Raw genomic sequence first — 57671 nt, 5'->3', positions numbered from 1 at the left:
ACGCGGAGAAGCTTTTTGCGGACGACGCCCGGGCCCATGCGGAGCGTGAAGAGCGGCGCCTCGCGTACGTGGCGTTCACCCGCGCGAAGGACATTCTCTTCTGCACCTCAAGTGCCTGGGGCGGTGGACGGAGCAAACCCACCGAGGCCTCGCGCTACCAGCTTGAATTGTATGAGCTCGGCAAGTCCGGTGCGCCCGGATTTCATCTGCTGTCCTGGCTCGAACCGGAAGACCAGGGGGATGAGAACCCTGCCAATGCAGTAACGGAGCGGGCCAGCTGGCCCAAGGACCCGCTACCGGCGCAGCGGCGGACAGCGATGGAAGCGGCAGCAGCGGCGGTCCTCGCCGCAGCTGCTGCCCCGGCGCAGATCGCTCTTGACCTCGAAGACACCGCGGCCGGCGAGCAGCCCGGTTCCGGCAACGTAGAAGCTGAGGGTGTCTTCGAACCCCGGCGCTGGGGCAGGGACGTTGAACTCGTCCTGGCGCGGCACCATGCCCCCAACGAGGTGATGGACGTTGAACTCCCTGCCCACATCTCGGCCTCCATGCTCGTGGACCTGCAGGACGATCCTGGGGCCGTCACACGCCAGCTGCGCCGCCCCGTCCCGCGCGAACCGGGAATGGCGGCACGCAAGGGAACCGCGTTCCACGCGTGGATCGAGGAGTACTTCGGCCGCAGCGGCATGCTGGACATTGACGAGTACCCGGGTGCAGCCGACGCGTATGTGGACGAGGCTTACCAGCTCGACGACATGGTGGCCACCTTCGAAGCATCTGAATGGGCGTCCCGAACCCCTGCCTACATTGAGGTCCCCGTCGAAACGCGGGTGAATTCAGTGGTGGTCCGCGGCCGCATCGATGCAGTCTTCCAGGATGAGGACGGCGGCTGGGACCTGATCGACTGGAAGACCGGCGCTCCGCCATCGAAGGAAAAGCTCGCGGTCCGCTCGGTGCAGCTGGCGGTATACCGGCTGGCCTGGTCCCGGCTGAAGGACGTTCCCCTGGAGAAGGTGCGTGCAGCGTTCTACTATGTGGCCGCGGACAAGGTCATCCGTCCGCACAACCTGCTGGGGGAAACCGAGCTGGAGCGGATCATTATCGACTCGGCCGGGCAGGGAACGGCCTGACACATGACAGTGCCGCCGTCCGGCAAGGACGGCGGCACTGTCATGTGTTGCCGGAAACGTGCCTAGGGAGTGGCCCTGCGGAGTGTGCCGTAGGAGCCCGCTGCCAGGACAACCCCGGCGAGCAGCAGCCAACCGGTGAGGGCAAGCGGCGTGAGCTGGACGAACCAGGCGCCCACGGCCGTCCAGGAATCCGTCCACGTGGCCACCGCCACTCCACCGAGAATGAGAAGACCGAAGGCGGTCAGGGACGCTACCAGGCCAAGAACCCGCCAGCGCTGGTACACGGTAGCGAACCAGAACCCGAACATGAACAGCAGGATTGTCAGGGCGAAGTAGAGCAGGATCTGCGCAAACCAGGGCGATTCAGCGATCCAGGGAAGGGCGAAGATATGCCCGTCCACGCCCCAGCCGTTGGTAGCCTGCTCCGCCAGGCCCAGCAGCCAGTAAATGACGCCCACGGCCATCGACAGTGCGGTGTACAGCCCCAGCGTCCCCAGGTAAAACGAACGGCGGCTCACGCTCATTGCCTGTGAGAAGGGGAAAGCCAGCATCATCGACTGCACGCCGATGGCGAGGAAGTACCACATCAGGGCCTGGCCGGAGAAGGCGAGCCGGGTGGCGCCGTCGTCATTCGGAATGATGGCCAGGATGGCCAGGGCCAGCCCGGTGGAGGCCACGAGCACAATCGCCGGGACGCCAAGATAGATCCACTTGTTCACCATCTGCATGCGGGCAACGGCCCAGGCGCGGTTCATCGTGCCACCTCCACGTTCGTGTCCGCTGCGGCGGGGGAACCGAAGCGTTCGTTGGCTTTGAGGGTCCGTCGGATGATCAGCTGCTGCAGCGAGACTGGTGCAAGTTCGAGTCCCAGGGACTCCGCCCTCTCCCTGTCTCCGGCCTGCAGCGGTGCATCAACCGTGACCGAGGCGAGCGCCCCGAGCCCCTCGCGGTGCAGAACGGGCCGTCCGGCAACGAACTCCTCCACGACGGTTGATTTTCCGGCTACCGCGAAGGCAGAGCCCGTGATGGCCTCTACCTCGTCATCCATCACGATCCGGCCGCGGTCGATGACGATGACGTGCTCCAGGAGGTTGGCCACCTCATCGATCAGGTGTGAGGACAGAATGATGGTGCGCGGATGGTCCGCGAAATCGGTGAGCAGGCGGTCGTAAAAGAGCTGGCGTGCCACGGCATCCAGGCCAAGGTACGGTTCGTCGAAGAATGTCAGCTCGGCACGCGAGGCCAGCCCGATGATCACGCCCACCGCTGAGAGCTGTCCGCGTGAGAGTTTCTTGATCCGGTGTTTCTTGGGGTTGGGCAGCTGGAAGTCTTCCAGCAGGCGGTCGGCCAGCGGCGCGTCCCAGTTCGGGAAGAAGAGGGACGCGGCGTCGAGGGCGTTCCTGATAGTGAAGTCGTCCGGGTATTTCTGCGACTCCCGCACGAAGCACAGCCGGGAGAGGATCTGCTCGTTCTCGAACGGGTTTCCGCCGAATACCCGGACTTCCCCTGAGCTGGCAAATCCCTGGGCGGTCAGGATGGACATCAGGGTGGTCTTCCCCGCGCCGTTGCGGCCCAGGAGCCCGTAGATGCGGTTTGGGGCGATGTCGAGATTGACGTCGTCAAGGGCCAGCTGGTCCTTGTAGCGGCGCGTTAGCCCGCGGGTTTCTATGACGTTCATGGTGCCGGGGTCCCTTCGTGTTCAGCGGCACTGCGATGGATGAGGGCGGTAAGTTCCTCCACTCCGATCCCGAGCTTCCGGGCTTCGCTATGGAGAGGCTGTACGTACTGGCGGTAGAACTGGTCCTGCCGCTTGGCGAGGACGGTTTCCCGGGCGCCGGGTGCCACGAACATTCCAATTCCGCGGCGTTTGTAGAGCAGCCCTTTCTCAACCAGCAGGTTCACACCCTTGGCGGCCGTAGCCGGATTGATCCGGTAGAACGCCGCGAACTCATTGGTTGAGGGCACCTGGCCCTCTTCAGGGAGCACTCCGTCGAGGATGTCCCCTTCGATCCGCTCGGCGATCTGCTGGAAGATCGGCTTGCTGTCATCGATCACTGAATCCTGCTCACCTTCGCTGGTTAATTACTTGACTAAGTAACCACACAACCCCGGGAGGGTCAAGCGCCGGTTCGCATCAGTTTCATTGCACACAAAAACCCGCCTGCGGCGGCAGGCGGGTTTTTGTGTAAAGGATAGAGGGGGCAGCCGCTCGTGCTGATGTGTCCTAGGGCTTCGCGGCGTCCTTGCTGTCTGCGGTGGCCGGACCGGCCTCCGCATCCGTCCCGGTGCCCGCGCTCTCGGAGAGCAGCGGAAGTGCCGACGTTGCCGGCTCGGCCTCGGCAGCGGCGCTGCCGGACCCGGACGGAACGGGAGCCGCAGCATCCGTTGTTCCGCGTTGCTCGGGGCTGCCGGGGGATGCGGCAGAAACGGACGCGTCCTTCGTATCGGCTTCCTGGGCAGGAGCTTCAGCTGCCTTCGGTTCCGGAATAGGAGCAACGCTCACCTTTCCGCCTCGGCCGCTGTCCTGGTCAACGGGACCCGCGTTACCGGCCGGGGCCGCAACGGCCGCGGTTGGTCCGCTGGCCGGGGTTGCTCCGGGGGCCGGGGTTGCCGCCGGAGCAGCGGACGGCACCGCCGAGTCCGCCGGCGCCACGGGAGCATCAGCAGCTTCCTGCTCGGCAGCTTCCTGCTCGAGGATGTCCGCCTCCAGGGTGGCCAGCATCTCCTCGGCCTCTTCAACCATTGACTGGTTCTCGGCAGCGATGCCGCGCACCAGCCACTGGGCCAGGGCGAACTCCGCTGACAGGGCGGCGCGCCTGATCAGGTGGGGATCAACGGCGTCGGGCCGTGCCTCGACGTATGCGTGGTGGACGGTGTCCGTGAAACCGGAATTGTTCGCCGCGATCAGCCAGGCGAAATCGTCGGCGGGATCGCCGATCCGCAGGTCGGTCCAGCCGTTCACCGCGCTGACCCGTCCTCCCGAGACCAGCAGGTTGTCCTCGTGCAGGTCTCCGTGCACCACGGTGGGGCTAAAGCGCCACAGCGCCACGTCTTCCAGGGCGTGCTCCCAGCGGCGCAGCAGGGTCGCCGGGATCTTGCCGGTCGTCGCAGCCTGGTCCAGTTCGTTGAGCTTGCGCTGACGGAACTCGTTGGCGGTGTAGCTGGGCAGGTCCGCGTTGTTCACCAGCGACTGCGGCAGGGCATGGATCGCAGCCATGGTGCGGCCAATGTCTGCTGCCAGTTCGGCCCCGCCGCCGGCAAGTTCGTCTATGTCCCGGGTGGAGCCGGGCAGGTGGGAATACACGAAAGTGCACAGCTGGCCCTGGCGGACGGTGCCGGCAACGTAGGGGAGGGCGAAGGGCAGTTCCGCCCGGACGCCGGGAACGAAGGCACGCAGGACCAGCAGCTCGGTCTCCAGGCGCATGCTGGCCTCAACGTGCTTGGGCGAACGCACCCGCCACTGTTTGCCGGCGTCGTCCACGAGGAGAGCGGAATCGAAGTCCGCGGCGTCGTCGGGCGAACCGGCCACGCCGGTAAGCGCCAGCGCGGGTACGGCGGCGCTGGCCAGGGCTGCCAATTCCATGGGTGTGCGTTTCACACCTTCAACCGTAGGGGCAGATGTGTTGGGAGTAACCCATAGGCACCCGGCGAGTCGGAAGAGCGTGAGGAAAAACTCAGGGTTTGGCACCCGGGTATCCACCGGCAGCGGACGGCTTTCTGATTGGGGTCCCGCAGTAAGTACGGTAGGGGTATGAGCAGTCCGTTACGCACGCCAGAATCCCCGCAGCTTGGACGGCTGCCGCTTGCGCGGGGCGCCATCGACCGCGGCAGTGAGCGCAGGACCTCCGAGGAACTCTTCGCGGAAATCCGGGACCTTGAAACTACCCGCGTCCTGTATTTCTCCCTGGGCAAGGCCCTTGTCCGCGAGGACGCCCTGGTGCTGGACCCTCCAGGGCCGGACGGGTTCGGCGAGGAACCGGTATACCTTGGCCGGACGCTGGAGGACGGCACGGTTCCCGCGGGCGCGGACATCGTTATGGTGACCCTGGCCGAGCCCGACCCTGCCATGGAACGCGCCGGTGCCAGGTGGGCAGGCCTGCGGGACGTCGCGGTCATTCTTGGTTCATTGGATGCGGGACTGTTCGTCGAGGCCTGCGCCGTCGCCAACTGGCATGCCACCCATACCCACTGCCCGCGCTGCGGCGCCCCTACCCGGATGGAACAGGGCGGCTGGGTCCGCCGCTGCACCGAAGACGGCAGCCAGCACTTCCCACGCACGGATCCCGCCATCATCGTCGCCGTGACCGACCCAGCGGACCGGATCCTCCTGGGCCGCGCCGCAGCCTGGCCGGGCAACCGCTATTCGACCCTTGCCGGCTTCGTTGAACCGGGGGAGTCGCTGGAAGCCGCAGCGATCCGCGAGGTGGCGGAGGAATCCGCCGTCGTTGTTCGGAATCCGCAGTACCTGGGCTCCCAGCCGTGGCCGTTTCCGTGTTCGCTGATGCTGGGATTCTGTGCCGAGGCGGACGGCACTGAGCCGCAGGCCGACGGCGTCGAAATGGCAGATGTCCGCTGGTTCACACGCAGGGAACTCACCGAGGCCGTTGCCGCCGGTGAAGTCGGCATACCGTCCTCCATCTCGATTGCCCGGAACTTGATTGACCGCTGGTACGGCGGACCCGTTCCGGAGCCGGAGGCCGGGGAATGACAGTAGACACACTTGAAGCCCGTATCCTCGCGGGGCTCGACGACGAGCAGCGGGAAGTTGCAACCTCGCTCACCGGTCCGCTGTGTGTGCTGGCAGGCGCCGGCACCGGCAAGACCCGGGCCATCACGCACCGGATGGCTTACGGCGTCCACTCCGGCCTCTACAAGCCGCAGCAGGTACTTGCCGTTACCTTCACGGCACGCGCTGCGGCAGAGATGCGCACCCGCCTGCGGGACCTCGGCGCCGGCGGAGTGCAGGCCAAGACCTTCCACGCGGCGGCGCTGAAGCAGTTGCAGTACTTCTGGCCGCAGACTGTCGGCGGTCCGCTCCCGGGGCTTCTGGACCACAAAGCCCAGCTGATCGCCGAGGCAGCCCGCAGGCTCCGGCTCTCCACTGACCGCGCGGCGATCCGCGATGTCGCCGCCGAAATCGAGTGGGCCAAAGTTTCCATGCTCACGCCGGACAGCTATGTGCGTGCCGCGGCAGGCAGGGATGCTCCTGCCGGATTCGATCTGACCACCGTCTCCCGCATCTTCCAGTCCTACGAGGATGTCAAGGTGGACCGCAACGTCATCGACTTCGAGGATGTCCTGCTGATCATTGTGGGCATCCTGCAGGAGGACCAGCGGGTAGCGGCGACTGTCCGGGACCAGTACCGCCACTTCGTGGTTGACGAGTACCAGGACGTCTCCCCGCTCCAGCAGCGGCTGCTGGACCTGTGGCTGGGGGAGCGGGACGAACTCTGCGTGGTGGGCGATGCGAGCCAGACCATCTACTCCTTCACCGGGGCAACCTCGCGGCACCTGCTCGAGTTCACCCGCCGTTTCCCGGGCGCCGACGTCGTCAAGCTGGTGCGCGATTACCGCTCCACCCCGCAGGTGGTGAATCTCGCGAACCGCATCCTGGCTGCCCGAACCGCCGAGGGCGAGCGCTCGCGGAACGCGCCGCCGTGGCCGGAACCGCTGGAACTCATCGCCCAGCGCCCCGCAGGCCCTGAGCCGGTCTTCACGGAGTGCTCCGATGACGAAGCCGAAGCGGCGTACGTTGCCGGACGCATCCGCAAGCTGCTTGACAACGGCGTTGAGGCCAGCCAGATCGCCGTCCTGTTCCGCACGAACGGGCAGTCGGAAGCCTACGAACAGGCTTTGGCCAGTGCTGGGATCGGGTACCAGCTGCGCGGCGGAGAGCGGTTCTTTGCCCGCCGCGAAGTGCGTGATGCCATGCTCCAGCTCCGTGCCGCAGCCCGGTCAGTGGGCAACGAACCGGTGCCGCAGCTGGTGCGGGATATCCTGGCCAACCTCGGGTACACCACTGACCCGCCCGCCGGGGGAGGGGCAACCCGGGAAAAGTGGGAATCGCTGGCAGCCCTCGTCGCGCTCGCTGACGAACTCCACGCCAACCGGACCCAGGACCCGGACAGCATCTTCACACTGGCTGACTTCACCGCCGAACTCGAGGAGCGGGCCGCGGCCCAGCATGCCCCAAAGGTCCAGGGAGTGACCCTCGCCAGCCTGCATTCCGCCAAGGGCCTCGAATGGGACGCCGTGTTCCTGGTCGGCCTGAGCGAGGGCCTCATGCCGATTTCCTTCGCGGACACACCCGCTGCCGTCGATGAGGAACGGCGCCTGCTGTATGTGGGCATCACCCGTGCGCGCGTGCACCTCTCCCTCTCCTGGTCCACCGCCCGAACCCCCGGCGGCAGGGCCAACCGCAAGCCGTCCCGGTTCCTTGACGGACTTCGTCCGAACACTGCCCGCGACGCCGGTGCGCCCCGTCAGGCACGGCAGACACGGAAGAAAGTCACGGGACCGGCCAAGTGCCGCGTCTGCGGATCCCTCCTTACCAGCGGGGCCGAACGCAAGATGGGCCGCTGCGGGGACTGCCCGGCAACGTATGACGAAGCCACATTCGAAGCTCTGCGCGAGTGGCGGCGGGAGGCCGCTGCTGAATCCGGGGTTCCGGCTTTCGTGGTCTTTACCGACGCCACGCTCGTTGCGATTGCCGAAGACAAGCCGCCGACCCTGAACCGGCTGGCGACGCTGCCCGGTGTTGGCCCGTCCAAGCTTGAACGCTACGGTGAGGCCGTGCTGCAGGTCCTGGCCCAGAGCCCCCAGCTCTGACTCGGGGCCGGCTGCCAACCTGCCCGGTTTAGGCCGCAGCGGCAGACTGCAGCCGGCATCCGCAGCCGGGATGGAAATCGAGGGACTCAAGGCCCACATGGCCGTCAGCGGCGCGGAGCTGGAGCACCGCGGACCACGTGACGGGTTGGGCAACGCCGTCGATGAAGCCCAGTGCCTGCGCGGCGGCCGCTGACGCCGCCAAGGCCGCCGATGCCGTTTCCTCGCCTCCGGGACCTGCGTCCCGGGAGGCCTCCCGCGCATCGGCAGACAGCACGGCCGCCGATGCATACCAGCCCGGATCCGCGTCGCCCCGGTGCCTGTCCAGGCAGCCCAGGCACGGCGTCGTTCCCGGAACTACGAGTGGTCCCACCTGGTATCCGTACTGCTGGACAGCCACCGCCAGGTGCGGGTGCTCAAGCTGGCCCGCAGACGGCGTATGCCGCGGCGCGGGCTGGTCCGACGCGAGGATGGTTAGGTTGGCAGCACTCCGCGGACCGCTGGCCGGCCAGGGAACCTGCAGGACGCGCACCGTCGGATCGATCCGGTAGAGCTGCCTCTTTACGGCCTGGTAGCGCGGCATGCCAATGTCAGTGAGGGCATATGCAGGGCCGACGTCGCTGGGGGAGACAACGGCCGGATCGCCCAGCAGCACGGTGCCAATCCCGGCAGCAGCGAGGATCCTTGCCGCCAGGGCCCCGCACCGTCCCAGACCCAGCAGCTCCACGACGGCGGCACCACGCAGCGCGAGCGGATCCAGGGCATCCCGGCCGTAGACGGCGGAGAGGCGTTCGGCGTCGGGCCGCAGGCGTTCCTCGCGCAGCGGCGGAAGGACGCGTCCCCTCTCGGGCTGCGCCAGGAGCACAGGGGCCAGCACCCGGAGCAGCTGTTCCTGCCGCTGTCCGTCCAGTCCGGCTGCGGCTCCGGCCGCCGGTTCCGCGCCGTCGGGCACGCCCCGCCGCAGGGCGTTGATGAACGCGTGGTCCCCGGGGGTCAGCCCGGCCAGCAGAAGGGCACCTTCACCAAGCCCAAACTGCCTGCGGTCAGGACCGAGGTCCAGGACGTAGATACCCGGGTTGATCCGCATACCGTCTCCTTCGGTCATGTGCTTGTGCCGGGGCACCATGTAAGCACGGACGCGATCGGAGCGAGGGAGTTTTCCACAGGTTTCCGAAGGGTCGGCGGCGGAGAATACTGTGGAGACATGCCTTCTCCATCTGTTCCCGCCACCACACGGGCCGGACTGCCCATCGAAGTCCGGCGTTCGGCACGCCGGAAGCGGACGGTGAATGCCGTGTTCCGTGACGGCGTCGCCGTCGTTTCAATCCCCGCACACTTCACCAAGAAGCAGGAGGCGGAGTGGGTGCAGCGCATGGTGGACAAACTGGAGACCCGGACGGCGGGGGCTCCGGCGGCCGATCCCGCGGCAGGCGGCTCAGGGCTGGAAGAACGCGCGGCAGAGCTGTCCCGGCGGTACCTCAACGGCGCCGCGCGGCCCGTCTCCGTGCGCTGGGTGGCCAACCAGAACTCGCGCTGGGGCTCGGCGACGCCTGCGCGGGGAACGATCAGGCTCTCGGACAAGCTGATAGGCATGCCCGGCTGGGTAGTGGACTACGTGCTGCTGCACGAGCTGGCACACCTGCTTGAGCCGTCGCACGGCCCAAGGTTCTGGCGCCTGCTTGAGTCCTACCCCCACACGGAGACAGCGAAGGCCTACCTGTCAGGCGCGGCCTATGCCAGTGCCCGGGGGCTCAAGGGTGACATGGCCGAGGGCTAGGCAGCCGGCCCGGCTTTCCCGCCGCCGTCGCTGCCCGGCTCATCTTCGCCGGGATCTCCTCCGGGCTCCGTTGCGTCCCCGGAAGCGTCAGCAGAACTGCTGCCGTCGGCGGCTTCGTCTGCCTGGGGTTCGTTGAATCCGCCCTCAAGCAGGCGGCGCAGGGCGGCGTCGACGTCGGAATCCGACGCATCGAGCAGTTCCCGGCGCTTACCGAAACCGGCCGGATCGTCCAGGTCCTCGGAGGTGGGCATGAGGTCCGGGTGCTGCCAGATTGCGTCACGTCCGTCGATGCCGCGCTCTTCGCGCAGGAGCGCCCAGAGTGCGGATGCATCGCGCAGCCTGCGCGGTCGCAGCTCGAGGCCTACCAGTGACGCGAACGTGTGCTCGGCCGGGCCGCCGCTGGCGCGGCGGCGGCGGATCATTTCCCGCAGGGCTTCCGCGGAGGGAAGGTTCGAGGTTGCCGCAGCGGTGACCTCATCCACCCAGCCCTCAACCAGTGCCAGGGCGGTTTCGAGCCGTTCGAGTGCCGCGGCCTGGGCCGGGGTGCGCTCGGGCTGGAAGACTCCGCCGGCCAGTGCTTCCTGGATCGATTCCGGATTGGCCGGATCGATGTCCCGGGCCACGTCTTCGATCTTGGACATGTCAATGTGGATGCCGCGTGCGTAGCTCTCGATGATGCCGAACAGATGCGGGGCCAGCCAGGGTGCATGGGCGAACAGCCGGGCATGGGCTGCTTCGCGGACTGCCAGGTACAGGCGCACCTCGGCGTCGGGGACATCCAGGCCCTCGCCGAACGCAGTGACGTTGGCGGGCAGGAGTGCCATGGTGCCCTCGGCGAGGGGGAGGCCAATGTCAGTGGAGCTGAGCACTTCCCGGGACAGTGCGCCCACGGCCTGTCCCAGCTGGATGCCGAACATTGCCCCGCCCATGTTTGCCAGCATGGAGGAAGCGCCGCCCATCATGGACTTCATCTCCTCGGGCATCTGGGTGGTGATGGCGTTGGACAGGGCCTGGGAGATGCTCACGGCCACGGGCTCGGTCAGACGGCGCCATGAATCCATGGTGGCCTCCACCCACTCAGCGCGGGACCATGCCCTGCCAAGGCTGGTGGTTGAGGGGAAGTCAGTCACCGGATCGAGCCACATCTGCGCAACGTGGAGTGCTTCATCCACCTCTTTTGCCTGTCCCGGCGTCACGGAGGGGTCCCCGCCGGCTGCCGCGACCCGCCGGGCGTTGTCCTTCGCCAGCTGCCAGTTGACCGGCCCTTCGGACGGGGCACTGAACATCGCCTGGACCTGCTGGAAGATCATGGCCATGGCGTTGGGGTCCGAGGGGAGTCCGGCGGCCTTGGCCAGCTCCTGGGGATCAATGCCCCCGGCCTGTCCGCCGCCAAAGAGGCGGGCGAGCATCTCGGACAGCGGATCCTGGGGAGTGTCCCCGTGGTCAGAGGGATTTGAGCTCATGGGTACCACCGGTCCTGTGGAAGTTCTAGTGCATTGGCAGCCAGTGGGTCACCGGCTGCGTGGATTCCCACGTTACCGGGCCGAACAGGGCACTGTCCCGCATTCACCGGATCCGTTCGCTGTTGGCAAAGGAGCACGTGGGAGAATGGCCCAAGACATCGTGCAGGGCCGGGAAAACCGGCCGTTCCACGGCGTTGATTATCTTCCCCATCCCGGCGCCCGGCCGGGTACCGGCCAGGCGCCGCAGGAAAGGACAGCCGATTGCGTTCCCCGAACGATGAATCCTCCGCTGGTAACGAGACGGAAGGCGCCGGAAGCGGCATCCCGGCTGCAGCCGCGCGGCCGTCACGGCGGTCGCCGCGCCGGCGGGCACTGCTGGTGGCCGGGGGAACCTCCCTCGCCCTGGGCGCTGCCGGGCTGGTCATTCCAGCACCCTTCGTCCTGGAATCGCCCGGCCCCACTTTCAACACCATCGGGGAAATCGGTGACAGCCCGCTCATCACCATCGACGGCGAGCAGACCTATCCCACTGCCGGGGAGTTGGCGCTGACCACCGTGTTTGTGTCCGGCGGCCCCAACGGTGCCGTGAACATGGGCGAGGTAGTTGCGTCCTGGCTCAATCCCGAGGATGCCGTACTGCCGGTGGACTTCGTTTATCCGCACGGAACTACCCGCGGGGAGATCCAGGAAGGCAACGCCGCAGCCATGACGTCCTCCCAGGAGTCAGCCGTCGCGGCTGCCCTGGACCAGCTGGACATTCCCTTCACCGAGGAACTTTCAGTCGCCGGCATCATGGAAGACGCACCCGCCGAGGGGGTCCTTGAAACCGGGGACGTCCTCCTGTCGGTGGACGGCACCGAGGTGACCGGTGTCGAATCGCTGCGCGAATCCCTGAACGGGACGGAAGGCTCGCCCGCCCGGATCGCCATCCGCCGGGACGGGACTGAACAGACCGTCGAGGTGACGCCGGTGCTGGGGGAGAACGGCACCTACCAGATGGGGGCCTACCTGAGCATCGACTACACCTTCCCGTTCGACGTCGCCATTGCGCTGGAGAACGTTGGCGGCGCGTCCGCGGGAATGATGTTCGCCCTGGGAATCATCGACAAGCTGACCCCGGGGGAGCTGACCCAGGGCCGCAGCTTTGCGGGCACCGGAACCATCGACGCCGACGGCCAGGTGGGGCCAATCGGCGGCATCGAACAGAAGATGGTGGGTGCGGCTGACTCCGGCGCGGAATTCTTCCTCGCACCGAAGGCCAACTGCGACGACGTCGTCGGAAACATTCCCGAAGGACTGGAGGTAGTCAGCGTGGAGACCCTTGACGAGGCCCTCACCGCCGTGGAGACCCTTGCCTCGGGCCGCGGCGCGGACGGCCTGGCACGCTGCACGGACGCCGGCTGAAGCCCCGGCAGACGGCTGCCGGGCCTCCGGATCGAATCACGATCCTAATAAGGTTCGTTCGCCGGTGCCTTATAAGTGGCAGTGCGCGGGATTAACAGGGCAGAATAAGGAACCACGGCAAGAAACGGGCAGGCCGTCGGACACAGGGGTCGTTAGTTGCTTTGCTACCGAGGCAGCAGATCCGTAACTCGCCGAGCTGTCGCAGGTGCCGTGAGCCGACGTACCGAACGATGAGGTAACTGTGACTTCCGGACCTAATGGCCCATTTTCCCGACCGAGCCCCAGCACCACCCGTCGGCGGCGCAGCCCGCTGATTGCCACCCTGATCGTCGTCGCCGTACTGGTGATCGGGTTTGTCTACTTCTCCCAGGTCTACGCCGACGTGCTCTGGTACAACCAGCTCGGCTTCCTTGAAGTCTTCGTCAAGGAGAACCTGACCCGGATCGCCCTCTTTGCGGCGGCCTTCGTGGTCATGTCCGTCTGCGTCTACTTCAGCATCCGCGCCGCGTACTCCTCCCGGCCGATCTACGCCCCGGACAGCGCGCTGCAGGACAACCTGAACCGCTACCAGGCCCAGCTTGAGCCCGTCCGCAAGCTCCTGATGATCGGTATTCCGGTAGTGGTGGGCGGATTCGCCGGCACGGCCGCCATGGCCATGTGGGAGCAGGCGCTGCTGTTCTTCAACCGCAAGGACTTCGGGCAGACCGACCCCGAGTTCAACATGGACTTCAGCTTCTACCTGAACACGCTGCCGTTCATTGGTTTCATCGTCGGTTTCCTGATTTCAGTCGTCGTGATCAGCGGCATCGCCGGACTGCTCACCCACTACCTCTACGGCGGTATCCGCCTGGAGGAGAAGGGCGTCTTCGTCAGCCGCCCGGCACGTATCCACATTGCCGTGATTGCCGCTTCCTTCCTGCTGCTGCAGGCCGTGAACTTCTGGCTTGACCGCTACAACACCCTCCTGAGCACCTCCGGCTCCTGGACCGGCGCGCTGTACACGGACGTCAACGCCGTCATCCCGACGAAGGCGATCCTCGCCGTCGCCTCGGTGATCGTGGCGGTGCTGTTCATCCTCTCCGCGATCATCGGCCGCTGGCGCCTGCCCATCATCGGCACGGCCATGCTGGTCATCACCGCGATTGTTGCCGGCGGCGTGTACCCCTGGATCGTCCAGCGCTACCAGGTTGTTCCCTCGGAGCAGACCCTTGAGCGCGAGTACATCCAGCGCAACATCGACCTGACCCGCGAAGCCTACGGGCTGGCCGACACCGAGGTGATCGACTACGACGCGACTGTCGACGCCAACGCGGGCGCCCTGGCAGCCGACGCCGGAACCACGGCGAACATCCGCCTGCTGGACCCGAACGTCGTCTCCGACGCGTTCGGCCAGCTCCAGCAGTTCCGCCAGTACTACCAGTTCCCGGAAACCCTGAACGTTGACCGCTACGACGTAGAGGGCGACGTTCAGGACACCGTCATCGCGGTTCGCGAACTGAACATCAACGGCGTTCCCGACGGCTGGGTGAACGAGCACATCCTGTACACCCACGGTTACGGCGTGGTCGCCGCCCGAGGATCGACGGTGCAGGCTGACGGCAAGCCCAGCTTCATGGAATCCGGGATCCCCTCCACGGGTGTGCTCGGGGACTACGAGCCGCGTGTCTACTTCGGCGAGTCCTCCCCGGACTACTCCGTGGTCGGCGCTCCCGAAGGCACTGCGCCGGTTGAAATCGACCGCCCGCAGACCGGCAACGCTGAGGACGACACCCAGACCACCTTCTCCGGCGAGGGAGGACCGAGCGTTGGCAACCTCTTCAACCAGCTTGTCTACGCGATCAAGTTCCAGTCCACGGAACTGCTGCTCTCGGACTTCGTCAACGAAGAATCACAGATCCTGTACGACCGTGATCCCCGCGAACGCGTCGAGAAGGTAGCTCCTTACCTGACCGTTGACGGCAATGCCTACCCGGCCGTCGTCGACGGCCGCGTGAAGTGGATCGTGGACGGCTACACCACCAGCCGCTACTTCCCGTACTCCACCCAGCAGGAGCTTGCTTCGGCAACCACCGATTCCCTGACCGGCGGCGCGTCGGCTGCCCTGCCGGCAGACCGGGTGAACTACATCCGCAACGCCGTGAAGGCGACCGTCGATGCCTACGACGGCTCGGTCACCCTGTACGCCTGGGATGACGAGGACCCGCTGCTGAAGGCCTGGCAGGACGTTTTCCCGTCCACGCTCAAGCCGTACAGCGATATGTCTGCGGACCTGATGGCGCACGTCCGCTACCCGGAGGACCAGTTCAAGGTCCAGCGTGAGCTGATGGGCCGCTACCACGTCACCGATGCAGAGTCCTTCTACAAGAACGACGACGCGTGGTCCGTTCCGTCCGACCCAACCCGGACAAACTCCGACGTCAAGCAGCCGCCGTACTACCTCTCTCTGCAGATGCCGGGGCAGGACAGTCCCGCGTTCTCGCTGACGACTCCGTTTATCCCGTTTGTAAGCCAGAACGGTGAAGCCCGCAACGTGCTGTACGGCTTCCTCGCAGCCGACGCAGACGCCGGAACCGGTGCCGACGGCCAGAAGGCCGAGTCCTATGGAACTCTGCGGCTGCTCGAACTGCCGACTGACACGGCGGTGCCCGGCCCCGGCCAGGCCCAGAACCGCTTCAACTCGGATCCGACGGTCTCAAACGCGTTGAACCTGCTCCGCCAGGGTGCTTCCGAAGTCATCAACGGCAACCTGCTCAGCCTGCCTGTGGGCGGCGGCATGCTCTACGTGCAGCCCGTCTACGTCCAGTCCTCCGGTGCCTCCTCGTACCCGACACTCCAGCGCGTGCTGGTGAACTTCGGCGAGAAGGTTGGCTTCGCCCCGACCCTGGACGAAGCACTTGACCAGGTCTTTGGCGGCGACTCCGGAGCCGTCACCGGTGACCAGGAAAACGTCGGGAACACCCCTGACGACGGAACCACCCCGGCGCCGTCGGAGACCACCGCCCAGGCCGATCTGGAGACTGCACTGTCCGACGCCGGCGCAGCGATCCAGGAGGGCCAGGAAGCACTCGCCAACGGCGACTTCGCAGCCTACGGCGCGGCACAGGACAAGCTGAACGCGGCGATCCAGAGGGCCATCTCCGCGCAGGACAAGATGGCCGGCGCCGCGGCCGGTGCCGCTGACGGCTCTGCCGACTCGGGTGCCGACTCCGGAGAGGAAAACTCCGGAGAGTAGTCCCGTGAGTTGCGGCTCCTCCCCGCGGCCGGTAAAGTAGATACCGCGCCGCGGGGTGGAGCAGTTCGGTAGCTCGCTGGGCTCATAACCCAGAGGTCGCAAGTTCAAATCTTGCCCCCGCAACCACGTGAAAGACCCCCGTCCGGTTTCCGGACGGGGGTCTTTCCTTGTGTCCAGGCAGGAGCCGGGGCAGGACAGGAGGGTTTTCGCCGCTGCCTGCGGGGTCTGCCCTTTTCGCGCGGCTCACGGGACCTATGCCGACGCATCCGGGCAGCTGCATGTCCTTCCCGCTGCCTGGGGGAGGACCACGGGAAAACGCCGCAGGCCGGTGCCCCGTGCGGGACACCGGCCTGCGGCCGAAAGGCTGGGTAGGGCTAGTTCTGCTCGATAGCCGACTGGTTGGCGGCAGACGCCTTCAGTGCGGCGAGGCGGGCCTCCACCTCGGTCTGCTCACCGAGGTCCTCAAGGGACTCGAACTGGGCATCCAGGCTGGACGCAGCCAGTTCGTTGGCGCCCCGGACGCGGGCTTCTTCGCGGCGGATTTTCTCCTCGAAGCGGCCGACCTCCGAGGTGGGATCCATGACATCGATGCTCTTGATTGCGTCGTGCATCTGGTTCTGCGCGGCGGCGTTGCGTGAACGGGCGATGAGCTCGTTCCGCTTGGACTGCAGCTGCTGGAGCTTGTCCTTCATCTGGTTCAGGCCGGTCTTGAGCCGCTCAACGATCTCTTCCTGGGAAGCGATGGTCGGCTCGGCTCCGCGTGCCTCGTTCTCGGATGCCATCTGGCGCTGAATGGCAACCTTGGCCAGGTTGTCGAACTTCTCCGCGTCGGTAGTGTTGCCGCTGGCCCGGAATTCGTCTGCCTTGCGTGAGGCTGCAAGGGCCTTATTGCCCCAGCTGCGGGCATTCTCCAGGTCCTCGTTGTAGTCGTCCTGAAGCATCCGCAGGTTGCCGATGGTCTGGGCGACGGCGCTTTCGGCCTCGGCGATGTTGTTGCTGTAGTCGCGGACCATCTGGTCAAGCATCTTCTGGGGGTCTTCCGCCTGGTCCAGAAGCGCGTTGATGTTGGCCTTGGCCAGCTGGGCGATCCGCCCGAATATGGACTGCTTTACCATCTGTCTGCCTTTCGCATTCGTTCACGTAGTGCGTGGTTGTGCTGTTGCCAGCCTGTCAAAATCCGTGTCCGGCGAAAACCCGCCGCGGGAGTTTCCGCCGGGCTAGAAGTTTCCTCCCGAGGAGCCGAACCCGCCGCCTCCTCCGCCGAAGCCTCCGCCTCCGCCAAAGCCGCCGAACCCTCCGCCGCCCCAGCCACCGCCGCCGCCGGAGCCGCCCCGCAGGATGGAGTCGATGAGGATGCCGCCGAGTATGGCGCCGCCGAGTCCGCTTCCGCCGCCCCGGCCGCCGTACATGCCACCGCCGCCGCCCCAGCCACCCATGCCGCCGAAGCCGTCCACGTCCTGCTGGGCCATCTGGGACGCCTGTGCTGCAAGGGCATTGGCCTGCTGGGCATAGGCGAGGGCGCTGACCGGGTCTGACGACTGCAGTGCGATGGCCTGCTGGAGGTTCCGCTCGGCTTCTGCGAGCCGGGTGCGGGCCTCGCTGCCCACGCCTCCACGCCGGGCACGGATGTAGTCCGAGGTTCCTGCGATCTGCGCCTGGGCGGACATGATGGTGTGCTGGAGCGCATCGCGTGCACGGCGTTCCTGTTCCTGACGGTCCCGCAGGCCCTCCAAGGACGCATCCAGCTGTGCGTTGGCGGCTTCAAGCCGTCCCAGCAGGTCCACCGGGTCGTACTTGCCGCCGCGTGCGGCGGCCACCGCATCCAGTGCCTGCTCCACTCCGGCTATCGGGCCGGCGAGGGCCGGCTGGGCGCCGCCCTGCGAGAACGCACGGGCCTGGGCCAGATCCTGGCGGGCATCGGCGACGGCGCGGTCCAGTTCGGCCGCAGCCGAGTCCAGTCCGCTGCCGGTACGGTCAATGGCGTCCAGCAGGACGTTGGCCTGGTGCACGCTCTCCTCCGCTGCCCGGACGGCGAGGACTGCGGCGGAGGTGTCCCCGGACTGGATTTTCTCCTGCGCGGTGTCCGCTGCGTTCTCGACGAAGGCCAGCCGCTCCCGGGCCTGGTCGATGTTGTCCCGAACCTTGACGAGTGCGGCGTCGCTGTAGCGGGTTTCGAGTCCGCCGAGGGCCGCACGGGCGGAGTCCAGCCGGGCTGCTGCCGCCTGCGCGGATTCGCGCGCGGCTGCCAGCGCAGCGGGCGCATTGCGTTCAAGTTCCCGGAGCGCGTCGAAGTCTTCCTTATGTGCCTGCAGGGAGTCGTTGACTGCCTCGCACCGCCGGATGATGTCCTTGAGCCAGGTGCGCTGCTGCTCCTCGGTGTCCGGGATTTCGTCGTCAAGCTGCTGCTGCATCTTGAAGGACTCGCCCATGTGGGCGCGCGCCACAGCGAGGTCGTCGGTGAAGGTGGAGACGGCGTCGTCCCCGTACTGAGCAGCGGCGAAGGCAAGCTCCTGCTCGCTGGACTTGATCGCGTCGTCTGCAGCGATGAGCAGGCTCCCGGCCCGCTTGCGCAGGTCTGCCACGCTCATGGCATCCAGCGGATCCTTTGGCGCGGTCTCTTCCCGGCTGGCTACTGCGCGGCGTTTGCCGGAGCGGCTGCGGACCAGGAAGAAGACTGCGAAGGCGCCAACAAGCACGACCGCTGCGACGACGAAAGCCGGCACCAGGCTGCTGCTGCCGCCGGTGGAGACTTCGCCGCTTCCGCCGCCGGCTATGTCCTCCAGCGACTTGGCGGCGTTGACGGCTGCGGCAGTCCAGTCCTCGGACGTAATGTTCTGGTTGCCAAGCAGCGGTTCCGTCGCGGCGTCGATCATGGCGTTGCGGCGCTGTTCATTCAGGACGGACTGGTCCCCGGTGGCCACCTCGATCTTGCGTTCCTCGGTGGCGATGCTCAGGAGGGCTTCACGCGAGCCCATGCCCTTAGACGTAACAACATCCTGCGCCCATGCGGTGGGATCGCTTGGATCCGTGAAGCTGTCAACGAACACCACGTAAAGCGTGTAGCCGGTACTCTGCTGCACATCGCTGATGGCCTGCTGCACTTCCGCTGTGCCGCGGCCCAGGGAGCCGTTGGCGTCCACCAGGTACTGGCCCGGCGGAATGGTGACCGGAGGATCGGCATGGGCCGCCGACGGCGCGAACACCGCCAGGGCGCTCAGAGCCAGCACGGCTGCGAGCCGTTTCGTCCTCAACCGCATAAATGAATCCTTAGTCTGTCCGTGCGCTGCACTTGGGTACGGTTTCCTGGCTGCCGGGCGGATATGGCTCTGATTCTATGGGTGCCCGCACTGCCAGTCCACAACGAAACCGTATCCCATCAGTCTGGACGTTTCCTCTGGCTAACGCTGTTGACTAGGGCAGACGGAGGCTGGAGCGGGGGAGGTCCGGAACGCCGTGCCATTCGGGAAATTCCCAGCAGACATTCAGAAAGCTCGTGCCTGGGACACAGACTCCCCTGCGATAGTGGATAGGTCGATACTTGTGGGTACACCGAATTTTCGAAAGGACGGCCCATATGAGTGAGCACCTCGGGGGCACTGAAGACCCGCAGCGGCCGTTGCCTCCCCGCCCGCCGGTCCCGCCGACGTCATCAGCTTCGGAGGGGGAGAACCCGCCCCGCACCGCAGCGGACACCACACGGCTCCCGGCGGGGGACGCGAACCCCGTGCCGGAAGCCGGTGGCGCGCAGCCCGCGTCTGGAGCCGGCGGTCCCTGGCCGGCGCAGCAGGGCCAGCGGCCGGAGCCTGAGGCCCGGGAACAGGCCTCTTCCGGTGCTTTCAACACGTCCGGCTACAACAGCTCTGCCGGTCCCGCTCCGCAGACCCCGCCGGCTTCCTACCAGCCCGGGAACACCGGACCGTCCGGCGGCGGCTATGGCGGCGGCTACGGCGGGCACTACGGCAGCCCGGGACGCCAGCAGCCTTCGTCCGGGGGTCGCCGCCGGTACGGAACCGGCACGATCGTCACCGCCATGCTCATTGCCGGGCTCCTCGGCGGAGGCGTAGCAGTCGCGGCTGACGCCATCCTCGATGACGGTTCGCCGACGGCCGGGACGACCGGCCAGTCCAACACCGTGGTGGTCAATGACAAGGACAACGTCAATGCGATTACCGCTGCCGCGGTCAAGGCCTCGCCCAGCGTGGTGACGATCGAAGTCACGGGATCGGGTTCCTCCGGCAGCGGCTCCGGCATCATCCTGGACGACCAGGGGCACATCCTGACCAACACCCACGTGGTTACCCTTGGCGGTACGGTGGCGGACCCCAGCATCGAGGTCCAGACAGAGGACGGCAGGGTTCTCTCGGCCACCGTGGTCGGAACCGACCCGCTTTCGGACCTGGCCGTGATCAAGGTGGATTCGAACAATCTCACTCCGGCGACCCTCGGCGACTCGGACAACCTGAACGTGGGCGACTCCGTGCTTGCCATTGGCGCCCCGCTTGGCCTGGCCGGAACCGTCACGGACGGCATTGTGTCAACCCTGAACCGCACCATCAGCGTGCAGTCCTCGGCAGCACCTGAATCCAATTCCGACTCGGCCCCGGAGGACGACGGGTTTGGGTTCCGTTTCGCCCCGCCGGACGGTTCATCCCAGAACCAGAGCTCGGCGTCGAACTCCATCTACCTCAACGTGATCCAGACGGACGCAGCGATCAACCACGGAAACTCCGGCGGTGCGCTGGTCAACACGGACGGTGAGGTCATCGGCGTGAATGTGGCGATCGCTTCGGCATCGTCCACGTCCAGCGGAGAGGACAGCGGAAGCATCGGCGTCGGATTCGCCGTTCCCGCCAGCTACGCCCAGCGAGTGGCGGACGAGATTATTTCCAACGGGTCCGCCACGCATGGATTCCTCGGAGTGTCGGTGACTCCGGCGACCGAAGGCTCGTCCTCCTTCACGATTGGCGCGCAGGTCGCGGACAACCCGGCCAGCGGCACGCCGGCCGCGCGCGCAGGGCTGCAGAAGGGCGACGTCGTCACCTCGGTGGATGGAATTCCGATCACTGACGCGCAGTCGCTCACCGCGGCCATCCGCATGCAGGCGGCCGGTTCCAAGGTCACGATCGACTACGTACGGGATGGGAAGAGCCAGAGCACCGACGTAACCCTCGGGAACTCAGCAGACCAGTAACCGAACACCGGCTCCCGCACTACTCCGCCCCGCCTGCCGTCCGGCAGGCGGGGCGGAGCCTTTCGGCGGGCATGACCTCAGGGAAGGTGCTCCCGGCAGCAATTCGGGAGGAACGTTCGAGGCCGGGGGCCGCGTGTGATTAGCTTTAAGCTGTCGCCGCCGACGGGCGGGGGATGCCGGAACGCACACCGGCGCAATCTTCCTACAGGAAAGGCCGGAATGCAGGAGTCAGCCAACAGGCCGCTGAACATTGTTGTTTTGGTGAAGCACGTCCCGGACACCCAGTTTGACCGCCGTCTCGACGGACCGGACCACACCCTTGACCGTTCCGAGAGCATTCTCTCCGAGCTTGACGAGTACGCGCTCGAAGCCGCTCTCCAGCTGGCAGAGGAACGCGGCGGAGATAAGGGCGGGAACACAGTCACCGCCCTTACCATGGGCCCATCGGCGGCAGTAAACGCCGTGAAGAAGTCGCTGCAGATTGGTGCCTACAAGGGCGTGCACCTGTCCGACGACGCGCTGGAGGGCTCCGATGCCGCAGCCACCTCGCTGGCGCTGGCTGCCGCCGTCCGGCACCTGGAAGCAACCCAGGGCCCGGTTGACCTGGTTATCACCGGCATGGCCTCCACCGACGGTGAAACCTCGCTGGTTCCCGCGCAGCTAGCCGAACGCCTCGGGTACGCCCAGGTGACCTTTGCGTCCGAGCTCCAGACGGTGGCCGGTGAAGGCGGTCCAGTCCTGCGTGCCCGGCGCGACGGCGATTCGTATTCCGAGATCATCGAGGCACCGCTGCCGGCAGTCGTCTCGGTCACCGACCAGGCGAACGAACCGCGCTATCCGAACTTCCGCGGCATCATGGCCGCGAAGAAGAAGCCGGTAACCGTGCTCTCGCTCCAGGACGTAGGCATCGACCCGGCGCAGGTGGGCAAGGAAGGCTCCTGGACGTCGGTTGCGGCTTCCGCGCCGCGGCCCGCACGCGGTGCCGGCACCATCATCACCGACGACGGGAACGCGGGCGTCAAGCTGGTGGACTACCTCGCTTCCCAGAAACTCATCTAGCACGTCCCTTACGGCGCAGCCGCGCCCGCACACCTAGGAGAGCGCCCCATGGGCTCCGTACTGGTATTTATCGACGTTCCTTCCCTTCCCCTTCCGCGCGCCGGCCGTGAACTGCTGGCCATCGCCGCCTCGCTCGGCAGCGCCGAAGTGGCCGTGCCCCGGCCGCTGGCCGACGACGCCGCTGCGGCGCTGGGTGCCTGCGGCGTCACCCGCATTTACGAACCTTCGCAGGAACTGCCGGATGTGCTGGTGGCGGCCAAGGCTGCGTTCCTCGCCGAGGCTGTGCGCGCCGCCAACCCCGACGCCGTGCTGCTGGGCAATTCCTTCGAGGACCGCGAAGTCGCGGCCCGGGTGGGCATCAAGCTCGGTTCCGGTGTGATCACCGATGCGGTGGCGGTGGCTCCGGACCTGTCCGTGACCAAGTCAGTGCTTGCCGGTTCCTACACCTCCACCTGCCGGGTCCAGACCGGCACTCCGATCATCACCGTCAAGGCCAACTCCGTGGAACCCGCCGAACCCGGCGACGGCGCCGCTCCGGAGCGCAGCCTGGTGGCAGTCCCGGAAACCGGCCCGGCCGCAGCGGTGGCTGAGCGGTCCGAGAAACGGGTCAGCGGACGTCCCGAGCTTTCCGAGGCCCGGGTCATCGTGGCTGGCGGCCGCGGCGTTGACGGAGACTTCGGCCCCGTGGAAGAACTCGCGGACGTGCTTGGAGGGGCTGTTGGGGCTTCCCGTGCGGCAACGGACGCGGGCTGGATCGAGCACTCGGCCCAGGTGGGCCAGACCGGCAAGACCGTCTCACCGCAGCTCTACATCTCAGCGGGCATTTCCGGCGCCATCCAGCAGAAGGCCGGAATGCAGACCGCCAAGGTGATCGTTGCCGTGAACAAGGACCCGGATGCCCCCGTCTTCGAGATCGCGGACTTCGGCATTGTGGGCGATTTGGCCACTGTGCTGCCGCAGGCCGCCGAGGAAATCCGGAAGCGGCGCGCGTGAACGGTTTCCCCGGATCCGCGCCCGGACGTGTCCTGGCGTTCGCGGCGCACCCGGATGACATCGACTTCGGTGCCGCCGGCACGCTGGCCAGGTGGGCCGCTGAGGGCACCGAGATCTCATACTGCATTATGACTTCCGGGGATGCCGGCGGCTTCGAAACCGCCGGCCGGGAAGACATCAGTGCCAGGCGGAACGCCGAGCAGCGCGCCGCGGCCGACATCGTGGGCGCAGGGGATATCCACTTCCTGGGCGAGCGGGACGGATTCCTTGCCGTGAGCCACGAGGTGGTGGGCAAGGCAGTGGAGCTGATCCGCCAGGTGCGTCCCGACGTCGTGCTTTCAATGCATCCGGAACGCAACTGGGCCCGGATCCAGGCCAGCCACCCGGACCACCTGGCCTGCGGTGAGATTGTTACCCGTGCGGTGTATCCGGCGGCGGAGAATCCGTTCGCCTACCCCGAACTGGAACAGGGCGGACTGCACGCCTGGAAGGTACCGTGGCTGGTCTTCTACGGCGCTCCGCGTGAACGCGAGAACCATGCCGTGGACATCACGGCGCAGGTGGACACCAAACTGGAGGCCGTGCGGGTTCACGCCAGCCAGCATCCGGACCTGCCCGGAATGGAATCCGCGGTGCGGTCATTCCTGCAGGAGAACGCGGCACGGCACGGCCTGCCCGAGGGCACCAGTGCAGAGGTCTTCCACGTGGTGGGAGTGAACACCCCCGCCACCATCGCCGGTTTCTAGGGCTTGACGGCCGTCACAATCAGGGTGTCGGCGTTGAGCGTGTATTCCTCCCCGAGTTCTGCCAGGAACGCATTGCGGACCCGGCCTGCGGCGTCCCGGTCTTCCGGAAGCAGCAGGCGCAGCGGGCTGCCCATCACCATCGACCAGGCCAGGTCCTGGCTCAGCAGCACCGGCACGGATGTGTGTACGGCGCTGACCTCCTGCAGGCCAAGATCCGACAGCCATTGAGAGGCTTTCTCCGGTGTGTTGATGCGGAGCATGTTGTCCCGGGAAGACTCGCTGGTGTCCGGAAGGTCCACGCCCTCCGCGGCGCAGTGCCGGAAAAGGGCGGACGTGAATTCAGTCAGCGCGCCCTCGGCCCAGGTACTGAAGGCCAGCCGGCCGCCGCTGCGCAGGAGTGAAACCAGATGGCGTACCCCGGCATCCATGTCCGGCAGGAAGAAGACGGCGTAGCCGCACAGGATCACGTCATACTGCGTGTCGGGACGGAACCCCAGGACATCGCTCTGGGAGAAGGCAACGTTCTCCAGCGAAAGCGTCTTGGCCTTGGCAGCGGCAATCTCCAGCAGTTCCGCGGAGAGGTCCACAGCGTCCACGATCGCCCCCGGACCGGCGCTCTGGGCTGCCGGAACCGTGATTGAACCGCCGCCGCAGCAGGCATCCAGGACGCTCTCATCCAGCCTGACGTCCGCCGCGGCAACCAGGGCGTTGCCCATCGGATTCCACAGGGAGGGTGCCATGCGTTCAAAATCGCCGGCTCCGGCGTCGAAAATCCTGGCAAGGGGCTGCTGCTCGGGCATGGTCTGTCCTTCGGCTTAGAGCTGGGCGCCGGCGAAGCCGTGCTGTCGCCAGGCTTCGTAGACGGCAATGGAAGCGGAGTTCGCCAGGTTCAGCGACCGCAGGGACGGAAGCATGGGCAGCCGCAGCCGTGCAGTCACCCGGGGATCATGTTTGACGTCCTCCGGCAGCCCGACGGACTCCGGGCCGAAAAGCAGCACGTCGCCGGGCTGGTAGGCAATGTCCGTGTAGGTGGTGTCGCCGTCGGAGGTAAAGGCGTAGACCCGCTCCGGGCGCAGTGCCTCGAAGGCGGCTTCGAGGTTCGGATGCACGTGCATCACGGCGAGGTCATGATAATCCAAGCCCGCCCGGCGCAGCTTGGAGTCCTCGAAGTCGAAGCCCAGGGGCTCCACCAGGTGCAGCTCGGCACCGGTGATCGCTGCGAGCCGGATCGCGTTGCCCGTGTTGCCCGGAATTTCAGGGGTATGGAAAAGGATGCGGAACACGTCTTTATCCTATGCCCGCGCCGCTACTGGTTCGTCGCATCGAGCAGGGCTCCCAGCACGGGAAGCAGGACAGTGTTCGGCTGGGGCCCGGTACTGAAGAACCGGCGGAGGTCCCGTGCCAGCGTTCCGGGATTCACGACGTCGACCGGCGCTGACCCGGGCAGGTTCGGAGGGGAGTCGATAATTGGCTCGAACGGGTTCTGGTTAGGGCTGTGCAGGACAAGCCAGCCTGAGACCCGCACGTCGGGGAACTTCTCCTGCAAGGTCCGGACCGCGTCAGCCAGCCGGAGCGAACCTACGGTTCGGCCACGGTGGCGAAGCTGCTTCCCGTCCCAGTACCAGGCGCCCGGGGACGCCATGATCGAGTCAATGACTGCCATCCGGTAGCCGCCGAGCAGGACGTGTCCAATTTCCAGGTTGCCGCCGCGCGGGCCACTGTCCGGGATGCGCAGGGAATTGACGAGTCTGCCTGCCGGGTAATCCGGCAGCAGGGAGTTCGCCAGCAGCCCGATCGTAAGGTTCTCCGCGTCGAAGCGGGATCCGGCAGAGGAACCCATGCGCTTGAGGAGTCCGGGCCTCTCGGGTTCCCCGTTGACCTGGCGCCCAATCATGGCCAGCGGAATGGCGGGAGGGCGCTGCGGCGTGAAATCGGGTACGAAAACCGGCGGCTTGCCGAAGTCCGGGTTGGGAACAGATTTGCCGGCGGCGGATCCGCTGGTGCCGGCGGGACGGACCGGGGAGGAACCGGAAACGGGGCCCGCCGAACCGGCCCGGCCCAGCCGACGGTCGTAGGCGGAACGCTGATCCGGGTCGGAGAGCACCTGGTAGGCCTCAGAGACCAGATGGAACAGCTCGCTGCTTCCACCCTGGTCCGGGTGGGCACGGCGGGCAGCCTTCCGATACGCGGACTTGATCTCGTCAACGGTGGCGGACGGCGTGAGCCCCAGTACCTCGTACAGCGATTGGGCTGGGGGAGTCACTGCTGGTCCTTTCGGTAGCAAATCGGCCTCCGCGGTAGCGGATACCAACACTTTCTCGGTCTAGTCCTGCGGCGCAGGCACCGATATAACGCTGCAGGACGCGGAATAGTTCGCCGGAGCCCGGTCCTGTTCGCTCCCGGTGGAGCCCCAATTCTAGCGGCTGGAATCCGCGCTCCCGTGCGGCCGTCCGGGTGCGGAAGGGTGTGCCCGGGCTACCGAAACCCGGTACCGGACCACACCGCGGGGACCGGGCGCTAGAATTGTCTGGTGCCCGTGTACCTCGACCACGCGGCGACCACGCCTATTTCGGCTTCGGCCCTCGCCGCACTCACATCCGAACTGAGCCGCAGCGGCAATCCCTCTTCGCTGCACGGCTCAGGCAGGCGCGCCCGGATGGTGGTGGAAGACTCCCGGGAATCGCTGGCGGCGGCACTTGACTGCCATCCCTCCGAGGTCATCTTCACTTCCGGGGGCACCGAGGCGGACAACCTGGCGGTCAAGGGCCTGTACTGGTCCCGTCGGGACGCTGATCCGCGCCGGAACCGCATCCTCTGCTCGCCGGTGGAACATCACGCCGTGCTGGACACCGTGGAGTGGCTCCAGAAGCACGAGGGCGCCGAAGTGACCTGGCTGCCGGTGGATTCCGAAGGCGTCGTGAGCCTCGACGCCGTGCGCCGCGAACTGGAAGAACACGGGGCGGAAACCGCCCTCGTGACGCTGATGTGGGCGAACAACGAGGTAGGAACCCTCCAGGACATCCCGGCCCTGGTGGAACTGGCGCACTCCTACGGCGTGCCGGTTCATTCCGACGCCGTGCAGGCCTTTGGCGCCGTACCCCTCAGCTTCCGCGAGTCCGGCCTGGACACCATGGCGGTCAGCGGGCACAAGATCGGCGGCCCGGTGGGCGTTGGCGCGCTTGTGGTTGGACGCGCCGTCAAGCTCACCCCGGTGCTGCACGGCGGGGGACAGGAGCGGGATATCCGCTCCGGCACCCTGGACAAGCCCGGCATCGCCGCGTTCGCTGCCGCAGCCCGGGAAGCCACGGAGAACCTGGCCGAAGAAAGTGCGCGCCTGCGCACCCTGCGCAACTACCTGATTGCCGCCGTCGAACGCGCCGTTCCCGACGCGGTGCTGCGCGGACCGCGCGACGACGAGGATGGTACCCGCAGGCTTCCCGGCAACGCCCACTTCACCTTCCCCGGGTGCGAGGGCGATTCCCTGCTTTTCCTCCTGGACCTGGCAGGAGTAGAGTCGTCCACCGGCTCGGCGTGCACCGCCGGGGTGCCGCGTCCGTCCCATGTGCTGCTGGCCATGGGACTGACCGAAACCGAGGCCCGCGGCGCCCAGCGGTTCAGCCTGGGGCATACATCCACCGCCGAAGACGTTGATGCACTAATAGATGCCCTGCCCGAAGCGTACGAACGGGCCAAGAAGGCCGGCATGGCGGGCAATGAAAGCAGCATACGAACAGCAGGAACGGGTTTTTAGCTCATGAAGGTTTTGGCAGCAATGAGCGGCGGAGTCGACTCCGCCGTGGCCGCAGCACGGGCAGTGGAGGCAGGGCACGACGTCGTCGGGGTCCACCTGGCGCTGTCCCGCATGCCCGGTACCCTGCGCACCGGCAGCCGGGGCTGCTGCACCATCGAGGACTCGCGTGACGCCTGGCGGGCATGCGACATCCTGGGCATCCCGTACTACGTCTGGGATTTCTCCGAGCGGTTCAAGGAGGACGTGGTCGATGACTTCGTGGCCGAGTACGCGGCGGGCCGCACACCGAACCCCTGCATGCGCTGCAACGAACGGATCAAGTTCGCTGCGCTGCTGGAAAAGGCGCTGGCGCTGGGTTTCGACGCCGTGTGCACCGGCCATTATGCCAAGGTGATCACCGACGCCGACGGGAATCCCGAGCTGCACCGTGCGGCAGACTGGGCAAAGGACCAGTCCTACGTGCTGGGCGTGCTGACCCACGAACAGCTCAAGCACGCCATGTTCCCGCTGGCTGACACCCCGTCCAAGGCGGAGGTCCGGGCCGAGGCCGAGCGCCGCGGGCTGTCCGTTGCCAACAAGCCGGACAGCCACGACATCTGCTTCATTCCCGACGGCGACACCCGCGGCTGGCTCGAAGAACGCATCGAGATGACCGAGGGCGAGATCGTAGACCCCACGGGCGAGACGCTCGGCACGCATCCGGGCGCCAACGCCTTCACCGTAGGCCAGCGCAAGGGCCTGAAGCTCGGCCGCCCCGCGGCGGACGGCAAGCCGCGCTTCGTGCTGGAGATCCGGCCGAAGGAAAACAAGGTCATCGTGGGACCGGAGAAGCTGCTTGAAATCGACCAGATGCGCGGCATCAAGGTTTCCTGGGCGGGCTTGCCCATCCACGAGGTGGAAACCGGGGAAACCTTCGAGTGCACCGCGCAGGTCCGCGCCCACGGCGATCCCGTTCCGGCGACCGCCTGGATGGAATCCGGTGAAGAAGGACGCAGCGAACTGGTGGTTCGGCTGAAGGATCCGATGCGCGGGGTGGCCCCCGGGCAGACCGTGGTGATCTACCAGGGCACCCGGGTGCTGGGCCAGGCCACGATCGACTCGGCACGTTCCCTGCAGTGGGATCCTGCCGCGGTCTCCTAGCCCCGCCCGCCGTAACGTGCACCTGCGTGCCGGAGGCTGGACCCTAAACTGGATTCATGAGTACTGCACCAGCTGACGATTTCGACCCCACAGCCAGTTCCCTGTCCGGGAAGGTGGCAGACGAGGTCATGGCCGAGCTGCTTGCCATGCGCAGCAGCATCGACAATATCGACGCCACGCTGGTCTACCTCCTGGCTGAACGCTTCAAGGCGACGCAGCGGGTAGGACACCTCAAGGCCGAGCACCACCTGCCGCCCGCGGACCCCGGCCGCGAAGTTGCACAGATCGCCAGGCTGCGGCGGCTTGCCGAGGACGCGAACCTCGATCCGGCCTTTGCCGAGAAGTTCCTGAACTTCATCATCAGCGAAGTCATTCGGCACCACCAGGCCATTTCCGAGACCCGTAACGGCGGCAGCAGTGCAGAAGGAGCCTGAGCAGGCTGCTGCGCCCGTTCCGGCGGGCGTCAGCGCAACGGCGCAGGGAACCTGGCCCGGGACCGACCCGCTGGAAGCCGCAAAGATCATCCGCGGTGAACTGGGCGAGCCGCACCTGCCGTTCTTGGTCGAATTGCCTGCTCGCGGCGTCGGAGCCGATCCAGTGGGACGGGCCGCAGCCATCCTGGTCGACCTGCCGGTGGACCTGCAGCCGCATGGCTGGCGCCTGGTGGACCGCCCGGGAATCGACTACAGGCGGGCTGAGTCCCTGCTGGCCCGGGACATCAATACCCTGGCAGACGTCATCGGCGTGGAAGAGAATCCCGGCTCCAGGCTGAAGGTTTCCCTGCAGGGGCCGCTGTCCCTCGCCGCTGGACTGTACCTGCATAACGGAGAACGCGCCCTGTCCGACGCCGGCGCGCGCCGGGAGATCACCGAGTCGCTGGCCGCAGGTGCGGCGGAGTATGTTCGCCGCGTCGCCGCCGTCGCCCGCGGTGCAGCGCTCACCGTCCAGCTGGACGAACCGCTCCTGGACAACATCCTGGACGGCCGCATCCCCACGGCCAGCGGGTACCGGACCCTGCGCTCGGTTCCGCCGCAGGAAGCGTCCCAGGCCTGGCACCTGCTCCGGGAATCCCTGCGTGCTGCAGGAGCCGCCGAAGTGGTCCTGAACCTGCCCTCTGCCCGTCACCGCGCCTCCGGCTCCGGCCTGGACCTCGCACTGGGTGCGGGTGCCGACGGCGTCGCACTTCCCCTCAAGGGGCTGGCCAACGGCGACTGGGAAGGGATCGCGGAGGCTGTCGAAGCCGGAAGGCACATCTGGCTCGGCGCCCTGCCGCTGCCTTCGGCAGGAGAGGCTCCCCGGCAGGTGACGGCCCTGGTGCAGGACATCACGGCAGGATGGCAGAGAGTGGGACTCCCGCTGCGGGACCTGCCGGCGCTGGGCATCATGCCGGCCGGCGACCTGGCGGAGCTCGCGCCGTCCGCGGCCCGGCGCGTACTTCAACGCCTCACCCAGACAGCATCTGCGCTGGACCAGCTGGCCGCCGAAGGCTAAGCGCCGGACTAGAGCCTGCGCTCCCATTTCTCGGGTTCGGCGTCCGGTGGCAGGACGCCGTCGAACTCCCGGTACTCGTAGGTAAAGCTGCCGTCGTAGACAAAAACCGTGCCGAGCTGGCGCTGGCGGACGATTGTCCGGATGCGGAAGTGACCGGCGGATTCATCCCACCACTGCTCGGCGTGGGCATCCGCGCCGGCCAGCACCGGTACCGGCAGCCGCAGCCGGCCCAGGAACAGCCGGGTATGCGGAGAATGCATGTGCAGCCGGCCGTCCTGCGACACCGAAAGATCCAGGTCCGTGGCCAGGTTCCGGCGACGTCCGACATAGTCGGTCAGGCCGGTTGGGGACGTCAGGGAGGTGGTGTCCTCGAAGATCCGGTCCGCGCGGTCGAACCTGAATGTGCGGACCGCGGTGAGCGACGAGCGCCCGAACGGGTCAATGTGCGGGTAGTTGCTGATGGTAAACGGGACGCGGCGGCCGAAATCCGGAAAGAATGCATTCGCAACGGGAATGGCGGAGAGCAGTGGCCGCAGCGCCGGGCGCGGACTGCCGGCGACGTCGAAAATGCCGGTGCCGAAGCCATACCTGCCCTCGCCGGGCTGCAGCGAAAAATAGTCCTGCAGCTGCGGCTGCAGGCGGTCAAACGCGGCGCCGAGCGCCCGCTGGTAGACGGAACCATCACTCATCCACCCAGCCTACGCCGCCGGTTACCGCCGCGCCCGCGGGCAGCAGCCTAGAGCCGCCCGGAAGCCTTCAGCCGGATGTACATGTCCGCGAGTTTCGGCGGCAGTTCATGCGGCGGTTCATCCACGACTTCCGCGCCCATGGATTTGAGCTGGGCGGTCACTGCCGCACGGTCCAGCAGGGCCCTTTCCGCGGCCGCGGCGCGGAACACCGCCGAGGCGGACGTCCGGTCCGCCCGCAGCTCATCCAGGGCGGGGTCCCGGACCGAGGCGACTACCACCACGTGCTTGGCGAGCAGGGCAGGCAGCACCGGCAGCAGGCCCTCCTCCACTGCGCCGGCGTCCAGCGACGTAATCAGCACAACCAGTGAGCGACGGGAGGACACCGAGGCGACCAGTCCGGGAAGCAGGGAAAAGTCGGCTTCGATAAGTTCCGCGTCCAGCGGGGCCATGGCCCCGGCGAGGCGGCTCAGCAGGTTGGCCTTGGCCGCTGAATCCACGCGTGCCCGGACCCGGCGGTCAAACGCCGCGAAGTCCACGCGGTCACCGCCGCCCTGGGCCAGCATGCCCAGCAGCAGCGCTGCCTCGATGCCGGTGTCCAGCCGCGGTTCGTCCAGGATACGGGCCGCGGCAGTCCGGGAAGTGTCCAGCAGCAGGATGACCCTGCGGTCCCGTTCCGGCCGCCAGGTGCGCACCACGGTGTCCCGGCGCCGCGCCGTCGCCCGCCAGTCGATGGAACGGACATCGTCGCCGCGGACATAGTCGCGCAGCGAGTCGAATTCGGTGCCTGCGCCGCGCAGCTGCACAGAGGCGTTGCCGTCTATTTCGCGCAGCCGGCGCAGCTTTGCCGGCAGGTGGCGCTTGGAGCGGAACGGCGGCAGCACGCGCAGGGTTCCCGGGTACGGGACGGTGCGCTGCCTTGCGGCCAGGCCCAGTGGTCCAAACGAGCGGATGGTTACGGCTGCAGTGTGCAGGTTACCCCTGCGTTCCGGCCGCAGGGTGCCCGGTGCCCGGCGTGCTTCACCCGCGGGAACCGTGACACGGCGTTCGGAACGCAGCTGGCCCGCAGACGGCTGCCAGGCGTCCCTGACGGCAGCTCGCAGCGTCCGGCTCGATTCATTGCGGAGCACCAGGGCCGCCGGCACGTCTTCATCCAGCCGGGCACTTTCGGGAAGCTCGCGTTCCAGCCGGGTCTCCAGCGGCGGTGCCGCCAGGGCCAGGTCCACACCGGCGGCTGCCGCCGTCAGGGCCAGCCATGCCAGGATGGTTCCGGTGCCGGGGAAGAGCACGACGGCGACGGCGCCCAGTGCGGCCAGGATGACCAGGCGGTGGGAAATCGCCATCTGCTAGCGGGGGACCGGAACGGTGGCGAGGATGCTGCCGAGCACGTCATCAACGCTGACGCCGTCCATCTGGGCTTCGGGGCGCAGCGCCACCCGGTGGCGAAGCGCAGGCAGCGTCAGTGCCTTGACGTCATCCGGGGTGATGAAGGATCGGCCGGACAGCCAGGCCCAGGCCCGTGCGGTGTTCAGCAGGGCCGTGGCACCGCGCGGGGATACTCCGAGCTGGAACGACGGCGCAGAGCGGGTGGCGCGGACAAGGTCCACGATGTAGCCCAGGACTTCGGGGGAGGCATCCACCCTCGCGACGGCCTCCCGGGCCGCCCTGAGATCCTGCTCGCCGGCGACCGGACGCACGCCGGCCGCACTGAGGTTGCGGGGATCGAAACCGCTGCCGTGCCGGCGGATCACTTCGATCTCATCCTCCCTGGAAGGAAGGTCGAGTGTCATCTTCAGCAGGAAGCGGTCCAGCTGTGCCTCCGGCAGGGGATAGGTGCCCTCGTACTCCACGGGGTTCTGGGTCGCAGCCACGAGGAAAGGGTCAGGGAGGTGGCGGGAGACGCCGTCGACCGTGACCTGCCGCTCCTCCATGGCTTCCAGCAGGGATGCCTGGGTCTTCGGAGGAGTCCGGTTGATTTCATCTGCCAGCAGGATGTTGGTGAAGACCGGGCCTTCGCGGAAGCTGAACTCGGACGTGCGCCCGTCATAGATCAGCGATCCCGTCACGTCACCGGGCATGAGGTCCGGGGTGAACTGCACCCGCTTGGTGTCCAGGGACAGCGCGGCGGCCAGGGTCCGGACCAGCAGCGTCTTCGCTACGCCCGGGACGCCCTCCAGGAGTACGTGCCCGCGCGCCAGCAGGGCGATGATCAGGCCGGTCACCGCGGCATCCTGCCCCACCACAGCCTTGGCCACTTCCTGGCGAACGCTGTGCAGGGCCTGCCGTGCGTGTTCTCCCGAGTCCGGCGTATTGGCCTGGACGCTGCCCGCGGCGGTGGGGTTGGAAACCGATGGGTAGTTCTGGGTCATGGTTCGGTGATCTCTTCCTCTAGGTAGGTAAGTTCCTGTGACCAGGCCACCAGATCGCTGTCACTGACGGGCCGGGGCCGATTGAGCAATGAATCGATTTCAGCCGCGGAGCGTCCTGTGCTGCGCGCTGCCGCCTGGACAACGTCGGCGGCAGAGCTGCCGGGGCCCAGCCGGAGGCGGGCGGCCAGGCGCACCATGGTGCCGGCCCGCAGGCTGTCCGCTGCCCGGTCCAGGGCCCGGCTGTCCTGGTACAGCCGGGCACGCCCCTCGGCGGTTTCGGCGGCACGGACAACTACGGGCATGGGTTCCATGGCCAGCGGTCCCAGCCTGCGGCCGCGCCAGAAGGCCGCCAGGGCAGCCACCACCAGCGTCCATGCGAGCAGTGGATCCACCCAGGCCGGGAGGAGGCTGAAGGGACTCGCCGGTGCGTCGCCGGCCGGGATATCCGCCGGTACCGGCAGGTACCAGACCAGTGTCTCGGCACTGCCCAGGGACCACAGTGCCAGGGCAGCGTTCCCGTTCTCGGCAATGGATTCGTTGGCGAGCAGTCCGGTGTACCCCAGGACGGCGGCTGAATGGACTTCGGATTCGGCGAAAAGTCCGGCATCCGGTTCGCTGCTGCCGGTCACGGTGAAGCAGGTTAGGGGGCCTCGGTAGGCGAGTCCTCCCGCGGAGACCGTTCCGGCGGCCTCGGCGGCCGGGGCGGAACAATCGGCGTCGACGGTACCCGCATCTATGACGTCCTGGGGCACCAGGCCGGCCTGCGAGATGTCCGGGGCCAGGGCCATCAACTGCGCGAACGTTGGTTCCACCAGGATGCTCTTTTGGGCTTCGTCCCCGAGTTCGCCGAGCTGCTCGTCGGAGAGGTACTCGTTGGGGTCAAAGAGCAGCAGGGCAGCGCCGCCCTCGCCCAGCAGGCCAAGGGCTTCGGCATAGTCTTCCGCCTCCACCACGTTGACCCCCTGTGCCTGCAGGACACGGACCGCAGCCTGGGCGCCTTCCGGAGCGGCGTTGGAGGCGGAGAGCCTGGCTCGGTCCGCGTCCTGCGACGTGAGCAGGCTCAGCACGACGCCGACAAGAAGGACAAACGAGAGAATGATCCATAGACGCCAGGCGCGCAGCCGGCTCCGCAGGGCGGACGAGGCGGCGGCCGATCCTGCGCTGGTCCGGTCGGTGTGTTCCGGCTGTGCGGACGGAGGAGCGGCGGCGCTCACTTCGGCACCGCCAGGGATGGCAGCGCGGCAGCGCCCGCGCCGGCAGGCTGGGCGCGGAGCAGCCCGGCGTCCAGCTCGGCGGTACGCCGCACGTCGGCCTCAGCCGCTCGGCTGCCGCCGTAACGGATCTCGTCAAAGCGCCGGCTGAGCCAGAGGATTTCTTTCGCTGCGGCCGGGAAAACGGCGGACAGGGCTGCACCTGCCTCATGGGCCGTCCGGCCAGGACGCGGTTCGAGGATGACCCTCTCCTCCGCCGTGCGGAGGATCGCCCGCAGCCGTTCGGTCAGGGCGGTGTCCCAGTCCCCGGCCCCCGCGGCTTCCTCGGACAGCGAGCGGTGGAAAGAAGCATCCTGGTCCGCGCCGGTCTCGTCGAACAGGCCGGCCGGGCTCTTCCGGGCATTCAGCCTCGGGCGGACCACCAGGATCGCCAGGACGAGGATGACCAGGGCGCCGAGGGCAAGCAGAAGGATGCCGGCTGGGGCGCCGACGCCCTGGATGCCTGAAAGGAGCTCCTCGAGGAACTCCAGGATCCGGGCCACTGCCCGTTCCATAAAGCCCGGCTGGGCGTCCTGGTACTCGGCTTTGGAAAGCTCGTCCTGCAGCCAGCGGCGGGCCTGGTCGGCGTCGGGATCCACCGGCACCTCGCGGAGCGGGGGAGCGAAGATCGCTGTCCTCATGCAGCCCTAGGCGGTACCGGTGTACGGGCCCTGGGGCCATTGTCCGGAACCAGCCGGCGGCAGGTTCCTGCCGGGTACGAAATCCGGTCCGGAGGCGGCCGCAATTTCCTGGTCCTTCATCAGGGTCACGTCGAACCCTTCCCGGCGCATCCGCAGGTCAATGTAGAGCAGTGACGTGACGGCCGCCTGGAAGGCGTAGCCGATGGCACCGAAGAAGGCCGAGACGGCGGTGGTGAGCACCAGCACCGGCAGCACGGCGGTCAGATCGTCCGCGCCGGCTTCCGCCGAGCCAAAAGAAGCGAAGAGCGTGATCAGCATGGTGATGGGAGTGCTGATTACAGAAACGATGATGGAGACGATCACGCTGGTCAGCAGGAGGATTCCGAAGGTGCGCCACCAGTTGCCCCGGGTAAGGGCCCAGGACCGTGCGATCGAGGCAAAGACCCCGCGCGGCTCGGCCACCAGGGCAGCAGGTGCCAGGGCCAGCTTCACGGACAGCCACGCGAAGACGGCGACGACGCCGAGGACGCCGACCACCGTCAGGAAAATCCCCAGCGGGCCCAGGAACTCGATGACCAGCACCAGAACGAAGATGAACGCGACTACGCCGAGGGCGGCTGCGGCGAACATCAGCAGGCCGAGTCCGGCCAGCCTGAGCATGGACCCCTTGGCCAGGCGCCAGGTCTGGCCGAAACCGGTCTTGAGGTTCAGGATGGCCCGGGCCACCGGGATCACCAGCAGCCCCTGCATTAGCAGGATCCCGATGGCAGAGACGATGGTCAGGGCCGTTCCACCGGTGAGCGCGGTGGTCCCCAGGGACAGCGCCTGCTCATCGGTCAGCTCGGATTCAAGTCCAATATCGCTGATCGGGGCCAGCAGGGACTGTCCGAAGATAACCGTCAATACCGCGATTACGGCCTGGATGAGCACCGCGATGCCGAAGGTGGCTGCAGGGTTGCGCCGGCAGGCCTGGAAGGCTCCGTCCATGATTTCTCCCAGCCCGAGGGGACGCAGTGGAATGACACCGGGCTTGGGCGGAGCGCTGTACTGGCCCTGGGAATATGGGCCCTGCTGGTAGCCGCCGGGCGCGCCCGGGCCGTATGGGTTGCCGCCGTAGGGGCTGGACCAGCCGGGAGGCGCGGGCTGCCCATAGGGTGGAAGGGGCTGGCCGGGTTGCTGCTGGCCCCACTGTGGCTGCTGTCCCCACTGTGGCTGCTGGGACCAGGGGGCCTGAGGTGGCTGGGACGGCTCGGAGCCGGAGCCGGATCCGGGACGGGACGCGCCGCCGGGCTCTGGTTCGTTGTGATTGTCCTGACTCATGGTTGTCCCCCGCCTCTGTGGTACTTGGTTCTGTTTCTCCTAGTCCGACTATAGTTTCTGGACGCCCTGACCGGGACCCGGCGGGCCGTGGCAAAAATATGCCCTTGGGGATGATAGGGATAACATGGGCTATTCCGGCATGCCTCGTACGTGACTGCCGCATGTCCGGTGAGAGCGCACGTAATGGCGTGGGTGCCGAACAGCCCAGGACGTCGAATGCCCTGGCGGGCGGGAAGTAACGGGGAACAGGAAAGCATGAAGGCACGGATACTGGTCGTAGACGATGACGAAGCGCTGGCCGAAATGATCGGCATTGTTCTTCGCAACGACGGGTTCGACCCCGTTTTCTGTGCAGACGGGGCCCAGGCCCTCGAGGTTTTCCGTGGATCCAAGCCGGATCTTGTGCTTCTGGACCTCATGCTCCCGGGGATGGACGGCATCGAAGTATGCCGCCAGGTTCGGGCAGAGTCAGATGTGCCGATCGTGATGCTGACTGCCAAATCCGACACCGCCGACGTCGTTCGAGGCCTTGAATCCGGCGCAGACGACTACGTTCCCAAGCCGTTCAAACCCGCCGAGCTGGTGGCACGCGTCCGTGCCCGGCTGCGCCCGGTGGACTCAAAGGCGCCCGAGACGCTGTCCATTGGCGAAATCACCATCGACGTTGCCGGCCACTCGGTATCCCGCGGCAGTGAGCGGATTGCGCTTACGCCCCTTGAATTCGATCTCTTGGTAGCTCTGGCCCGGAAGCCCTGGCAGGTCTTCACCCGGGAAATGCTGCTCGAACAGGTCTGGGGCTACCGCCATGCGGCGGACACGCGCCTGGTGAACGTGCATGTTCAGCGCCTGAGGTCCAAAATCGAGCGGGATCCGGAAGCACCTGAAATTGTCCTGACGGTCCGCGGTGTCGGTTATAAAGCCGGCCAAAACTAGGTCCATGCCCTCCACGGAGGAGGGCATCGGCGCGCCGGTTACTCCAAGGGCGCGGGCCAGGGCCCGGATGCTCCGTACCGGAGTACTGCTGCGCCGTGCAGCCAGGCGGGTCCACCGGGCGACCATAGCCAAAATCGCCCTCCGCTGGCGCCGGTCGCTCCAATTCAAGACGGTCCTCGCAACCCTGCTCCTGGTGATCGTGGCCGCCGGCGGCATTGGGGCGTTCCTGTCCCACCAGATCGCCGGCGCCCTTTATGAAGAGCGGCTCACCCAGTTCAAGGCAGAGGCCACATCCGGCCTGAGCAGCGTCAAGGAGAACTTCCGGACGACGGCGGCGACGGACCGGGAAGGAACCGAGCGGCTGGTCTCCAACACCCTGTCGCTGCTGGAGGGACGGGGTGCGGAGACACCTCGCCGGTACCTGCTCGCGCCGCTGCCGGACCAGGAAAACCTCTTCGTGGCAACGCTCGGAGACCGCATCACGGCAGGCAGTATTCCCGGGCCGCTGAGCGATGCCGTGGAAGGACTCGACCCTGACGGGGAAGACGTTGTCCACTGGTCCGCCATGGCCCTGGAGCACGGTGAACCCGGGCTCGCATTCGGTACCAAGGTCACCCTGCCCCCGGACCGGTCCGAATATGCGCTTTACCTGGTCTATGACCTGGACACCATGCAGCAGACCCTCGATGACATCCACCGCATCCTGTGGATTGCCGGCGGGCTGCTCCTGGCGATCATCGGAACCATTGCCTGGGTCGTGACCAAGGCCGGCGTGGGCGCCGTCAGTGCCGCGGCGTCGGTATCGGAGAAGCTCGCGGCCGGTGAACTGCAGGAACGCATGGAGGTCAAGGGCGAAGACGAAGTCGCCCGGCTGGCTGCTTCCTTCAACCACATGGCGGCGACGCTCCAGGACCAGATCACCCAGCTGGCACAGCTCTCCAGGATGCAGCAGGGATTCGTCTCTGACGTGTCGCACGAGCTCCGGACTCCGCTGACCACGGTGCGGATGGCGGCGGAGGTGCTTTACGACGCCAGAGATGGCTTCGACCCCATGTCGAAGCGCTCCACCGAGCTGCTCTACCACCAGGTTGAGCGCTTCCAGGCGCTGCTGGCTGATCTCCTGGAGATCAGCCGCTTCGATGCGGGTGCGGCGGAGCCCGACCTTGAAGCGGCAGACATCCTCGGGATTGTCCGGGACGTCGTGGAAGCCACCGAACCGCTGGCGATCAACAACGGCTCAGAGGTGCGCATCGTCTGCCGGGAGGCTCGGGTAGTGGTCGACGCCGATCCGCGCCGGATCGAACGGATCGTGCGGAACCTCGTGGTGAACGCGCTGGAACACGGCGAAGGCAAACCGGTGGAAATCGCCGTCGCGACGAACGCGGATGCCGTAGGCGTCGCCGTGCGCGACTACGGCATCGGCATGAGCGAGGACGACGCAGCCCGGGTGTTCGACAGGTTCTGGCGGGCTGACCCAGCCCGTGCGCGGACAACCGGCGGCAGCGGGCTTGGGCTGGCGATCGCTGCCGAAGACGCAAGGCTTCACGCCGGGTGGCTCGAAGCGTGGGGCAGCCCCGGCAACGGCGCGTGCTTCCGCCTCACCCTCCCGCGCCGGCACGGTGAGAGTTTTGCCGCGTCGCCGGTTCCTCTCTCGCCGCAGGATACCCCGCTCCCGTCGCCGCCGAAGGCGCTCACCGCCGCCGAATCCGCACAGAGGGAGGACCACAATGCTTAGGGCCCGCAAGCGGCTGGCAGCGGCCGCGGCTTTCCTCTCCGCACTGGTATTCCTGGCCGGCTGCTCGTCCATCCCCACCGTCGGGCCGGTAGGCACGGCGACAGCCAGCGCCGGCGGCAGCTCACTGACGCAGCAGCTCAGCTACAGCCCGCCCGGCCCGGTGGAGGACGATTCTCCACAGGGAATCATCGGGGGCTTCATTGACGCGGGCGTGGGCGCGGGGGAGGACTACACAGCGGCCCGGGAATTCCTGACCCCTGAGCTGGCCTCCTCCTGGGTTCCCAACGAACGCGTCGTGATCTACGGCGCCGACCCCAACATCGTGCCGATGCCGGAACCCAACGTCTTCCAGATCCAGCTCGAAGTGGTTGCGTCCGTTAACGCGCAGGGCATCCGAACCGAGTCGGCCCCCGGGACAACCGAGACCATCCAGGTCCGCCTTGTGCAGCAGGAAGGCCAATGGCGTATCAGCGGCATCCCCAACGGCATCATGATCTCGGATATCACCTTCCCGATCATCTTCCGTGCCCATAATCTCTACTTCTACTCCAGCACCTACCGTTACTGGGTCCCGGACACACGCTGGTTCGTCCAGCGCTCCGGCATGGCGGCGTCCGTCGTCAACGCGATGCTTGCCGGTCCGGCGCCCTACCTGGAAGGGGCCGTCACGAGTGCCTTCCCGGTGGAAACCCAGCTTGCCCGGGAAGCTGTTCCGGTGGTTTCCGGTGTGGCTTCCGTCGACTTCGCGGCGGACGTCCTGGAGGATTCCACGGACCTCAACCGCCAGCAGATGAAACTGCAGCTGGAACAAAACCTCCGCCAGCTCAACAACGTCAACTCCGTAGAGATGACCGTGAACCAGCGGGAAGTCGACCTTGGTCCGCCCAGCAGCGAGCTGGTCCCGGTGGAGGATGATCCCAGGGTGGGGAAGACCCAGATTGGGATCCAGGGCGAGGACATCGTCTTCTTCCGCGACCGGCAGGCCCAGGAGATCAGCAACCTGCCGGACGTTTCCTCGTACGACCCCAGGGAACCGGCAGTGTCCGTCGGAGAGATGGACACCATTGCATTCCTCTCCGGGGACCGCGGAACGCTGCTGGTCACCGGGCCGGATAAGGACGTTGCAACCGTGGCGACCGGCAAGTCCCTCTCCGGGCCAAGCATCGACCCGGAGGGATGGATCTGGTCTGCGTCTGCGCAGGGCGAAGGCAGCCGGCTCATTGCCGTGGGACCGGACCTCGCCGCGTCCACCCAGGCAGGCCTGACCCCCTCCTGGCTGGGAGACATGAAGGTCCGGGACCTCAGGATTTCGCGTGACGGTGCCCGGGCCCTGCTGGTCGTGGAACAGGACGGTGCTTCCCGTGTCCTGATCGCGGGCGTCGTTCGCTCTTCCAGCGGTGCGCCGCAGACCCTGACCACTCCGCTCGAACTGTGGACGTCTGAGCCCGTCGCTACTGCGGTGTGGGTGGGCGAGACGACGGTTGCTGCCCTCCAGCGGGGACAGGACGAGTCGCTGACCCCCGTGATTCTTGACCCCGCGAAGGACAACCAGGAACTGGCCGGCTGGGATGGAAGCTTCAGCATCAGCGGCGGAGACGGTCCGGATGACCTGTTCCTGCAGACGGCTGAGGCTGTGTACAAGAAGCTGGGCAACGGCTGGATCCGCGAAATTGACGGCATTCGGGACCCCGCCTTCCCCGGCTAGCGCTCCAACCCTCCACAGTCGGCGGAGCGTCGTCCAAGGCGCCTCGGTATCCCCATCCGGAGCGTGGCTTTCCGGCCGTATCCCATGCACCGGGAACATGGGCGTATGGCGTATCTCCCGGCCCTGGAGGATTGGCTGGCCGCTCCCGGCCCGGCAGCAGTCCTGGCCGCGTGCCGGGAACTGCGCGCGGTAATTCTGCCGGCAGAATGCGTCGTGTGCGGAGCCGCGGATGAATCGCTGTGCACGGTGTGCCGCATCGCCGTTCGCCATGCCACGCTGCGTCCCTACAACGCGTCAGCCGGGGCCGGAATGCTTCCGGAAGCGGAAAAGGACCCGGGTGCAGCGGCGCGCCTCGGCGCCCCTGAGTACCTGGAACCGGTTTCCCTGCCGGTGACAGCCGCAGGGCGGTACGCGGCGGGACTCTCACGCGTAGTGCTTGCGTGCAAGAACCACGGGCATACCGACCTGCTGGGCATCCTGGCCGAAGCCATGGCACGGGCGCTGCACTCGGCATCGGATTCCCTGCCCACGGGACGTGTGGCACTGGTTCCTGTCCCGGGCAGCTTCCGCGGCCGGACGCGCCGGGGCTACGACCCCCTGGAACTGATCCTGGCCAAGGTACGCCAGCGGGGCCTGCTCCCGGCAGGCATGGAGATCCGCAGCATACTGGGCTATCGACTCGGCGCCGAACTGCTTGCGCTGCGTTCCGGCGCGCAGAAGACCCTGGGCGCGGGCGCCAGGCGCAGGAACGTTCACGGAACAATGACGGCGGGGCATCCGGGGGACCTTCGTGGACTGACTGTCCTGCTTGCAGATGACGTCCTGACTACCGGAGCCACGCTGGCCGAAGCCACCCGTGCCCTGCGTGCGGCCGGGGCGCAGGTGGCCGGAGCTGCCGTCATAGCAGCCGTCCGAGCCCCGGCGCCCCAGGCCCCTCAGGCGACCCGGCAAGAGCCCGGATCAGCACCGGAAATCCGCCGCCCACGGCACGGCCACGGAACAGCGGCCAAAGTCAGAAGGTGAATAAACCTTCCGGGTGATCTAACGTGTTGGGTATGGATTGCTTCAAGAAATGGAGCAGTCCTGCGGCAACGGTCGCGAAGGAAACTGGCAGCGGCCGTTGTTGTGTCACCGAAGAATATTGGAGGGCACCATGGAATTCATGATCAGCGGACGCAACGTTGCAGTATCCGATCGGTTCCGTCAGTACGCCGCCGAAAAGATCGGCAAAGTCGAGAACCTCGGAGACAAGGTGCAGCGGGTAGATGCCCGGGTCACCAAGCATGAAAACGTCCGTGAAGCCGACAGCTCCCTCACCGTGGAATTGACAGTCCTGGGCCGGGGACCGGTGGTCCGCGCCGAGGCATCTTCTGCAGATAAGTTTGCGGCGTTCGACCTCGCTTACGGAAAGCTCATGGAACGCCTGCGCCGCGCAAGCGACCGGCGCAAGGTGCACCGCGGGCGCCACACCCCCGTTCCGGTACGGGTTGCGACTGCCGGGCTGGAACCTGTCAGCACGTCCGAGCCACTGTCTTCCCAGTTCGCAGCAGCTGAAACTGTCCCGGCGGAAAGCAACGATGCCACCGACCAGGACATGCAGACCGGCGATTGCCCGGTCCTGATTCGCCGCAAGGTTTTCCCGGGTGCCCCCATGAGCCTTGACGACGCAGTCGACAACATGGAACTGGTTGGCCATGACTTCTACCTGTTCGTAGACGCCGCCACCGGTGCGCCGTCCGTGGTCTACCGCCGCAGGGGCTGGACCTACGGCGTTATTACCCTTGATTCCAAGTGCACCGAAGGCACCGAGGAAATCCGCGAGGAGATGCGGGGCTACCGCGACGCCGCGCCGGCACAGGACGTGGACGCCGCATCGTAGAGGTGCCGGTGGCCCGGTCCTAGGATGGGTGCATGCCAGCAGCCTTCTCCCTTGACCGGGCACGCCGCACCATCCTCGGCGCCCAGCAGTTAGCCAAACCGCGCCCCGTCCGTCCGACTCCCGGGCAGACGGGCCGCGTTTTTGATGCCCTGGGACTGCTGCAGATCGACTCCGTGAACGTCCTGGCCCGAAGCCACTATCTTCCGCTGTTCACCCGCCTGGGCGCTTACGACCGGGACGTCCTGGACCGGATGGCCAGCCGCCATCCCCGGCGAATGGTTGAGTACTGGGCACACGAAGCCAGCTTTATCCGGCCGGACCTCTTTGCTGACCTGCGCCAGTGGCAGCGCCGGACCTGGATGCGTGCCACGTCCATGCCGGAGGAACCCCGCAGCGAACTGAGTCAGGCCATCCTGGAACTGCTGGACCACAAGCATCCCCTGACAGCCCGCGAAGTGGAGGCAGCCCTCGGCCAGGCCGCCGTCCCCGGTACGAAAGCATGGGGGTGGAACTGGAGCGCATCCAAACAGGTGCTGGAAGACCTTTTTGAACAGGGACTCATCTCTTCTGCCGGACGGGGAACCGCCTTCGAGCGGCTCTACGCTCCGGCCGCCACGGTGCATCCGGACGGCGAGGCGGCACTCGAGCCGGCGGACCGCCGGGAAGCGCTGCTGCGGCTGACAGAGAATTCGGCCCGCTCGCTCGGGCTCGGCACGGCACCGATGCTGGCCGACTACTTCCGCCTGCCGCTGCGCGACACACTCGCCGCCGCACAGCACCTCGCGCGGCAGGGCGAGCTGGAGGAAATCTCGGTAGCAGGCTGGAAGGGTCCCGTCTTTCTGCACCCGGCGGCGACGACCCCCAGGCGCTGCCATGGACGCGGCCTGCTGAGCCCGTTCGATTCGCTGGTATTTGACCGGCGACGGCTCCAGGCAGTTTTTGGTATCCACTACCGGATCGAAATCTACACGCCGGCCCATAAACGGCAGTTCGGCTATTACGTGCTGCCGTTCTTGCTGCGCGAGGCGATCGTGGCCCGGGTAGACCTGAAAGCGGACCGGGCCGGACGGGTTCTTCTGGTCCAGGCAGCGCACGCGGAACCGGGTTCGCCCGCAGATACCGCGGTTGAGCTGGCCGCAGAATTACGGATAATGGCGCAGTGGCTGGGCCTCGCAGAGGTTATGGTAAGTGCTGTGGGCAACCTTGCGCCCGCCCTGAAACTGGCAATCGACCGAGGATGACTCCCGAGCGGGAACCTTGGCGGCCTGCCGGACGTCTCTCACGTAGACTGGGGACGCCAGATTTCGGCAACACTAGATTGGGAGCAAATCAGTGGCATCACTTCTCGAACGAGTTCTTCGCACAGGCGACAAGAAGACGCTGAAAACACTGCGTAACTACGCCGACGCGATCAACGTGCTCGAGGACGAGTTCAAGGGCATGAGCGATGCCGAACTGCGCGCCGAGACAGACAACCTCAAGGAACGCCACGCCGACGGCGAAAGCCTGGATGACCTCCTTCCGGAGGCCTTCGCGCTCGTCCGGGAAGCAGCCAGCCGCACCCTCGGCATGCGCCACTTCGACGTGCAGCTCATGGGCGGTGCTGCCCTTCACCTGGGCAACATCGCGGAAATGAAGACCGGTGAAGGTAAGACCCTGGTGGCCACGGCCCCGGCCTTCCTCAATGCCCTGACCGGCCGCGGCGTGCACGTGGTCACTGTCAACGACTACCTGGCCGAGTACCAGTCCGACCTGATGGGCCGTGTCTTCCGCTTCCTGGGCATGTCCACCGGCTGCATCCTCGCCAACCAGGACCCCGCCACCCGCCGCGAGCAGTACGCCGCGGACATCACCTACGGCACCAACAACGAATTCGGTTTTGACTACCTTCGGGACAACATGGCCTGGAGCGCCAATGAGCTTGTCCAGCGCGGACACCACTTCGCCATCGTCGACGAAGTCGACTCGATCCTCATTGACGAGGCCCGCACCCCGCTGATCATTTCAGGTGCTGCCAGCGGCGACGTCAACCGCTGGTACACCGAGTTCGCCAAGGTGGTCCAGCGGCTGAGCCTCGACGTCGACTACGAGGTCGACGAAAAGAAGCGCACCGTGGGTGTGCTCGAGTCCGGCATCGAAAAGGTCGAGGACTACCTGGGCATCTCCAACCTCTACGAGGCAGCCAACACGCCGCTCATTGGTTTCCTGAACAACGCCATCAAGGCCAAGGAACTTTTCAAACGGGATAAGGACTACGTCATCCTCAAGGGTGAAGTCCTCATTGTCGACGAGCACACCGGCCGTATCCTGGCCGGCCGCCGCTACAACGAGGGCATGCACCAGGCCATCGAGGCGAAGGAAGGGGTGCAGATCAAGGCCGAGAACCAGACCCTGGCTACCGTCACCCTGCAGAACTACTTCCGCCTCTACGAGAAACTGTCCGGCATGACGGGCACGGCCGAAACCGAGGCCGCGGAATTCATGAGCACCTACAAGCTTGGCGTGGTGCCCATCCCCACCAACAAGCCAATGGCCCGCCTGGACCAGTCAGACCTCATCTACAAGAACGAAGTAGCCAAGTTCGATGCCGTCGTAAAGGACATTGCCGAGCGGCACGCGTCCGGGCAGCCCGTGCTGGTCGGTACCACGAGCGTCGAGAAGAGCGAGTACCTTTCCAAGCAGCTGGCGAAGGCCGGGATCCGGCACGAAGTCCTGAACGCCAAGAACCACGCCCGTGAAGCCGCGATCGTGGCGCAGGCCGGCCGCAAGGGTGCGGTGACGGTTGCGACCAACATGGCCGGCCGAGGCACGGACATCATGCTTGGCGGCAACGCTGAGTTCAACGCAGTAGCAGAACTGAGCAGCCGCGGACTTGATCCCGCCGAGAACCCGGAAGCCTATGAAGCCGCCTGGCCCGCGGCCCTGGAAAAGGCACAGGCTGCCGTAGCCGCGGAGCACGATGAAGTCCGTGCCCTGGGTGGCCTCTACGTCCTGGGCACGGAACGGCACGAATCGCGGCGCATCGACAACCAGCTCCGGGGCCGTTCCGGCCGCCAGGGCGACCCCGGTGAGTCTCGGTTCTACCTCTCCCTGACTGACGACCTGATGCGTCTGTTCAACTCCGGTGCAGCTGAGCGCATCATGAACAGCTCCTCCATGCCGGACGACGTTGCCCTTGAATCGAAGCTCGTGTCCAAGGCCATCCAGAACGCGCAGGGCCAAGTGGAGGCACGCAACGCCGAACAGCGGAAGAACGTCCTGAAGTACGACGACGTCCTTAACCGCCAGCGCGAAGCCATCTACGGGGACCGCCGTCGTATCCTGGAGGGCGATGACCTGCAGGAGAAGGTGGGCTTCTTCCTGGAAGACGTCATCACCGCCGTCGTCAATGACGCCACCGCTGAAGGCCACGGCGACGACTGGGATCTTGACACCCTCTGGAAGAACCTGAAGATCGTCTACCCGATCAGCCTGACCATCGACGAAGTCGTTGACGAAGCGGACGGACGGTCCAACCTGACCCGTGATTTCCTGCTCAACGAGATCCTTTCCGATGCCCGCCTGGCCTATCAGGCACGAGAAGACTCCATCGGCTCCGCAGCGATGCGTGAGCTGGAGCGGCGCGTGGTGCTTTCGGTGATCGGCCGCAAGTGGCAGGAACACCTCTACGAGATGGACTACCTCAAGGAGGGCATTGGCCTGCGCGCCATGGCCCAGCGTGACCCCCTGGTGGAGTACCAGCGTGAGGGCTTCGTCATGTTCCAGACCATGATGGAGGCCATCCGTGAGGAGAGTATCCGCTACCTCTTCAACGTCGAGGTTGAGGTCAAGCAGCCTGAAGTTCCCGAGGCCCTCAAGGGCTTGAAGGACGCCCGCGGAATTGTCGGCGGCGGCCCGGTTATCGAGGCGCCCGGGCTCGAAGCCCCCGAGCGGCCGGCCAGCCTGCAGTTCTCCGCCCCCAACAGCCAGGGACAGGTGGAAACCCGGGTGGAGCGCACAGCCGCGGCCAAACCATCGCAGCCCGCGTCCCGGAAGGACGCCCGGCCGGCTGGAAAGAAGAAGCGCCGGAAGTAGTCCTACCCGATTTCAAGGGCGGTAACTTTCCAGAGTCCGCGCCGCTGCTCCAAACGGAGGGCAACGGCGCGGACTCTGTTCGTTTCAGCGGCGGCCACGGCCACCTCGTAAATCCCCTCGGACACCGGGCACACCCGGACCCGTAAGATGCGCACGTTGCGGTGCAGCCGGTCCTGTCCCCGCCCGCGGACCAGGTTGGTTCGCAGCTGCAGGCGCTCAAATTCTTCGAAGTCCAGCCAGCGGGCCAGCTGCTGCAGCGGGCGCACTCCGGCCAGGACCTCCAGGGCTCCCATGGTCACGGATCGGCTGATTGCTTCTATCCGTGCGTCTGACTCGGCGGAACTGGACCAGTTCTTGGGTGCCGGGCCAGCCGGTTCGGATTCCGCCCTGATCACTACCGGGTGCTGCTGGGGGACCACCGGAGGAGCGCCGCCGGGTACGGCACTGAAAAACGGTCGCGGGTCCCCGCTGGCCATCGCCAGCTCCCCGGATGCTTCTCCGGGAGCGGGAAGAATAATCAGGATGCTCATGGGATGTCCTTTCCGTCATGGGCGGCTGGCTAGTAGGTGGCCGGAGACGGAACGACAAGGATTTGCCCCGGCAGCAGGCGATGAGGATCAGGACCAATGACACTGCGGTTCTTCTCGTGCCACGCCGGCCAGTACCGGGCAATCTCGAGGTCGGTTGCCAGCGGGCCAAGCCGGGCGGCAGCGAGATCCCAGAGGGTGTCTCCAGCGGTGACCGTTACAGTGCCTCCGATCTGAGCCGGCATCCGCGTTTCACCGGGCATCAGCAGCGATCCCGGCACCGGGCCCGGGGAAGGTTTCCAGGCCGGGTTCACGGCGGCATTCGTGCGATTGGAGTCAGCCGGTCCGGACGGCACGCTGCGGTCCAGCGCTGCCGGAGGCCGCGCGGCCTCTCCCTCCAGTTGCCATGCGGGATCAGCTGCCGGGGAGGAAGCGCCGGAGCTCGGAGCCGCGGTGGAGGTGACCTGGACCGGTGGTGCCGCCAGGGCCGGTAGGGGAGCCACGGCCAGCTGTACGCCGAGGGCGGCTGCCGCGAGTCGTTTGAGGAATCCGGGGCTCAGCCGCCCGATGAAGCGCGCTGAACGGAAGTTCCCGGCTCGCAGGAGGGCAGCTGACAGGAAAGCTGCTCCCAGCCCGACAGTCCACCACGCCAGCACCAGCAGGCCTGCCCACCCGGCCATCAGACCGGCAGCGGCCTGAAGATCCGTGGTCGAGCGGAAACCTTCCCCTGGGGCGAGTGCAGGGCCGCGCAGGGTCAGGCCAGCCCACAGCATCAGGGCGCCGGAGGCAGCGGCTGCTGATGCCAGGAACGCGTCCTCCAGCGTCCTGCGCCGTCGTGCTTTGTGTGCTGCCATAGCCGCCTCCGCGTTGTTCCTGATGGTGGTGTTTGATGCCATTTGATGTGAATCAAAGTTTTTGAGCCCGTTTGGTGCTCTTTACTAGCGACTGACGACGTGCCTGTCCAGAGTGGTGCGGAAAGATTGTGGACGTTAGCCTTGCCCGATGAGGTGGGAGGCGCTGTTCGCGGACCTGGAGGCGCAGCTGGCCGCTGCCGGTCAGGCGGGCCTGGACGCCGAGATTGCTGACCGTCAGCGTGGCGAACTGGCGGGGTTGGACCTGGCAGCCAGGCTGCGGGCGCAGTACGGCAAGACACTGCGGGTCCACCTCGGACTGTCCGGAGGCCCGCTTACGGGCACCCTTGGCCGGCTGGGAGCGGACTGGTTCCTGCTCGACTCGGCGTCCGGTTCGCATGTGGCGGCGCTGGGCGCGGTGCAGATGATCGAAGGCATCGACCGTTATGCGGACTTATCCGTTCCGGCGGTCCAGCTGCCGCTGGCCTCCGCACTGCGCGGCCTGGCCCGGGACCGTTACCCGGTGGACCTGCACCTGCGCGGCAGGCCTACTGCCCTGCACGGCAGCATCGACCGGGTCGGCAGGAACTTCCTTGAATTTGCGGTGCTGGAACCTGGGGAGCATAGGAGACGCGAGAACGTTGCCTCTGTGACTGTGGTGCCCTTTGCCGGGATCGCGGCCGTGAGCTCGTCTACCCGGTAGGAACCATCGTCCCGGGGAGGGATGTTATGCCTCTGCGGCCTCGTCCTGGGGGAGGGCGGCCCTCGCTGCCTCGGCACGCCGGTACGCACCGGCTATGTACTCCTCAAGCTTGGCGTTCTCGACCCGCCACTGGCCCCGCCCGCCTACCTGGATTGCGGGAAGCTCGCCGGAGCGGACCAGCGCATACGTCTGAGAGGAAGATATGTTCAGGACCTCGCCCACGTCAGCGAGCGTGAGGAACCTTTTCTCCACCATGGCGCACCATCAAACCCTTTCCGGCACTGTGCCGCTGCTGACCTAGTCTGCCATCTGTTCGGGCTGGACGTCCTTTATCCACAAAATACGTACCCCACCCGTTTCATTACCGCAGATTGAGGGACACAATGACCTCCAGCACTCCGCGGGGAGGCGGAGCAAACCTAGGGGGATCAATGAGTCTCAAGACTGCTGCGCCGGACGCACCCGCACCGCGCCTGAAAAAACCATCCTGGAAGGACCCGCGGCTGCTGCTCGGACTGCTGCTGGTCCTGGCCTCAGTCGCCGGAGTGAGCGCGCTGGTTGCCAGCCAGGACCAGACCACCCAGGTCCTGGCTGCCTCACATGAGATACCGGTTGGATCAGTGCTGGAAGAAGACGACTTCGACGTAGTGCAGGTGTCCCTTGGCGGACTGGTCGGCACCTATGTGTCCGCGGCGGACTCGTTCCCGGAAAACGCCGTGGCCGGAACCATCATCCGCCCGGGCGAGCTGCTGTCACGGGCCGACCTCGTGCAGGCGGGAGACCTCGACCGAAAGCCCCTGGGACTCGACGTCCAGGCACCGCTGCCCAGCGGCATCCGCGCCGGAGACCGGGTGGATGTCTGGGCTTCCCTTCCGGATGGGCAGAACGGGTACGCTGAACCGCGCCGGCTCCTGACTGCGGCAGAGATTTCCGAGCTCTCCGTCAACGAATCGGTCATCGCGGGCGCTGATGCCACCCGCCTGCTGGTCCTGGTCGAGGACGAAGACCTTCCGGCCCTCCTTGGCGCCCTGTCCAATCAGGCGAAGATCGCCGTCGTCCCCAACCCTGCAGCCCGATGAGCGCCATTCCGGTAATCACCTCCGGCAGCGGCACGGCCGAGTTGGTACAGGGACTTGAACGCCTGCAGGGTCCGGTCACGGTGATCCGCCGCTGCAGCGAACTTTCGGAGCTGATCGCGGCCTGCCAAAGCGGTCTGGCCAGGGCCGCCCTTGTTGAGGACGACGCCGGGGAGCTCACTGCCAGCCTTGCGGACCGTGTTGCCGCGGCGGGTGTCGCCCTGGTGGTCCTGGCTGATGACCCGGATGCCCGGAACAGGCTGGACCGGCTGGGCGTGCGGCATGCCTCCCGGGACCTCGATTCCCCGGCGCTCGCGGAGCTAGTGGCAGCAGCCGTTCTGGCCATGGAGTCACGGGGTCAGGGGCCTGGAGAACGTTCCTCCCTGGCAGATCCGGCTGAGGGCCTGCGGCACTGGGAACTGAGCGGGGAATCCGGTGGAGCCGGGTCTGACGAGAAGCCGCTGCGGCAAGGAAGCCTGGTTGCTGTCTGGGGCCCCGCAGGCGGCCCCGGCCGCACCACGCTGGCGCTGAACCTCGCCGCCGAGGCAGCGGCCGCGGGCAGCGAAGTACTGCTGGTGGACGCAGACACCTACGCACCCAGCATCGCTGCGGTCCTTGGGATTACCGACGAATCGGCCGGCCTTGCGCAGGCGTGCCGCTTGGCGGAACAGGGGATGCTGGAGCCGGCGGCGCTGAAAGGAACTGCCGTGCGGGTGCGGCTCAAGAGCGGCCGGCTGCGGGTACTGACCGGGATCACGCGCTCCGACCGCTGGCTGGAGATCCGCGGAACAGCATTGGCGCGGGTACTGGCGCAGTCCCGAAGCATCGCGGACATCACGGTGGTGGACTGCGGCTTCAGTCTCGAGGCGGATGAGGAACTGAGCTTCGACACCATGGCACCCCGCCGGAATGCTGCAACACTCGTGGCGCTGGAAGCCGCTGACACCGTCTACGCTGTCGGAGCTGCCGATCCGGTAGGCGTTCCCCGGCTGGTGCGCGCGCTCGCAGAACTTGAAAGCGCCGTTCCCTCGGCGTCGCCGCTGGTGGTTTTGAACAAGGTGCGGCGCTCTGCCGCCGGGCGGGCCCCGGAACGCCAGCTCAGCGAAGCATGGGAGCGTTTCGGCCCCGGTCGGATTAGCGCGTTCCTGCCCGCGGACTGGGATGCCGCCGACGCGTCGCTCCTGGCGGGGTCAGCGCTGCTGGAAGCGGCTCCCGGATCCGCCCTTCGCGCGGCAATCGCGGCACTGGCGAACGTCCCCGCAGACGGCAGCCCCAAACGGAGGCGGAGGCGCGCGGCAGCCACGAAGTGACCTTTTCTTTGCCAAGGGGATAGGCTCGTAGCAAACGGGCCGCAAAGGGGCGGCCGGTACTAAGCGGCGAATTTCGGAGGCGTATTAAATGTCGTCTGGATCCAACACCACGGATCTTTCCAGCTCGGATATCTCCCTTGAGGATTTCATCGGGAATTACTACGAGCATCTGGCGGCTGAAGACGCCGCACTCTACCCTCCACAGGCACTGCGGGAACGCGCCGAGGCGCACCGGGCGCTGGCGTGGACCCGTGCCGAAGGCACCGCTGCGGTAGATGTCTTCGACCAGGGCGACGCCAGTGTGATCCTCATCGTCACCGATGACATGCCGTTCCTCGTTGATTCGGTCACCGCCGAGATTGTCCGGCAGAACAGCGGCATCCGGCTGATGGTTCATCCCACCTTCCTGGCTACCCGCCACCGCGACAGTGACACACTGCAGCAGGTGAAGCGGGTTCCGAACGCAGCCGGCATCTCCAGCGGGGACACCGCTGCCCTGCCTGACATCTCAGGTCTGCTGGGCAACGGCGACCACACCACGCGCATTGAGTCCTGGATCGCCGTCGAAGTTCCGCGCCTGAGCGATGAGAACCGCCGCAGGGAGATGGTCAACGGACTGATTCGGGTCCTGGACGACGTCCGCGTGGCCGTGAAGGACTGGTCCGGTATGCGGGCCAAGGTCCATGAAATCGCGGCTGAACTCGCCGCTGCCGGGCATGGCATCCCTGACCTGCAGCAGGCACGCGAGCTGCTCACCTGGCTTGACGACGGCAACTTTACGTTCCTCGGGTACCGCGAATATGACCTGCTCAACGAGGACGGCGAAGACGTACTCCGTGCTTCCTCGAAGACCGGCCTGGGACTGCTGCGCCGGGGTTCAGAGGCCGGCAAGGTCCAGCACCTGACCAAGGCAGGCAGGGCAAAGGCGCGCGAGAAGCGGGCCCTCGTGATCACCAAGGCAAACTCACGCTCCACCGTGCACCGCGCGGCGTACTTCGACTACATCGGCGTCAAGCGGTTCGACGCCGAAGGCAACGTCACCGGTGAACGGCGTTTCATCGGCCTGTTCGCCACCGGGGCCTACACCGGATCCGTCCGGGACGTTCCGATCCTGCGCGACAAGGTCAAGGAAGTCATCCGCAGGGCAGGCTTCCCCGCAGACTCGCATTCGGGCAAGGACCTGCTCTCCATCCTTGAGACCTTCCCGCGCGACGAACTCTTCCAGATCGACGTCGACGGCCTGCTGGAAACGGCCCAGGGCATCCTCCGCCTCCAGGAACGGCGCCGCACGCGGCTCTTCCTTCGCCCGGATGTCTACGGACGCTTTATGTCCGCGCTGGTTTTCCTCCCGCGCGACCGTTACACCACCTCGGTCCGCCTGCGGATCCAGGACGAACTGCGGTCAACATTCAACGCTGACTCCATTGACTACGAGGCACGCCTGACCGAATCGGCGCTCGCCCGGCTGTTCTTCCGGATTCGGCTGCCCAAGGGTGTCGAGATCACGGACGTGGATGCAGCTGCGCTGGAACAGCGGCTGGTCAACGCCACCCGCTCCTGGTCAGAGGGCATTGACGAGGTGCTGCGCGGCACGTTCGACCGGGTCCAGGCGGAAGAGCTCTCTGACCTGTGGGGCGACGCGTTCCCCATGGACTACCGCGTGGGCTACGAGGTCGAGGACGCACTTGCGGACATTGCCCGGTTCGAAGACCGGATCCAGAACCCCGAAACAGCGCCGGAACTGTTCGTCTACCTGCCGGCCCGCAGCGGCGAGAATGCCGACAGCGCCGACGCACGGCTGAAGCTGTACCTGCTGGAACCGAAGTCCCTGACCCAGATCCTTCCGTTCCTGCACAACCTGGGACTTGAGGTGCTGGACGAACGTCCGTTCGAGATCCGCCGGCGGGACGGCGTCGAGCTGTTCCTCTACGACCTCGGCCTGCGCTACGGAGCCGGCGTGGATCCGCTTGAAACCGGAACCCTCCTCGCAGACGCTTTCCGCGCGGGCATCTCCGGCGCCAGCGAGTCGGACGCCCTGGACCGCCTCATCCTGGGCCAGGGCCTGGGCTGGCGGGAAGTGGTGATGTTCCGCAGCTACGCCAAGTACATGCGCCAGATGGGCAACACCAACTCCTACGGTTTCATCGCGGATACACTGCTGGCCAACCCCCGGGTTACCGGTGCGCTTGGCCGGATGTTCCGGGCCCGGTTCGATCCGGCTCTCGAAGAGTCCGCACGCGAGACGGAAATGGAAGCAGCGCGCACCGAACTGGACGCCGGCCTGGAGCAGGTTCCGACCCTGGACGCGGACCGTGTGCTGCGGACGTTCGCCAACCTCATCGAGGCGACGCTGCGCACCAATTTCTACCAGGACAAGGCGTACGTCAGCCACAAGCTCAACACGGCTGTGATCGACGGCGCTCCGTTCCCGCGACCCAAGTATGAGATCTGGGTCTACTCGCCGCGCGTCGAGGGCGTGCACCTGCGCTTCGGCGAGGTGGCCCGCGGCGGCTTGCGCTGGTCTGACCGGCGCGAGGACTTCCGGACCGAGATCCTGGGTCTGGTCAAGGCCCAGACGGTCAAGAACGCCGTCATCGTTCCCACCGGAGCCAAGGGCGGTTTCTACGCCAAGCAGCTTCCGGACCCGGCGAAGGACCGCGGCGCCTGGATGGAAGAGGGCAAGGAAAGCTACCGCACGTTCATCCGCGGCCTGCTGGACATCACTGACAATTTGGTGGTCACCGAAGACGGCGAGCAGGTCCGCCCGCCGGAGAACGTGGTGCGGCACGACGGCGATGACAGCTACCTGGTGGTCGCTGCGGACAAGGGCACGGCTTCCTTCTCCGACATCGCCAACGCCCTTTCCGCAGAATACGGTTTCTGGCTCGGCGATGCCTTCGCGTCCGGCGGATCCGTGGGCTATGACCACAAGGCCATGGGCATCACTGCCCGCGGAGCCTGGGAATCGGTGAAGCGGCACTTCAGCGAACTCGGCGTCGACACCCAGAATGAGGACTTCACAGCCGTGGGCGTGGGCGACATGGGCGGCGACGTGTTCGGCAACGGCATGCTGCTTTCCGAGCACATACGGCTTGTTGCCGCGTTCGACCACCGGCACGTCTTCCTTGACCCGAACCCCGACGCAGCGCAGTCCCACGCTGAACGGCGGCGGCTCTTTGAGCTGCCCCGCTCCTCCTGGGCCGACTACGACGAGAACCTCATCAGCGAAGGCGGCGGAGTGTTCCCGCGGCAGTCCAAGAGCATCCCCATCAGCGCGCAAGTACGGGAGATCCTGGGGCTAGAGTCCGGCGTTACCCGGCTGAGCCCGCCGGAGCTGCTTCGCGCCATCCTCAAGGCGCCGGTCGACCTGCTCTACAACGGCGGCATCGGCACCTACATCAAGGCATCCACCGAGACCAACGCCGAAGTGGGGGACAAAGCCAACGACGCGATCCGCATCGACGGCCGGGATGTCCGGGCCAAGGTCATCGGTGAAGGCGGCAACCTCGGCATGACGCAGCGCGGCCGCATCGAGGCTGCCCTGTCCGGCGTCATCCTCAACACCGACGCTATCGACAACTCGGCCGGTGTGGACTGCTCCGACCATGAAGTCAACATCAAGATCTTCGTTGACCGCATGGTCGCCGCCGGCAGGCTGGACGCCTCCGAGCGTTCAGAGTTCCTGCACTCCATGACGGACGAGGTTGGCCGCCTGGTGCTGCAGGACAACATTGACCAGAACATGCTGCTGCTCAACGACCGCCAGCGCGTCATTGAGTGGAGCCCAAGCTTCGAGCGGCTCATGGACTGGCTGGAGGAAAACGCCGGCCTGGACCGTGCCCTGGAAGCGCTGCCCACCAAGGACGAACTGAGGGCACGGGTCGCCGAGGGACAGGGCCTGACCGCCCCGGAACTCTCCGTCCTGGCTGCCTACGCCAAGATTGAGCTGACCCGCGCGCTCACCGCGTCGGACCTGGCGGACGACCCGTATTTCCGCGGCACGCTGCGCCGGTACTTCCCGAAGCAGCTGGTGGAGCGCTTTGATGACCAGCTGGATACCCATCCGCTGCGGCGCGAGATCATCTCCACCATGGTCGCCAACGACATGATCAACATTGGCGGAATCACCTTCGCCTTCCGGGTGATGGAAGAGACCTCCGCCAGCGAGGCGACGGTTGCCCGTGCCTTCAGCGCTCTGCGGGAGATCTACGCGATTGACGACGTCGTTGCGGCACTGGGTGAATTGCCCGCCAGCTTCCCAACGGAAACCTGGACCACCATCCACCTGGACATGCGCCGCCTGCTGGATCGCGCCGTTCGCTGGTTCGTGAACCACGTTGGACGCGGCAGCTCCATCGACGAGGACATCCAGGCCTTCAAACCGATCGTCGAGCCGCTGCGGAAGGACCTCATGCGCTTTATGCGCGGTACCGACCGCGAGCGGGTGGAAGCAGCGCTCGAGAAGGCGTCCGGCTGGGACGTACCCAAGGACCTTGGCACGTACTGGGCCGAACAGTTCGAGAGCTACGGCCTGCTCGACGTCGCCCTCGCAACCCGGCAGGTCGAGGAACCGGCCGAGAACATCGCCGCCGTCTACTACGCGGTCTATGACCGCTACGGGATCGACGATCTGCTGGAGCGGATCACCAAGCTCCCGCGCGGGGACCGCTGGCAGGCACTGGCCCGCGCAGCGCTGCGTGATGACCTGTACTCCACGGTTGCGGACATGACCGTCGCGGCGCTGCAGGCCACGCCGGCCATGCAGGGCGAGGATCCGGTATCCCGGGTGGAGGCCTGGGAGCAGGAAAACGCAGACAACCTCGAGCGCGCAACCAAGATGTTCGCCGAGGTCAACCAGCTCGAGCAGGATGACATGGCATCACTCTCCGTTGCCCTGCGGCTGCTTCGCTCGATCGTAAGGCGCTAACGGACTTCCGCTATGGCAATATTCACCGATCCGATCAAGGACCATGCGGACTTCGGTCCGGGCGACGCCGAGTGGCTGCACCTGCTGGTGGGGGACTGGCAGCTGGTGGCAGACCTCGCGTTCGCTGACCTGGCGTTGTGGTTCCCGCTGCCGGAGGGCACCTACGTGGCGCTGGCCCATGCCCGCCCCTCGACGTCGCACACCGTGTTCCACAGCGACTTCGTAGGAGAGCGCATCCGCGCCGACCTGCAGCCGCTGGTGGATAAGGCCTGGAAGTCGCAGACCATCGAGCGTTCCAGCGAGACGAACTGGACCACCGAGACTGCCATGCGGGTGGAAGCGATTCCGTTCGTGCGCAACGGGCGCACGCTCGCCGTCGTCACGTCCCACATGGACCTCTCCAGTTCCAGGATGCCGTCCCGCCTTGAACTCACCTACCGGCAGTGTGCCTACGACCTGCTCCGGATGGGAACGCTGGGCCTGTGGCCTGACTTCGCCACCCCCACGGGTTCGCGCCGCGGCGCACCCCGTGTTGGTGACGGACTGATCCGGCTCGATGCCCAGGGCGTAGTGCAGTACGCCAGTCCCAACGGTGTTTCCGCCTTCCGCCGCCTGGGCGACATGGAGACGCTCGAGGGAAGGCCGCTTGCCGAGATTACGACGGCGCTGCTCAAGGACCGAAGGATGGTGGACGAAACGCTGCCGCTGGTAGTCACCGGGCGGATGCCGTGGCGCACCGAGATCGAATCCCGGGGCGTGAGCCTCTCCTTGCGGGCCATCCCGCTGCGCGATGAGAAGGAGCGGTTCGGTGCGCTGGTGCTGTGCCGCGATGTGTCCGAGCTGCGCCGCCGGGAGATGGAACTGGTGTCGAAGGACGCCACGATCCGCGAGATCCACCACCGGGTGAAGAACAACCTGCAGACGGTAGCCGCCCTGCTGCGCATGCAGTCGCGGCGGATGGAGAGCGAAGAGGGAAAGCTTGGCCTGGCCCAGGCAATGCGGCGCGTGTCCACGATCGCGCTGGTTCACGAAACCCTCTCACAGGGGCTGACGCAGAACGTCGACTTCGACGAGCTCATCGATCGGCAGTTCCGGCTCTCGGCCGAGGTGGCATCCCCTTCGCAGGCGGTGCGTACGGAACGCCAGGGAACGTTCGGCGAGCTTCCCAGCGACCTGGCGACTCCTCTCGCACTGGTGATCAACGAGCTGGTGACCAACGCCGTCGAACATGGACTGGCAGGCAAGGAAAACGGCACGGTGTGGTTGAACGCCGAACGGCATCTCGGAGCAGACGGCGGGGAAAACCTCACGGTGACCGTTTCGGATGACGGTATTGGCCTGCCGCCGGAACCCCGCAGGGAAGGACTAGGCCTGCAGATTGTGCGGACCCTCGTCCAGAGCGAACTCGACGGAACTATCCTCTGGACTCCGCGTCCGGGCGGTGGCACCGAAGTGGGGATTGAAATGGCCCTTGATGGTTCCCGGC

46 protein-coding genes and 1 tRNA gene (1 of these 47 running past the window's edge) are annotated in these 57671 nt (G+C 66.5%); 27 read left to right on the top strand and 20 right to left on the bottom strand.

Annotated elements, in window-relative coordinates:
* Nucleotides 1-1127 carry the 3' end of an ATP-dependent helicase gene (locus ACSLGO_RS17320; RefSeq protein ID WP_436401568.1) on the top strand. Its footprint begins 2347 nt before the window's first position, so the window shows 1127 of its 3474 coding nt (coding positions 2348-3474); the start codon falls outside the window, past its left edge; the stop codon is at nucleotides 1125-1127.
* Nucleotides 1128-1189: 62 nt separating this feature from the next.
* Here the strand turns inward: ACSLGO_RS17320 and ACSLGO_RS17315 are convergent, their stop codons facing one another.
* From ACSLGO_RS17315 to ACSLGO_RS17300, 4 genes are all read right to left on the bottom strand, one after another.
* Complete coding sequence (locus ACSLGO_RS17315; protein ID WP_263127263.1) at nucleotides 1190-1882, bottom strand: hypothetical protein; 693 nt, start codon at nucleotides 1880-1882, stop codon at nucleotides 1190-1192.
* A complete protein-coding gene (locus ACSLGO_RS17310; RefSeq protein ID WP_433122215.1) occupies nucleotides 1879-2805 on the bottom strand; it encodes an ABC transporter ATP-binding protein in 927 nt (308 codons plus the stop codon). The genes ACSLGO_RS17315 and ACSLGO_RS17310 overlap by 4 nt, the downstream gene beginning before the upstream one ends.
* Nucleotides 2802-3182, bottom strand: a complete 381-nt coding sequence (locus ACSLGO_RS17305; protein ID WP_091603099.1) for a GntR family transcriptional regulator — start codon at nucleotides 3180-3182, stop codon at nucleotides 2802-2804. The genes ACSLGO_RS17310 and ACSLGO_RS17305 overlap by 4 nt, the downstream gene beginning before the upstream one ends.
* Before the next feature lie 169 nt (nucleotides 3183-3351).
* Nucleotides 3352-4725, bottom strand: a complete 1374-nt coding sequence (locus ACSLGO_RS17300; RefSeq protein ID WP_386917577.1) for a macrolide 2'-phosphotransferase — start codon at nucleotides 4723-4725, stop codon at nucleotides 3352-3354.
* A 153-nt stretch (nucleotides 4726-4878) separates the two neighbouring features.
* On the opposite strand from ACSLGO_RS17300, the gene nudC reads away from it, so the two are divergent.
* Nucleotides 4879-5835, top strand: a complete 957-nt coding sequence (nudC, locus tag ACSLGO_RS17295) for an NAD(+) diphosphatase (RefSeq protein ID WP_436401567.1) — start codon at nucleotides 4879-4881, stop codon at nucleotides 5833-5835.
* A complete protein-coding gene (locus ACSLGO_RS17290) occupies nucleotides 5832-7955 on the top strand; it encodes an ATP-dependent DNA helicase UvrD2 (RefSeq protein ID WP_325786971.1) in 2124 nt (707 codons plus the stop codon). The genes nudC and ACSLGO_RS17290 overlap by 4 nt, the downstream gene beginning before the upstream one ends.
* 28 nt (nucleotides 7956-7983) lie before the next feature.
* Here the strand turns inward: ACSLGO_RS17290 and ACSLGO_RS17285 are convergent, their stop codons facing one another.
* Nucleotides 7984-9039, bottom strand: coding sequence for a ThiF family adenylyltransferase (locus ACSLGO_RS17285; RefSeq protein ID WP_325786969.1), 1056 nt, complete (start codon nucleotides 9037-9039; stop codon nucleotides 7984-7986).
* A gap of 117 nt (nucleotides 9040-9156) precedes the next feature.
* On the opposite strand from ACSLGO_RS17285, the gene ACSLGO_RS17280 reads away from it, so the two are divergent.
* Nucleotides 9157-9729: a M48 metallopeptidase family protein gene (locus ACSLGO_RS17280; RefSeq protein WP_436401566.1), complete on the top strand. Its 573-nt coding sequence runs from the start codon at nucleotides 9157-9159 to the stop codon at nucleotides 9727-9729.
* Here ACSLGO_RS17280 and ACSLGO_RS17275 read toward each other — a convergent pair.
* Entirely contained in the window at nucleotides 9726-11192 is a 1467-nt protein-coding gene (locus ACSLGO_RS17275) for a zinc-dependent metalloprotease (RefSeq protein WP_436401565.1), read from the bottom strand. The genes ACSLGO_RS17280 and ACSLGO_RS17275 overlap by 4 nt on opposite strands.
* A gap of 261 nt (nucleotides 11193-11453) precedes the next feature.
* On the opposite strand from ACSLGO_RS17275, the gene ACSLGO_RS17270 reads away from it, so the two are divergent.
* The 3 genes from ACSLGO_RS17270 to ACSLGO_RS17260 all read left to right on the top strand — a co-directional run bounded on the left by ACSLGO_RS17270 (nucleotide 11454) and on the right by ACSLGO_RS17260 (nucleotide 15954).
* On the top strand, nucleotides 11454-12596 hold the full coding sequence (locus ACSLGO_RS17270) for a YlbL family protein (RefSeq protein ID WP_386917572.1): 1143 nt from the start codon (nucleotides 11454-11456) through the stop codon (nucleotides 12594-12596).
* 241 nt (nucleotides 12597-12837) lie between these two features.
* Nucleotides 12838-15828: a UPF0182 family membrane protein gene (locus ACSLGO_RS17265; RefSeq protein ID WP_386917571.1), complete on the top strand. Its 2991-nt coding sequence runs from the start codon at nucleotides 12838-12840 to the stop codon at nucleotides 15826-15828.
* A gap of 49 nt (nucleotides 15829-15877) precedes the next feature.
* Nucleotides 15878-15954: transfer RNA gene (locus tag ACSLGO_RS17260), tRNA-Met, on the top strand.
* 248 nt (nucleotides 15955-16202) lie between these two features.
* Here ACSLGO_RS17260 and ACSLGO_RS17255 read toward each other — a convergent pair.
* Both ACSLGO_RS17255 and ACSLGO_RS17250 read right to left on the bottom strand, forming a co-directional pair.
* Nucleotides 16203-16943 carry a PspA/IM30 family protein gene (locus ACSLGO_RS17255; RefSeq protein ID WP_091603118.1) on the bottom strand — a complete coding sequence of 247 codons (741 nt, stop codon included), beginning with the start codon at nucleotides 16941-16943 and terminating at the stop codon, nucleotides 16203-16205.
* 102 nt (nucleotides 16944-17045) lie between these two features.
* A complete protein-coding gene (locus ACSLGO_RS17250; RefSeq protein ID WP_436401564.1) occupies nucleotides 17046-19085 on the bottom strand; it encodes a TPM domain-containing protein in 2040 nt (679 codons plus the stop codon).
* Nucleotides 19086-19402: 317 nt separating this feature from the next.
* Between ACSLGO_RS17250 and ACSLGO_RS17245 the strand changes: the two genes are divergently transcribed.
* The 4 genes from ACSLGO_RS17245 to ACSLGO_RS17230 all read left to right on the top strand — a co-directional run bounded on the left by ACSLGO_RS17245 (nucleotide 19403) and on the right by ACSLGO_RS17230 (nucleotide 23817).
* Nucleotides 19403-21019 carry a trypsin-like peptidase domain-containing protein gene (locus ACSLGO_RS17245; protein ID WP_436401563.1) on the top strand — a complete coding sequence of 539 codons (1617 nt, stop codon included), beginning with the start codon at nucleotides 19403-19405 and terminating at the stop codon, nucleotides 21017-21019.
* A gap of 219 nt (nucleotides 21020-21238) precedes the next feature.
* Nucleotides 21239-22078: an electron transfer flavoprotein subunit beta/FixA family protein gene (locus ACSLGO_RS17240; RefSeq protein WP_176697549.1), complete on the top strand. Its 840-nt coding sequence runs from the start codon at nucleotides 21239-21241 to the stop codon at nucleotides 22076-22078.
* Between the two features lie 48 nt (nucleotides 22079-22126).
* Nucleotides 22127-23071 carry an electron transfer flavoprotein subunit alpha/FixB family protein gene (locus ACSLGO_RS17235; RefSeq protein ID WP_152273586.1) on the top strand — a complete coding sequence of 315 codons (945 nt, stop codon included), beginning with the start codon at nucleotides 22127-22129 and terminating at the stop codon, nucleotides 23069-23071.
* Nucleotides 23068-23817, top strand: coding sequence for a PIG-L deacetylase family protein (locus tag ACSLGO_RS17230; protein ID WP_419242838.1), 750 nt, complete (start codon nucleotides 23068-23070; stop codon nucleotides 23815-23817). Before ACSLGO_RS17235 ends, ACSLGO_RS17230 begins: the two co-directional genes overlap by 4 nt.
* On the opposite strand, the gene ACSLGO_RS17225 is transcribed toward ACSLGO_RS17230, so the two are convergent.
* From ACSLGO_RS17225 to ACSLGO_RS17215, 3 genes are read right to left on the bottom strand one after another with little or no spacing between them, the layout of a single operon-like run.
* Complete coding sequence (locus ACSLGO_RS17225) at nucleotides 23814-24617, bottom strand: class I SAM-dependent methyltransferase (protein ID WP_325787646.1); 804 nt, start codon at nucleotides 24615-24617, stop codon at nucleotides 23814-23816. The two genes, ACSLGO_RS17230 and ACSLGO_RS17225, sit on opposite strands and share 4 nt — an antisense overlap.
* A 15-nt stretch (nucleotides 24618-24632) precedes the next feature.
* Nucleotides 24633-25100 (bottom strand): tRNA (cytidine(34)-2'-O)-methyltransferase, encoded by a 468-nt coding sequence (locus tag ACSLGO_RS17220; protein WP_091603136.1) that lies wholly within the window; start codon nucleotides 25098-25100, stop codon nucleotides 24633-24635.
* Nucleotides 25101-25123: 23 nt separating this feature from the next.
* Nucleotides 25124-26080 (bottom strand): J domain-containing protein, encoded by a 957-nt coding sequence (locus ACSLGO_RS17215; RefSeq protein WP_436401562.1) that lies wholly within the window; start codon nucleotides 26078-26080, stop codon nucleotides 25124-25126.
* A 267-nt stretch (nucleotides 26081-26347) separates the two neighbouring features.
* On the opposite strand from ACSLGO_RS17215, the gene ACSLGO_RS17210 reads away from it, so the two are divergent.
* The 4 genes from ACSLGO_RS17210 to ACSLGO_RS17195 are packed head-to-tail and all read left to right on the top strand — an operon-like array spanning nucleotide 26348 to nucleotide 30199.
* Nucleotides 26348-27568: a cysteine desulfurase family protein gene (locus tag ACSLGO_RS17210; RefSeq protein ID WP_386917563.1), complete on the top strand. Its 1221-nt coding sequence runs from the start codon at nucleotides 26348-26350 to the stop codon at nucleotides 27566-27568.
* Between the two features lie 3 nt (nucleotides 27569-27571).
* Nucleotides 27572-28708: a tRNA 2-thiouridine(34) synthase MnmA gene (gene mnmA, locus ACSLGO_RS17205; protein WP_091603145.1), complete on the top strand. Its 1137-nt coding sequence runs from the start codon at nucleotides 27572-27574 to the stop codon at nucleotides 28706-28708.
* Between the two features lie 56 nt (nucleotides 28709-28764).
* Nucleotides 28765-29142 carry a chorismate mutase gene (locus ACSLGO_RS17200; protein WP_091603148.1) on the top strand — a complete coding sequence of 126 codons (378 nt, stop codon included), beginning with the start codon at nucleotides 28765-28767 and terminating at the stop codon, nucleotides 29140-29142.
* Nucleotides 29126-30199, top strand: coding sequence for a hypothetical protein (locus tag ACSLGO_RS17195; RefSeq protein WP_436401561.1), 1074 nt, complete (start codon nucleotides 29126-29128; stop codon nucleotides 30197-30199). Before ACSLGO_RS17200 ends, ACSLGO_RS17195 begins: the two co-directional genes overlap by 17 nt.
* An 8-nt stretch (nucleotides 30200-30207) precedes the next feature.
* Here the strand turns inward: ACSLGO_RS17195 and ACSLGO_RS17190 are convergent, their stop codons facing one another.
* Genes ACSLGO_RS17190 through ACSLGO_RS17165 form a run of 6 tightly spaced genes read right to left on the bottom strand, consistent with a single transcriptional unit; the run spans nucleotide 30208 to nucleotide 36465 of the window.
* Nucleotides 30208-30888: a DUF4166 domain-containing protein gene (locus ACSLGO_RS17190; RefSeq protein WP_263127245.1), complete on the bottom strand. Its 681-nt coding sequence runs from the start codon at nucleotides 30886-30888 to the stop codon at nucleotides 30208-30210.
* A gap of 47 nt (nucleotides 30889-30935) precedes the next feature.
* Complete coding sequence (locus ACSLGO_RS17185) at nucleotides 30936-32228, bottom strand: DUF58 domain-containing protein (RefSeq protein ID WP_325787650.1); 1293 nt, start codon at nucleotides 32226-32228, stop codon at nucleotides 30936-30938.
* A gap of 3 nt (nucleotides 32229-32231) precedes the next feature.
* The gene (locus ACSLGO_RS17180) at nucleotides 32232-33254 is read right to left on the bottom strand and encodes an AAA family ATPase (RefSeq protein ID WP_277664836.1); all 1023 of its coding nucleotides are present in this window, start codon (nucleotides 33252-33254) and stop codon (nucleotides 32232-32234) included.
* Nucleotides 33251-34468, bottom strand: coding sequence for a DUF4350 domain-containing protein (locus tag ACSLGO_RS17175; protein WP_436401560.1), 1218 nt, complete (start codon nucleotides 34466-34468; stop codon nucleotides 33251-33253). The genes ACSLGO_RS17180 and ACSLGO_RS17175 overlap by 4 nt, the downstream gene beginning before the upstream one ends.
* Nucleotides 34465-35145 (bottom strand): DUF4129 domain-containing protein, encoded by a 681-nt coding sequence (locus ACSLGO_RS17170; protein ID WP_436401559.1) that lies wholly within the window; start codon nucleotides 35143-35145, stop codon nucleotides 34465-34467. The genes ACSLGO_RS17175 and ACSLGO_RS17170 overlap by 4 nt, the downstream gene beginning before the upstream one ends.
* A 6-nt stretch (nucleotides 35146-35151) precedes the next feature.
* Nucleotides 35152-36465 (bottom strand): hypothetical protein, encoded by a 1314-nt coding sequence (locus ACSLGO_RS17165; RefSeq protein ID WP_436401558.1) that lies wholly within the window; start codon nucleotides 36463-36465, stop codon nucleotides 35152-35154.
* A gap of 255 nt (nucleotides 36466-36720) precedes the next feature.
* Here ACSLGO_RS17165 and mtrA point away from each other — a divergent pair, with 255 nt between their 5' ends.
* The 7 genes from mtrA (at nucleotide 36721) to secA (ending at nucleotide 46791) form a co-directional block, all read left to right on the top strand.
* The gene (gene mtrA / locus ACSLGO_RS17160) at nucleotides 36721-37398 is read left to right on the top strand and encodes an MtrAB system response regulator MtrA (RefSeq protein WP_091603171.1); all 678 of its coding nucleotides are present in this window, start codon (nucleotides 36721-36723) and stop codon (nucleotides 37396-37398) included.
* A 4-nt stretch (nucleotides 37399-37402) separates the two neighbouring features.
* Nucleotides 37403-39133, top strand: a complete 1731-nt coding sequence (mtrB, locus tag ACSLGO_RS17155; protein WP_325787656.1) for an MtrAB system histidine kinase MtrB — start codon at nucleotides 37403-37405, stop codon at nucleotides 39131-39133.
* Nucleotides 39126-40838 carry an LpqB family beta-propeller domain-containing protein gene (locus ACSLGO_RS17150; protein WP_091603178.1) on the top strand — a complete coding sequence of 571 codons (1713 nt, stop codon included), beginning with the start codon at nucleotides 39126-39128 and terminating at the stop codon, nucleotides 40836-40838. The genes mtrB and ACSLGO_RS17150 overlap by 8 nt, the downstream gene beginning before the upstream one ends.
* Nucleotides 40839-40943: 105 nt before the next feature.
* Nucleotides 40944-41861 (top strand): ComF family protein, encoded by a 918-nt coding sequence (locus ACSLGO_RS17145; RefSeq protein WP_436401557.1) that lies wholly within the window; start codon nucleotides 40944-40946, stop codon nucleotides 41859-41861.
* A gap of 130 nt (nucleotides 41862-41991) precedes the next feature.
* Nucleotides 41992-42717, top strand: a complete 726-nt coding sequence (hpf, locus tag ACSLGO_RS17140; protein WP_325787657.1) for a ribosome hibernation-promoting factor, HPF/YfiA family — start codon at nucleotides 41992-41994, stop codon at nucleotides 42715-42717.
* Between the two features lie 32 nt (nucleotides 42718-42749).
* Nucleotides 42750-43958, top strand: a complete 1209-nt coding sequence (locus ACSLGO_RS17135; protein WP_377955660.1) for a winged helix-turn-helix domain-containing protein — start codon at nucleotides 42750-42752, stop codon at nucleotides 43956-43958.
* 91 nt (nucleotides 43959-44049) lie between these two features.
* Nucleotides 44050-46791, top strand: a complete 2742-nt coding sequence (gene secA, locus ACSLGO_RS17130) for a preprotein translocase subunit SecA (RefSeq protein WP_091603189.1) — start codon at nucleotides 44050-44052, stop codon at nucleotides 46789-46791.
* A gap of 2 nt (nucleotides 46792-46793) precedes the next feature.
* On the opposite strand, the gene ACSLGO_RS17125 is transcribed toward secA, so the two are convergent.
* Together ACSLGO_RS17125 and ACSLGO_RS17120 are read right to left on the bottom strand one after the other, a co-directional pair.
* Nucleotides 46794-47321 (bottom strand): Rv3235 family protein, encoded by a 528-nt coding sequence (locus tag ACSLGO_RS17125; protein ID WP_325787659.1) that lies wholly within the window; start codon nucleotides 47319-47321, stop codon nucleotides 46794-46796.
* 29 nt (nucleotides 47322-47350) lie between these two features.
* Nucleotides 47351-48214, bottom strand: a complete 864-nt coding sequence (locus tag ACSLGO_RS17120; RefSeq protein ID WP_436401556.1) for a LysM peptidoglycan-binding domain-containing protein — start codon at nucleotides 48212-48214, stop codon at nucleotides 47351-47353.
* Nucleotides 48215-48320: 106 nt separating this feature from the next.
* Here ACSLGO_RS17120 and ACSLGO_RS17115 point away from each other — a divergent pair, with 106 nt between their 5' ends.
* Complete coding sequence (locus tag ACSLGO_RS17115; protein ID WP_377955664.1) at nucleotides 48321-48872, top strand: hypothetical protein; 552 nt, start codon at nucleotides 48321-48323, stop codon at nucleotides 48870-48872.
* Between the two features lie 24 nt (nucleotides 48873-48896).
* On the opposite strand, the gene ACSLGO_RS17110 is transcribed toward ACSLGO_RS17115, so the two are convergent.
* The gene (locus ACSLGO_RS17110) at nucleotides 48897-49127 is read right to left on the bottom strand and encodes a helix-turn-helix domain-containing protein (protein ID WP_218054927.1); all 231 of its coding nucleotides are present in this window, start codon (nucleotides 49125-49127) and stop codon (nucleotides 48897-48899) included.
* A 176-nt stretch (nucleotides 49128-49303) separates the two neighbouring features.
* Between ACSLGO_RS17110 and ACSLGO_RS17105 the strand changes: the two genes are divergently transcribed.
* The 4 genes from ACSLGO_RS17105 to ACSLGO_RS17090 form a co-directional block, all read left to right on the top strand.
* A complete protein-coding gene (locus ACSLGO_RS17105; RefSeq protein ID WP_377955665.1) occupies nucleotides 49304-49951 on the top strand; it encodes an SAF domain-containing protein in 648 nt (215 codons plus the stop codon).
* Nucleotides 49948-51258 carry an AAA family ATPase gene (locus ACSLGO_RS17100; RefSeq protein WP_436401555.1) on the top strand — a complete coding sequence of 437 codons (1311 nt, stop codon included), beginning with the start codon at nucleotides 49948-49950 and terminating at the stop codon, nucleotides 51256-51258. The genes ACSLGO_RS17105 and ACSLGO_RS17100 overlap by 4 nt, the downstream gene beginning before the upstream one ends.
* An 88-nt stretch (nucleotides 51259-51346) precedes the next feature.
* Nucleotides 51347-56185 carry an NAD-glutamate dehydrogenase gene (locus ACSLGO_RS17095; RefSeq protein ID WP_436401554.1) on the top strand — a complete coding sequence of 1613 codons (4839 nt, stop codon included), beginning with the start codon at nucleotides 51347-51349 and terminating at the stop codon, nucleotides 56183-56185.
* Between the two features lie 12 nt (nucleotides 56186-56197).
* Nucleotides 56198-57671: sensor histidine kinase (locus ACSLGO_RS17090; protein ID WP_436401553.1), on the top strand; the 1474-nt coding region annotated here is incomplete at its 3' end.

The organism is Arthrobacter sp. IK3 (assembly GCF_051337705.1).
GTDB classification, from domain to species: domain Bacteria; phylum Actinomycetota; class Actinomycetes; order Actinomycetales; family Micrococcaceae; genus Arthrobacter_B; species Arthrobacter_B koreensis.
The sequence above is the reverse complement of the archived record's forward strand: the minus strand, read 5'-3'. Positions and strand labels throughout refer to the sequence as shown.

Bases quoted from the DNA above. Each gene is read 5' to 3' on its own strand.
- ACSLGO_RS17315 (WP_263127263.1), bottom strand. From the start codon at position 1,882: ATGAACCGCGCCTGGGCCGTTGCCCGCATGCAGATGGTGAACAAGTGG.
- ACSLGO_RS17310 (WP_433122215.1), bottom strand. From the start codon at position 2,805: ATGAACGTCATAGAAACCCGCGGGCTAACGCGCCGCTACAAGGACCAG.
- nudC (WP_436401567.1), top strand. From the start codon at position 4,879: ATGAGCAGTCCGTTACGCACGCCAGAATCCCCGCAGCTTGGACGGCTG.
- ACSLGO_RS17290 (WP_325786971.1), top strand. From the start codon at position 5,832: ATGACAGTAGACACACTTGAAGCCCGTATCCTCGCGGGGCTCGACGAC.
- ACSLGO_RS17285 (WP_325786969.1), bottom strand. From the start codon at position 9,039: ATGCGGATCAACCCGGGTATCTACGTCCTGGACCTCGGTCCTGACCGC.
- ACSLGO_RS17280 (WP_436401566.1), top strand. From the start codon at position 9,157: ATGCCTTCTCCATCTGTTCCCGCCACCACACGGGCCGGACTGCCCATC.
- ACSLGO_RS17275 (WP_436401565.1), bottom strand. From the start codon at position 11,192: ATGAGCTCAAATCCCTCTGACCACGGGGACACTCCCCAGGATCCGCTG.
- ACSLGO_RS17255 (WP_091603118.1), bottom strand. From the start codon at position 16,943: ATGGTAAAGCAGTCCATATTCGGGCGGATCGCCCAGCTGGCCAAGGCC.
- ACSLGO_RS17250 (WP_436401564.1), bottom strand. From the start codon at position 19,085: ATGCGGTTGAGGACGAAACGGCTCGCAGCCGTGCTGGCTCTGAGCGCC.
- ACSLGO_RS17245 (WP_436401563.1), top strand. From the start codon at position 19,403: ATGAGTGAGCACCTCGGGGGCACTGAAGACCCGCAGCGGCCGTTGCCT.
- ACSLGO_RS17240 (WP_176697549.1), top strand. From the start codon at position 21,239: ATGCAGGAGTCAGCCAACAGGCCGCTGAACATTGTTGTTTTGGTGAAG.
- ACSLGO_RS17235 (WP_152273586.1), top strand. From the start codon at position 22,127: ATGGGCTCCGTACTGGTATTTATCGACGTTCCTTCCCTTCCCCTTCCG.
- ACSLGO_RS17225 (WP_325787646.1), bottom strand. From the start codon at position 24,617: ATGCCCGAGCAGCAGCCCCTTGCCAGGATTTTCGACGCCGGAGCCGGC.
- mnmA (WP_091603145.1), top strand. From the start codon at position 27,572: ATGAAGGTTTTGGCAGCAATGAGCGGCGGAGTCGACTCCGCCGTGGCC.
- ACSLGO_RS17200 (WP_091603148.1), top strand. From the start codon at position 28,765: ATGAGTACTGCACCAGCTGACGATTTCGACCCCACAGCCAGTTCCCTG.
- ACSLGO_RS17190 (WP_263127245.1), bottom strand. From the start codon at position 30,888: ATGAGTGATGGTTCCGTCTACCAGCGGGCGCTCGGCGCCGCGTTTGAC.
- ACSLGO_RS17185 (WP_325787650.1), bottom strand. From the start codon at position 32,228: ATGGCGATTTCCCACCGCCTGGTCATCCTGGCCGCACTGGGCGCCGTC.
- ACSLGO_RS17180 (WP_277664836.1), bottom strand. From the start codon at position 33,254: ATGACCCAGAACTACCCATCGGTTTCCAACCCCACCGCCGCGGGCAGC.
- ACSLGO_RS17170 (WP_436401559.1), bottom strand. From the start codon at position 35,145: ATGAGGACAGCGATCTTCGCTCCCCCGCTCCGCGAGGTGCCGGTGGAT.
- ACSLGO_RS17165 (WP_436401558.1), bottom strand. From the start codon at position 36,465: ATGAGTCAGGACAATCACAACGAACCAGAGCCCGGCGGCGCGTCCCGT.
- mtrA (WP_091603171.1), top strand. From the start codon at position 36,721: ATGAAGGCACGGATACTGGTCGTAGACGATGACGAAGCGCTGGCCGAA.
- mtrB (WP_325787656.1), top strand. From the start codon at position 37,403: ATGCCCTCCACGGAGGAGGGCATCGGCGCGCCGGTTACTCCAAGGGCG.
- ACSLGO_RS17150 (WP_091603178.1), top strand. From the start codon at position 39,126: ATGCTTAGGGCCCGCAAGCGGCTGGCAGCGGCCGCGGCTTTCCTCTCC.
- ACSLGO_RS17145 (WP_436401557.1), top strand. From the start codon at position 40,944: ATGGCGTATCTCCCGGCCCTGGAGGATTGGCTGGCCGCTCCCGGCCCG.
- hpf (WP_325787657.1), top strand. From the start codon at position 41,992: ATGGAATTCATGATCAGCGGACGCAACGTTGCAGTATCCGATCGGTTC.
- ACSLGO_RS17135 (WP_377955660.1), top strand. From the start codon at position 42,750: ATGCCAGCAGCCTTCTCCCTTGACCGGGCACGCCGCACCATCCTCGGC.
- ACSLGO_RS17125 (WP_325787659.1), bottom strand. From the start codon at position 47,321: ATGAGCATCCTGATTATTCTTCCCGCTCCCGGAGAAGCATCCGGGGAG.
- ACSLGO_RS17120 (WP_436401556.1), bottom strand. From the start codon at position 48,214: ATGGCATCAAACACCACCATCAGGAACAACGCGGAGGCGGCTATGGCA.
- ACSLGO_RS17115 (WP_377955664.1), top strand. From the start codon at position 48,321: ATGAGGTGGGAGGCGCTGTTCGCGGACCTGGAGGCGCAGCTGGCCGCT.
- ACSLGO_RS17110 (WP_218054927.1), bottom strand. From the start codon at position 49,127: ATGGTGGAGAAAAGGTTCCTCACGCTCGCTGACGTGGGCGAGGTCCTG.
- ACSLGO_RS17105 (WP_377955665.1), top strand. From the start codon at position 49,304: ATGAGTCTCAAGACTGCTGCGCCGGACGCACCCGCACCGCGCCTGAAA.
- ACSLGO_RS17100 (WP_436401555.1), top strand. From the start codon at position 49,948: ATGAGCGCCATTCCGGTAATCACCTCCGGCAGCGGCACGGCCGAGTTG.
- ACSLGO_RS17095 (WP_436401554.1), top strand. From the start codon at position 51,347: ATGTCGTCTGGATCCAACACCACGGATCTTTCCAGCTCGGATATCTCC.